Origin of the sequence: Frateuria sp. YIM B11624 (genome assembly GCF_049727805.1) — a bacterium.
GTDB lineage: Bacteria > Pseudomonadota > Gammaproteobacteria > Xanthomonadales > Rhodanobacteraceae > Frateuria_A.
Map to the genome: position 1 here is coordinate 1 of NZ_JBCNYA010000031.1, position 47,413 is coordinate 47,413.

The following is a 47,413-nucleotide window of genomic DNA, read 5'->3' on the forward strand; positions in this document are numbered from 1 at the left end:
TCTCATGCTGCCGTAGCGCCCGCCAATGGCGACTGAAGCCGACACATCTGCCGCGAGACCGTAGGGTGGGCTTCAGCCCACCGCACGCCGCAAGCCGACGGTGGGCTGAAGCCCACCCTACGCATTCACGCCCGGCGCCGCCTGCGCCGCCAGCGCAGCCACTGGCGCTCCAGCCGGATCAGCGCCCAGCGCGTGGGACGGCGCAGGAAGGGCAGGTCCTGGGCGAGCAGCAGCAGGCCCAGCGGCAGCATCCACAGGCCGAACAACGGCAGGAAGCTGAACAGGCCGCCCACGATCAGCAGCAGGCCCACCGGGATGCGCACCCAGCGCGACGACGGCGCACGCAGCCAGCGCAGCGGTTTCGCGATCCAGCGCGGCAGTCGGCGTTCGAAGCGGTCGAGGCGTCGGTTGAGGCGGTCGATGTCTCGGATCACCCGGTACTCCTTCGAAGCGGCCCGCCATTCGACTACGCGGCGAGGGGAAAGGCCAACGCGTGGGCGCCGGTGGTTCAGCGGCGGCTGCGCATCAGGCGGATCATCCAGCCCATGCCGGCCAGGCCCAGGCCCAGGCCGATACCCGCGCCCCACACGGCTCCATGCGCGCCGTCCACGGCGTAGCCGATGCCGAAGCCGAACAGGAAGAACAGCGGGACCGGAAGACAGCCCATGGGTCACGGAGATGGGGCCGGCCGGCAGCGGCTTCAACGGTGTGGCGGAATGCGGCCCGCTTCACGCCGGCACGGCCGCATGGTCGGAGTGCAGGCGGGCTTTGGTTAGTATCGGGCGACCTGGTTGGGGAGATGCCTCCATGAAGCGCCTGCTGATCGGATTGATCGTCGTCGTGCTGGCCCTGGTCGTACTCGCCGGCGCTGCTTTGCTGCTGGTGGACGTGAACCATTTCCGCCCGCAGATCCAGGCGTCGCTGGGCAAGGCGCTGGGGCGCGAGGTGAGCCTCGGGCAACTGCACCTGGCGCCTTTCTCCGGCTCGTTGAAGGCGGACGAGATCCGCATCGGCGACGATCCGGCGTTCGGCCGCCAGCCCTTCGTCAGCGCCCGTTCGCTGCAACTGGGCGTGCGGCTGTGGCCGCTGCTGATCGACCGCGAACTGCACGTCACCTCGCTGACGCTCGATGCGCCGGTGGTGCGCCTTTCGCAGGACCGCAAGGGCCGCTGGAACTTCGCCGGGCTCGGGGGCAGGCAGGCTACGCCGGCGCAGGGCGGTGGAACCGGTGTACCGTCCGGGCTCACCGTCGACCGGCTGCGCATCGACGACGGCCGTATCGAGCTGACGCGCATGGCCGGCGACCGCAAGGTGTACGACCACGTGCAGTTGAGCGCCGACCAGATCGGCATGCAGGCGGCGTTCCCGTTCGCGCTCAAGGCCGACATTGCCGGCGGCGGCACGCTGGCGCTGGACGGCAAACTCGGTCCCTGGCAAGCCGCCAACGCGGTGCTGACGCCGGTCGAGGCGCACCTGGCGATGCACGAGCTGGACCTGGTCGGCGCCGGCCTGATGGCGCGCGGCAGCGGCGTCGGCGGCGTGCTCGACCTGGACGCGCGCATCGTGTCGACCAAGGGCGTGCTGACCTCGAAGGGACGCATCGACGCGCGCAAGCTGCAACTGGTGGCGTCCGGCTCGCCGTCGCCGCAGCCGCTGCAGATCGACTACCAGGCCGGCTACCGGCTGGACGCCGGCACCGGCACGCTCAGCGGCACCGAACTGCACGCCGGCAAGGCGCGCCTGGCCATCGGCGGCAGCTTCGACAACCGCCCCGCGGTGATGCGGCTGGACCTGAAGGTGAAGGGTCAGCGGCAACCGGTCGACGACCTGCAGCCGCTGCTGCCGGTGTTCGGCGTGATCCTGCCGAAGGATTCGCGACTGGCCGGCGGTACCGCCAGCATGGACCTCACGGTGCGCGGGCCGCTCGATGCGCTGGTCATCCACGGCCCGGTCGCGCTCGACGGCACGCGGCTGGCCGGCTACAGCCTGGGCGCCAAGCTCGGCGGCGCGCTCGCGCTGGCCGGCATCAGCGCGCCGAAGGACACGGTGATCAGTCATGCCGATGCGACGCTGACCATCTCGCCCAAGGGCATCGACGCCGATCCGGCCAGGGCGCAGATCGCGCAATTGGGCAGCTTCACCGGCAAGGGCCGCATGGCCGCCGACGGCGCGCTCGATTTCCGCATGCTGGTCAAGCTCGACGAAGGCGTGACCGGCGCCGGCCAGGCGGGCAAGGGTCTGGCCGGGTTGCTGGGCGGCTCCAAGGCGGGCGGCGCGCTCGGCGGGCTGATCAAGGGCATGAGCACCAACGGCGTCGGGGTTCGCGTCGGCGGCACCGCCAGTGCGCCCAGCTTCAAGCTAGACCCGAGCGCGGCGGTCGGCCTGCTCCAGACGGGCGGGCGCGGCAGCGACGCCAAACCGGCCGAGCGCCAGCCGGCCGAAAGCAGCAAGGACGTGCTCAACAACCTGCTGCAGAACGCGCTCAAGCCCAAGCAGCCTTCCGGCCACTGAGCATGGACGAAAGCGCCGATTTCATCGTGGTCGGCGCCGGCCCGGCCGGCTGCGCGGTGGCGGCGCGGCTGGCCGATGCGCCGCAACGGCCGGCCGTATGCCTGGTCGAGACCGGGCCGGCCACGCCCTCGTGGCTGAGCCGCGTGCCGATGGGCATCGCCGCGCTGGTGCCTCGGCGCGGGCGCCACAATTACGCCTATCAGACCGAGCCGCAGGCGCAGTTGGGCGGCCGCCGCGGCTATGTGCCACGCGGCCGCGGCGTGGGCGGCAGCAGCCTGATCAACGCGATGATCTGCACCCGCGGACAGCCGCAGGACTACGACGGCTGGGCCGCACTCGGCTGCGAGGGCTGGGGCTGGCGCGACGTGCTGCCGGTGTTCCGCCGCATCGAGGACAACGTACGCGGCGCCGACGACTGGCACGGCGTCGGTGGCCCGCTGCCGGTCAGCGACCTGCGCTCGCCCAGCCCGCTCAGCCGCGCCTTCGTGGCGGCGGCGGTGCAGTGCGGCTATCCGCGCAACGACGACTTCAACGGCCCGCGCCAGGAGGGCGTGGGCCTGTACCAGGTGTTCCAGCGCGACGGCCGTCGCGTCGATGCCGGGAGTGCGTACCTGGGCGGCAGACTGCGGCCGAACCTGCGCGTGCTGGCCGGCGTCCCGGCCAGCCGCATCCTGTTCGAGGAAGGGCGCGCCAGCGGCGTGCTGGTGGGCGGACGGCGCCTGCAGGCGCGGCGCGAGGTGATCATCTGCGCCGGCGCGTTTGGTTCACCGCAGTTGCTGATGCTCTCGGGCATCGGCCCCGCGGCGCATCTGCGCGACATGGGCATCACGGTGGTGCGCGACGCGCGGGACGTGGGCGCCCACCTGCAGGATCACGTCGACTACACCGCCAACCTGCGCGTGCGCGCCAAGGGTTTGTTCGGCACCAACCCGGCCACGCTCGCGCGCCTCGCCGGCAGTGTCGGCGCGTACCGCCGGCACGGCGAAGGCATGCTCACCAGCAACGCAGCCGAGGCGGGCGGCTTCCTCCGCAGCGGGCCCCAGGTCGAGCGGCCTGACCTGCAACTGCATTTCTGCATCGGCATGGTGGACGACCACAACCGCCGCATGCACCTGGCTACCGGCCTGGCACTGCACGTCTGCGTGCTGCGTCCGGCCAGCCGCGGCCACGTGCGCCTGGGTGGCGCCGACGTGGCCGATGCACCGTCGATCGATCCCGGCTTCCTCACCGCACCACAGGACATGGACCTGCTGCTCGAGGGGGCACGCATCGTGCGCCGCATCCTCGCCGCCCCCGCGCTGGCGATCCATGGCGGACGGCCGCTGCACGGCAGCGGCGGGGAGGACGACGAAGGGCTGCGCGCGTTGATCCGGGCACATGCCGACACGATCTACCACCCGGTCGGCACCTGCCGCATGGGCGCGGATGCGCATGCCGTGGTCGACCCGCGCCTGCGCGTGCGTGGCGTGCAGGGGCTGCGCGTGGCCGACGCCTCGATCATGCCCACGCTGATCAGCGGCAACACCGAAGCCCCTTCGGCGATGATCGGCGAAAGGGCCGCCACCTTCGTGCTGGCCGACCACCCGTAGGGTGGGCTTCAGCCCACCGCCCGTGGGCTGGGCGCCATGCTTACAGGTGCACTCGTGCCGGTCGCGGGAAGCCGGCTATTTCGCGGTAATGGCCTGCGCCTGCTGCAGGTGGTCGTGGAGCATCGGCAGGCCGTCACGGGCGATCCCGCGCAGATCGGAATCATGCGCGTCTTTGGCCGCCTGCTCGTACAGCGGAATGATCTTCTGGTGTTCGGCGACCATCATGCCGGCGAAAGCCTGGTCCAGCGCCTTGCCCTGTAGCCGCTGAAGCTGCAGCTTGTCCCGAGTGACGTCTTCCGAGGGCGTGCCGTGGGCCTGGCCGTGCGCCTTCTTCGCGACCGAAAACTCGGTGAACTTGCGGTTCAGTGCCTCGTGGTCGTCGATGATGCGCTTGGCCAGCGCACGCACCGGCGCCAAGGCGGAACGGGATTGCGCGATCTTGGCCAGTTCGATCTGCATCGCGTTGTCGGCCGTGGCCTTGGCGACGAAGGCCTGCTCCTGCCGGTCCAGGGTGTGCGGCGTGTCCGCGGCCACGGCGGGTGGCGCCGGCGCCGCCCAGGCGAGCGCAAGGCCGAGCAGGGCGATGAAGGTCGGAACGGGGGACTTCATGGGCGGCTCCGGTCGATGCGATGGGCCGACGCTAGCCGCCGGGCCGGCAACGCGCGCTCTATAGCCCGTGAAGCCGGGGGTAACGGCGGCCCCGGCAGCCGGGCTTGTGCGGCGGCGGCGGGGCCGATACGGTCGCGCTTTCTCCCCCGGAGCCGCCACGTCCATGCAGATCCGCCAGGCCACGATCCACGACCTCGACGCGCTGGTGCCGCTGTTCGACGGCTACCGGCAGTTCTATGGCAAGCCGTCCGATCCCGAGGGCGCGCGCGCGTTCCTCGCGGCGCGCTTCGCGCACCACCAGTCGGTGATCCTGCTGGCATCGGACGGCCAGGGCGCGGGGCTGGGCTTCACCCAGCTCTATCCGTTGTTCTCCTCGGTGCGGATGGTGCGCACCTATCTGCTCAACGACATGTTCGTGTCGGCGCAGGCGCGGCGGCAGGGCGTGGCTTCGGCGCTGCTGCGCGAGGCGGCGGCGCATGCGCGCGCATTGGGGGCGGCGAGCCTGTCCCTTTCCACCGCGCTCGACAACGGGCCGGCGCAGGCGCTCTACGAATCGCTCGGCTGGCAGCGCGACCGGGAGTTCTGCGAGTACACGCTCACGCTGTAGCGGTCGGCGCAGGTGTGGTCGTGGTCGCACACTGGATCCGGTTGCGGCCGTCGCGCTTGGCCTCGAACAGTACTTCGTCGGCGGCGCGCAGCAGCTTCTCGCTGGCCAGCGAGGTGCCGGCCGGCATCACCGCCAGCCCGGCGCTGATGGTCACCACGCCATGCGCCGAGTTGATGTGCCGGATCTGCAGCGCCTCCACATGCTGGCGCAGGCGCTGCATCATCGCCTCGGCTTCGCGGGCCGGCAGGCCGCTCAGCAGGACCACGAATTCCTCGCCGCCGTAGCGCGCAGCCACCACGCCCGGCTGCTTGCCGGCCTCGGTGCGCAAGGTATGGCCGAGCAGCGACAGGCAATCGTCGCCGGCCAGGTGCCCGTAGGTGTCGTTGAAGGACTTGAAGTTGTCCACGTCGATCACGGCGATCGCAAAGGCCCGCTTCGCCCGCACGGCGTCCTGCCAGGCGCGCCGCAGCACCTGGCGGAAGCCGGCGCGGTTGAGCAGCCCGGTCAGCTCGTCGCGCACGCTCTTGTGGTGCAGGTCGCGGCGCAGTCCGCGCAGTTGTTCCTCCACCGCCTGGTGGTAGCCCAGCAGTACGGTGGTGCGCACGCCGTAGGCGGCGACCGCCAGGATCAGCGCGCCCATCGCCAGCGGGCGGTCGCGCCCGAGCTGGGCGAAGCCGAGCAGGCACAGCGCCAGGCTGAGCATCAGCGGGGCGATGCTGGCCGCCGCCTGGCGCACGCGCAGTGCCGGCTGGTAGCCGCCCAGCCACACGGTGTGCCGGCGGCTGAGCAGCAGGCCGAGCACGACGAAGGGCCATCCCAGCAGCCATTCGGGCAGCCAGGACTCGCTCGACAGGATGAAGCGGTTGTGGACCGCCGGTATCACCAGTTCGATGCAGGCGAAGGTGGCCAGCACGAAATGGAAGCGCCGCTCGTCCGCGCGCCGCGTGGCGATGAAGCGCAGGACCGCGAACAGCGCCACGAACAGGGCCATGCCGTCGAACAGCCACATCACGTAGCGGGCGGCCGCCTGCTGCGGATGGTCGGCGGTGAGCAGGCGATGCAGCATCAGATAGAACAGCAGCACGATGGCGCAGGCCAGCGCGCCGTCGATCGCGGTGGTCCAGCGGCGCATCGGCGTCAGCGGGTTGTACGCCGCCGCGGCGATCAGCCAGAAGCTGCCCAGGCAGAACCAGAAGGTCGGATCGAACGCCACCAGCGTGCCTTGGGGATGGTGCAGGGCATCCACCAGCAGCAGGCCGAAGGCGACACCTTGTGACAGCAGGGCGCCGAGCAACAGACCCCACAGCGGCGTGTTGTGGCTGATGCTCAGACGCAGCCGGCGCCAGCACAGCAGCACGGTGAGCGCGAGCATGGCCAGCACGAAGGCGTAGCTCCCCGCCAGGATCCAGTCCTCGCCAGCGAACAGCAGCACGCCTAGGTGGCCGAGCAGCAGCGGCGCGTAGATCTTCGGCGTCCAGCTCTGTACTTTCACGAGGGCCTCGGCACGGATCGCGGGGCGGCGCCCCGCATGGCCCCGGCGCATGCGGGGCTGGGCCGATTGTGGAAGCCGGCACCGGCAGGCACAACGCCGTCGCCGTTGCAGTGACGACTGCGTCGCGGTCGAAAGGATCGGCGGAGCGGCTATGCTGGCCGCTTTTGCGCGGCTCCCCACACGCCATGCTCTATCTCGCTTCCCAATCGCCCCGTCGCCGCGAGCTGTTGCGGCAGTTGGGTGTCGCCTACCAGGCTTTGGACGTGGACGTGCCCGAGCAGCGCGCCGAGGGCGAATCGCCGGAGGCCTACGTCAGCCGCGTTGCCCGCGACAAGGCGCGGGCGGGACTGGCCCTGCTGGCGGATGCCGCCGCTGCGGTGGTGCTGGGTTCGGACACCGAAGTGGTGCTGGATGGCGAGGTGTTCGGCAAGCCTGCCGATGCAGCACAGGCCGCGGCCATGCTGAGGCGACTATCGGGGCGAACCCATGCGGTGGTTTCTGCGGTGTGGGGGATGGATACGCGGCATGCCCGATCCGAGCTGTGCGTGTCGCAAGTGCGTTTCGCACCGCTGGACGAGGCGGCCATCGCCGCCTACGTCGCCACCGGCGAGCCGTTCGGCAAGGCCGGGGCGTATGCGATCCAGGGGCGTGGCGCGGCGCTGGTGGAGCATCTGGAGGGCAGCTACTCCGGGGTAATGGGCCTGCCGCTGTTCGAGACCGCGCGCTTGCTGCGTAACTTCGGCATCGTCGCGGGCTGACCGTCAGCCTCGCCTCGCCGCCTTACCGTCCGGGTTCGCCGGGTTGCACCACGAGGTATTCGCCGCGGCTGCCGGTACGGCGGGGATGGTTGCCGATCCGCACGCACAATGACGAACCGTCCGGACAGCGCACGATGGAGCCTGAGCGCACCGCACGGACCAGCTCGTCGCCCAGCGCAGCGCGATGCATGCTGCGCCAGGCCACCCAGCCGCTGCCGCCGGCCGCCAGCACTGCACCCGCCAGCAGCGCGAGCAGGCCCTTGTGGACTAGTGACCGCTGCGCCTGCGTGAGCAGCTTGCGTTGTTCGGCCAAGGCATCCGCCGCCCACTTGGCTGTCCTGGCACCTTCACGCAGTTGCGCGTCCAGCGGATCGAGCGCCTGGCGTGCCGCACCGGCGATGCTGTCGCGCGCCTGCGCGCCGAGGGCGTCGAGCACGGTACGCGCGAAGCCATCCGCGCCCTCGGTCCAGCGTTGCGCGCTGCGGTCGAGCGCCAGGGCGCTGGCGTCGATGCGCTGCAGCGCGCCGCGGCTGCGTGTGTCGAGCTGCTCGGCAATCACCGCCAGCTTGACCAGCAGTTGCTTCACGTCGTCGATGTTGCCGCCATCCATGCGTGCTCCTCGTCCTTGCCGATCAACGTTGCATGCCGGCCGGCGCCACCGGCTCGGGTGCCTGGCCCTGGTAGGCAAACGCAGGCTCGGGTGTCTGCATTGCCTGGCTGTACTGCTGGATCTCGCGCCACCAGTGACCGCCCTGCGGCGACTGCAGATAATCGCTTGCCACGGCGTCCATGGCGCGGTCGTCGCGCTTGAGGGCGGCCTGGTAGAGCCGTTCGACCATGGCGTCGACCGAGATGGCGTCGACTGAACCGGCCGCGGGAGCCCCGGATGCCGCCGTCCGTGTGATTCCAGTTTCCGTGGGCGGCAACTGCATGGCCGTTTCGCGCTGGTCGGTGGGGACCGGAGCGATCGAAACGCCCTGGAAATCGAACTGTCGGCTCAGCGCCTCGTCACGTGGCTCGGCGTTGTAGGGGTCGCCCACCACGCGGTAGCCATGGTGGTGGTGCTTCGGTGCCTCCAGCGTGTTGTAGCCGCCCGGCTGTAGCCGGTCGACCTTCTCCCACACGCGGTAGAGCAGCAGGCCTTCGGTCGACCGATGCACCACGTTGAGGCGTGGGTCGACCGGCTCGGGCGACTTTTCCAGGAACGGGCGATCGCTCAACGCATTGAGGTAGTCGACCATCAAGTTGCCGCTGCGGATGCTCAGACCGTTCAACAGGTAGCCGCCACCGACGTCCGAGTGCGCGCCCGGCACCAGCACGCCGAGGAAGCGGCCATCCGCCGTCAGGCCCGGATCGATGATGTGGTCGGACTTGAACAGGCCGCGGTGCTCGTCCTTCGAAAAGATCTGGAAGCCCGAGATGACCGACGGCGGCAGCCGCCGGTCGTAGTCGTTGACGGGCGCGCCGGTGCCCACGGGATCGAACAGGCCCACCGCCTGCGCCACCTTGCCTGGCGGGACCAATGGCGGCTTGGTGTACTCAACGTGGAGAATATTTCCGTGGGCGTCCCGCTTATAAACCGCGCCGGCCGGATTTTGGATGCCGCGCTCCTGCACCATTCTGGCGAAGCTGGCCTGCTCCTCGCCGCCGCGGCTGAAACCGATACCCACCAGCCTTATCTGTGCATCGGGATCTTCGCGCAGCCAATCGCGCGCTTTATGGATGAACATGTCATACATTTTCTCGACGCGGGCTTCGTGCGTGTAGCCGATTGCGCCGTCCAGAACACGGGTGATTCGATTGTCCTGAGTGCCCGGGCCGGGAAGATAGCCCTCGGCAATACGTACGTTACCCTTGGCTTCTAGTTCTTCGATCTGCTCATCGATGGCCGCTACGTTGGTGGAGTGCAGCGGGTCCTTGTACTTGTCGTTGCCAGTGCCATCGAAAGCTGCAACGTAAAGGCGTTCGTGCGAGTTGTCGCCATGTAGCAGAACCGGCGCCTCGAATTGCGAGAGCTGCGCACTGGCGTTCCGATATAGCTGCATGTCGCCCGTACTGGCGAGATAGGTGGAGACTCCATCGTTTGGAATCTCTCCAGTGATGCTCTTGTCGCCCATCCTTGGCTCCGGTTACTGTCGTCAGTACGTTTGTGTCCAGACCAAGATCAGGTCTTCCCGGGAGTCGCTGTACTTGTTGCCGGGAACCTGTTCCTTTTTCGTCGGAATGAAAGCCCTGGTAAATACGTTGATGGTGCGGTCGTTAACCTCGAGAAAGATGCTTGGGTCTGTGGCAGGGCCCGGACCAGGAAAGGCACCTTCGCGGATCTCGTCGTTCGACACGCTGTATCTGACCAGTTCGTCCTTGAAAATCGCGCCAATATCTACGTCGGCTTCGTGAGCAACTCCATCTAGCGACTTCCACCGCACGTGGGCAGGCGGAGGAAAATTCGCTATTCCTCCATAAGACGCGAATCCCCATTTGTCGCGGTAGTCCGCGGATGGTGGGGGAGGGCTGACTACATCGCCCGAGCGAAGCCGCGTGAAGTTGTTGTCCGCGTAGATCACCTCGCAGCCGATCGTGTTGTAGCAGTACGCGCGGAAGTCGTGCCGCTTGAACTTCAGTGGGAAGTGGTTCGGCGCCACCGGCTTTGTCGAGGTATCGGAAGGAAGGGCCATGGCGGAAAGACATCCTGTCAGTGCGAGGAGGAGCAGCAAGGCGCGGAGGGCGGGGCGGAGGTGTCGCGTCATCGGGCGTCCTGCTCGATCTGGAACGGAAGCCCGAATCTATGCCATGCCTTCGTAGGCCTGCAACGGACCGGTGCGCCAGGTTGCGACAGGTTTCGCTGATTGTCAGCGGGCGCCGGACGACGCCACGAACCAGACCGTCACCGCCAGCAGGTTGTTCACCCCGTGTGCGACCACCGCCGGCCACAGCGAGCCGGAACGCAACCGCAGCCAGGCCAGCGCGGCGGCGAGCAGCGCGAGGTTGGGCACGGCGTACCAGAGGAACCCGAGGTCGGGCAGGTGCACGCAGGCGAACAGCAGCGAGCTGACGACGATCGCTCCACCGACGCCCATGCGCCGCAGCAGCGCCGAGAGCAGCGCACCGCGGAACAGCAGTTCTTCCACCAGCGGCCCCACGCTGACCACCACCAGCGCCAGCGGCAGGCGCAGCGCCAGCGAGGCGGCGCCGCCGACCTGCTTGACGTCCTGGGTGACCTCGTGGCCGTGGGCGACCCAGCGGGTCAGCCAGCCGCCGGCGATCGGCAGCGCCAATCCCAGCAGCACCGCGGCCAGGTAGAACAGCGGATGGCCGGGACGAGTCAGCCCGAGGCCCGGCGGTGCGCCGTGCGACCAGGCGGCCGGCCACAGTCGCCGCACCAGCACGACGGTGACGCTGGCGGCCAGCAGCAGGGTGAGGATCACCATCAGCGCATTGACGTCCGGCTGCGCGAGCACCGCGCGGATGCGCGACGCCATGCCACCGACCGGCGTGCCGGCGACGCCGAGCGCGAAGCCCAGCCCCACGCCCACCAGGCCGCTGGCCAGGAACTGCAGCGCGAAGTACAGCGCGATCATGCCGAGCGCGCTGCCCAGGTGCGGCAGCCGCGCATCGTGCAGCGAGGGATGAAGGGGGCGGGAGGGCATCGGCCGGAAACGAACCTGCGTAAAGGGCTGCTGCGCGACCCGTGGGACCACGCTAGCCGCGTGGCCGGGCCCGGCGCAATCCCCGGAAGTCACTCAGCCGGCGAACATCGCACGGCCGAGGCCGACCAGCGCCATCAGCAGCGTGGCCATCCAGGCGAGCATGCCGACCAGGAAGCCGCCGCCGCGCCTGGCCGCTTCCTGCAGGTAGGCGAGCGCGTACCAGGTGCGTCCGGCCAGCCACGCCAGCCCGGCGACGCCGGCGCAGAACGCGAAGCCGTAGCGGGCCGCGACCCACAGCGTGGGCAGGAACAGCAGCGCCGCCTCGAGCGTGTTCATCTGCACCCGGAAGGCGCGCTCGAAGGCAGGATGGCCGTGGGTCGCCGGCGCCTTGATCTTGTAGAGCCCGCGCGCGCGGCCGACCGCAAAGGCGGTGCCGAACATCAGCAGGACGGTGAGCAGGGTGACCAGCGCGGGCAGGTGTTCTTTCATGGGCAACGGGGATTTGAACGGTGGCCTACTGTAGCGGCAACGTGCACGCACGGGAGACGCCGCAACGGGTAAGGTGATTCGACCGCGCTGCGGCGCATGCGAGGTCGAAGGCATGGACTGGCAAAAGGGCGAGCGCAGCCGCAACGTGGAAATCGACAGCGGCCGCGGTGGCGGCGGCGGATTCGGCTTCGGCGGCGGCCGTGGGCTGGGCATCGGCGGCCTGATCGTGCTGGCGATCCTGGGCTGGGTGTTCTTCAAGGACCCGACCGCGCTGCTGGACCAGGGCGGGCCGGTCGGCCAGTCCGCGCCGGCCAGCCAGCCGGCGCAGGTCGATCCGCAGCAGCGGGACTTCGTCAGCGCGATCCTCGGTTCCACCGAGAAGACCTGGGGCGACATCTTCGCCGCCAACGGGCGCCAGTACGTCGATCCGAAGCTCGACCTGTTCAGCGGCGGCGTGCGCACGGCCTGCGGCCTGGCCTCGACCGCGGTAGGGCCGTTCTACTGTCCGGGTGACCAGAAGGTCTACCTCGACCTTTCATTCTTCCAGGAGCTGCAGGATCGCTTCGGTGCCGCCGGCGATTTCGCGCGAGCCTACGTGATCGCGCACGAGGTCGGCCATCACGTGCAGGAGCAACTGGGCATCTTCGACAAGGTGCAGCAGGCGCGCGAACAGGGTGCGCCGATGGAGGGCGCCAACGGCCTGTCGGTGCGGCAGGAGCTGCAGGCCGACTGCTTCGCCGGCGTGTGGGCCAACCGCAGTGAGCAGCGCCTGCATTGGCTTGAGGCCGGCGACGTCGAGGAGGCGCTCAATGCCGCCAGCCGGATCGGCGACGACACGCTGCAGCGCGAGTCGCGGGGTACGGTGGTGCCCGATTCGTTCACCCACGGCACCTCGGCGCAGCGGGTGAAGTGGTTCAAGGCGGGACTCGAGAGCGGGCAGGTGTCCAGCTGCAATACGTTCTCAGGGGACATCTGAGGCTCGTGGCGGGCCAGACCTGCGGCGCGCCCTCGGGATGACCCGAGCCGGGAAGCCGGCGTGAGAGCGGTTCGTCCGGGGCGCAGCCGAGAGGGCGCCGGCGCGCCAAGCCCCAACCCTCCCTAAACGCCTGCGACCAAAGGCTTTTCGCGCCCGTGTCGGGCATCTTCCGCCGGACTTCGCCGCGCTCTAGAATCCGCGCGCTGCGTGCCTCGGGGTGCGCCCTGTGTACTCCCATGGTCCATCCCTGCCTGAGCTGTGGCGCTTGCTGCGCCTTCTTCCGCATCGCCTTCCACTGGTCCGAAACCGATCCCTTCCTGGGCGGCACGGTGCCGACCGAGCTCACGGAAAAGCTCGATCCGCACCGCGTGGTGATGCGCGGCACGCAGTCGAAGCAGCCGCGTTGCGTGGCGCTCAAGGGCACCATCGGCGAGGCCGCCTACTGCGGCATCCACCCGATCAAGCCTTCGGTCTGCCGCGAGGTCGAGCCGTCGTGGGAATTCGGCCGGCACAGCCCGCAGTGCGACAAGGGCCGCATCGCGCACGGCCTGCGCCCGCTGACGCCGGAAGACTGGCTCGATCCGTCGGGCGACAACGCGCCGCCGCTGCCGCAGAGCGCCTGAGCCGGCTCAGCGCAGGGGCACGCCCGCGCGGAACTCGCGCACGAACCGCTGCAGCTCCTGTTCCTCGACGTCCGAGACGGCGACGTAGCGCATGCCGTCGCCGGACCATTCGATCGCCGTGTAACCCTGTTCCTGGACCTGCCGCGAGCCCGATCCGGCGCCCCCGTCCGGCCACTGGAACAGGTTGATCACGTGCAGGTGCCGCCGGTACACCAGCGCCGCCACGGTACGTCCGCCCACCACGTCCAGGCGGCCGCCGGCGAGCGGGTAGCCCTGGCCGGCCAGGTCCTTCACCTGCGGCGAGAAATCCAGCCGGCCTTCGAACCACGGCTTGACCGTGTGCCGGTCGGTCGACACCACGTCCATCAGGTGCTGCGGCTGCAGCGAGCGCAGGTGACCGGAGATCGCCTGCGCGATCACCGCATGGTCGGCCGCGCCGGGTGCGCGCAGGCCGCCGATCCAGGCCGGACTGGTGAGCAGCAGCGCGCCGGCGAAGCCGGCCGCCAGCGCCAGGGCGATCGGCCCCCGGCGCGGCCGTGCGGTGGCCGGCGCCGACGGTTGCGCGGCGAGCCAGCGTTCGCGCAACGCCTCGGGCGCGGGCCGGTACAGGTCCGGCTGCGCCAGCGCCTCGCGCAGGCGGGCGTGGCCTTCGTAGCGGGCGGTGCACGCCGCGCAGCCGGCAAGGTGCGCGAGCACCGCCGCGCTCTGCGCCGCGTCCAGTTCGTCGTCCAGGTAGGCATGCAGCAGCAGCCGGGTCTCATCGCACGTCATGGCGGCCTGCCTCCTGGGTCGGATGGGACAGTTCGGCCCGCAGCCGTTCGCGCGCCCGCGCCAGCCGCGACATCACCGTGCCGATCTTCTGGCCGGTGACGGTGGCGATCTCCTTGTACGAGCACTCCTCCAGCTCGCGCAGCACGACCACCTCGCGCAGCGGCGGCGGCAGGCGTTCGAGCGCCTGCTGCAGCGAGCCGATGTCCACCGCGAGCAGGGTGAGCGCCTCGGGCGAAGGGCAGTCGTCGGGCAAGGCCAGGGCCTCGTCGTCCAGGCTCTCGTGCCGGTCGTCGGGCGCGTGCCGGGCATGCAGCGTGTAGCAGGTGTTGCGCACGATCGCGAGCAGCCACACGCGGGCGTCGCCGCCGCGGAAGCTGCCGAAGTAGCGCAGCGCGCGCAGCAGCGATTCCTGCACCACGTCCTGCGCGTCCGCCTCGTTGCGCACCAGCCAGCGGGCCAGGTTGTAGGCGGCATCCAGCCACGGCAGCACCACGGTCTGGAAGCGCGCCGTGGTGGCGGCGTCCGGGGACGGCGGGGCGAAGGGATTGGCGGGCATAAGGGAGGTACCTCGCTCGCGGCGACTTTATTCCCGACGCGCGACGGCCGGAATAGGCCACGACGGTGCGCGGTAATGCAGGAAGGGAGCGCACCGGCAAGGCGCGCCTCCTGCGCTGGCCGTCCGGCCATGCGCACCGCCTGGAGCGACCGACATGAACGATCTTCCCGACGACGTCCCGACCGACCGTCGCCATTTCCTCAAATGCATGGCCTGGGCCGGCAGCGGCACCCTTTTCCTGATGAAGGGAGGCGTGCTGCAGGCGCGCACGCTGGACCGCGGCGCGGCGGCGGACCCGGACGCCAGCTTCGGCTTCGTGCAGGTCAGCGATTCGCACATCGGCTTCCACAAGGCGCCGAACATGGACGTGGTCGGCAGCCTGCGCGCTTCGCTGGCGCTGGTCGACGCGCAGCCGCGGCGGCCGGACTTCCTCATCCATACCGGCGACCTCACACACCTGTCCCGCCCGGAGGAGTTCGAGACGCTGGCCGGCGTGATGGGCGAGGGCCGCGCGCGCCAGGTGTTCTACGTGCCCGGCGAGCACGACGTGATCGGCGACAACGGTGCGGAGTTCTTCCGCTGCTTCGGGCAGCGCCAGCAGCCGGGCGGCTGGTACAGCTTCGACCATCACGGCGTGCACTTCGTCGGCCTGGTCAACGTGCTGAACCTCAAGGCCGGCGGGCTGGGCTTTCTCGGCCCGGACCAGCTGGCCTGGCTGAAGAAGGACCTGGCACCGCTGTCGGCGGAGACGCCGGTGGTGGTGTTCGCGCACATGCCGCTGTGGCCGCTGTATCCGCAATGGGGCTGGGGCACCGACGACAGCGCGCAGGCGATGGGTTACCTGCGGCGGTTCGGCTCGGTGAGCGTGCTGAACGGGCACATCCACCAGATCCAGCAGAAAGTCGAGGGCACCATCACCTTCCACACCGCGCGCTCCACGGCCTACCCGCAGCCGCCGCCGGGCGTCGGTCCCGGGCCGGGGCCGCTGAAGGACGTGCCGCCGGGCCGGCTGCACAGCTACATCGGCGTGCGCGAGGTGCGGCACGTGCGCGGTCGCCAGGCGCTGGCGATCACCGAGGAGGCGCTGCCTTGAGCGGTCGGTGGCGATGGCTCGGGGCGCTGGCGATGGCCGCGTCCGCGTCGGCTTTCCCGCCGGCGCACGCCGCCGGAACGGCCACGGCGGCGAAGGTGGAAATACGCAACTTCGCGTTCTCGCCGAAGGTGCTCAACGTGCGTGCCGGCACGCGCGTGGCGTGGACCAACCTTGACGAGGAGCCGCACACGGTGACCAGCGCCGGCGGGCAGTTCCAATCCTCCGCGGCGCTGGATACCGGGGATGGCTACGCGGTGACCTTCAGCAAGCCGGGCACCTACACCTACTACTGCGCGATCCATCCGATGATGGTCGGCACCGTGGTGGTCAAGTAGCCGACAGAGCCCGGGTTCATCCGAACCGGTAGATGTCCATGGCGAGGATGCCGTGGTCGATGCCGGCGTCGATGCGCCGCGCCGTCGGCTGCGTGCCGGCGGCGCCGAGCGCCACGAAAAGCGGCAGCAGGTGTTCATCGGTCGGATGCGCGCGCTGGGCGAACGGCGCCTGGCGGCGATAGTCGAGCAGCGCATCGATGTCGCCGGCGGCGAGGCGTTCCTCCACCCAGGCGATGAACGGACGCACGTACGGCGCCTCGCGCTCGGCGCCGTAGCCCATGCGCAGATCGCCCAGGTTGTGGGTGATGCTGCCCGAGCCGATTACCAGCACGCCTTCGTCGCGCAGCGGCGCCAATGCGCGGCCGACCGCCAGGTGATGGGCCGGGTCGCGGTTGGGCTGGATCGAGAGCGGCACCACCGGGATGTCGGCATCCGGATAGAGCAGGCGCAGCGGCACCCAGGCGCCATGGTCCAGGCCTTGCGAAGGATCGGCTGTGGCCTGCAGGCCGGACTGGGCCAGCAACCGCAGGACTTGCTCGGCGAGTGCCGGCGCGCCAGGGGCGCGATAGCGGATCTCGTACAGCGGTGCGGGGAAACCGAAGAAGTCGTGCACGGTTTCCGGCTGCGCGGAGGCGCCCACTTCCGGCTGCGGGGTGAGCCAGTGAGCGGTGGCGATGACGATGGCCCGCGGTCGCGGCAGTCCGGCGGCCAGCTCGGCCAGGCGCTCGCGCACGGGGCCCGGCTGCAGCGCCGTCATCGGGGAGCCGTGGGAGATGTAGAGGGTGGGCAGGGTAGGCATGACGGTCATCCGGCGCTGGGTGGGCGCACACCTTCCCTATGTGTGGGTGCCCTGGCGGAAAGCCATCCCTTACCGTGGCGCCAGCGCCCGTCCCAGCCCCAGCCGCAGCGGATCGAGCAGGCGGCCGTAGCGCTCGGCGCGCGCCGTATCGCGGCTGAGCGGCTGGCGCACCTGCGCCGCGCTGGGCGTGCGGATCGCGCGCTCGGCGCGGTGGAAGTCCAGGCAGGCAGGGTCGAACGGCAGGCCGCAGAAGGCGAGCAGGGCGCGGATCTCGGCCTCGGGATCGGCCAGCAGCGCCTCGTAGGGTTGCCTGCGGATGCGTGCGGGCGCGGCCGTCTGCCACCGGTCCATCGCCGCTTCGTAGTCGCGCACGTAGGCGGCGATGTCGGTCAGCGTGCAGGCGAAATGCGGCAACCGGTAGAACTGCTGCTTGAAGCACGACCAGCCCGCCTCCAGCGCGTCGCGGCGCACGTCGACGATGCGTGCGCCCGGCAGCATGGCGCCCAGCACGCCGGCATAGAGCCAGTTCTCCGGCAGCTTGTCGGTGAAGCGCGGGCGCTGCCGGCGCCAGCGCGCGGTGCGCTCGAGGTAGCGCCGGCCCAGGCGCTGCCAGTCCTGCGCGCCGGTGCTGGGAACCCACTGCGGGAACGGCTGGCCGCGGCGGGCCGACTCCTCCACCAGCACCTCGCCCAGGTCCGGCAGTTCGCTGGCGCCCTCGACCTGCGGATGCGCGGCGAGGATCTGCTCGAACAGGGTGGAACCGGAGCGCGGCAGGCCGACGATGAAGATCGCCTCCTCGCCCAGCGCGGGATCCGGAGGAGGCGGCAGCTTGGCCCCGGCAGCGACGACGGATTCGACGAAGCCGTGGAAGCCGCCGGCGTGCCAGGGCGCCAGCCGGCGCTGGCGTGCGTTGGCGTCGCTCAGTGCGGCGAAGGCCTCCTCGTAGCGGCCCTGGTCCTCGCTGGCCTTGCCCAGCGCGAAGCCCATGGCGATGCGGTCGGGTTCGGCCACGTCGGTACGTTTCAGCTGGGTGGAGAGCTGTGCGCGATCGGCCTCGGAAAGCGGCCGCGTCTTCATGTTGGCCAGCCCGCGCCAGGCGTCGCCGCAGGCCGGGTGCAGCGCAAGCGCGGCGCGATAGCGGCGGTCGGCCTCGTCGAAGCGGCCCAGGTGCACCAGTGAGTCGCCGAGCAGCACCTGCGCGGGCAGCAACGCCGGTTCCAGCGTGCAGGCGCGTTCGAGCGCCTCCACCGCCGATTCGGTGAAGCCGAGCACCTGCAGGTTGCGGCCGAGGTTGAACCAGCCCATGGGATAGTCCGGCGCCAGCGCGCAGGCGCGCCGCCAGTACGCCAGCGCGGTCTCCACGTCGCCGGCCGCCTGCTCGGCGTTGCCCAGGTCGGTGAGCGCCAGCGGATCGTCCGGCCAGTGCTGCAGGGCCTGGGCCAGCGCCTCGCGCGCGGCGTCGTATTGCCGGCCGCGGGTGTGCAGGATGCCGAGCATGCGCAGGACCTCGGGGTGCTCCGGCGCCTGCGCCAGCATGGCGCCGAGCGCTTGCTCCGCGGGCGCCAGCGCGCCGTCGCGGATCGACCTGGCCGCGGCCTCGAGTACTTGGATCTGTGTCGGTGCCAGGCCGGCGGTGCGCGTGGCCAGGTCGGTCGGGTGCTCGGGGCGGGGCCAGGACACGGGCATGGGCGATCTCGCCGGGTGGAAACCAAGGATGGTAAGGCTTCTGCGCGGGCCGCCGCGCCGGGAGCAGGTCACGCAGGCTGGAGCAAGTCTGCTAGCGTGTGTGCTTCGCCCGCGCCGCGCGGGCCTGGAATCCAAGCCCGTCCCGATGCAACGCCTGTCCCACCTCGACGATCTGGAAGCGGAAAGCATCCAGATCCTGCGTGAAGTGTTTGCCTGTTTCCGCCGCCCGGTGATGCTGTATTCCATCGGCAAGGACTCCACCGTGCTGCTGCACCTGCTGCGCAAGGCCTGCCGCCCGGCGCCGCCGCCGCTGCCCCTGCTGCACGTGGACACCACCTGGAAGTTCCGCGAGATGATCGCCTTCCGCGACCGCGTGGCGGCCGCCGGCGACGTGCGCATGCTGGTGCACGTCAACCAGGAGGGCGTGCGCCAGGGCATCTCGCCGCTGACCCACGGCGCGGCGGTGCATACCGACGTGATGAAGACTCAGGCGCTGAAGCAGGCGCTGGATCATTACCAGTTCGACGCGGCCATCGGCGGCGCCCGCCGCGACGAGGAGAAGTCGCGCGCCAAGGAGCGCGTCTTCTCCTTCCGCAGCGCGCAGCATCGCTGGGATCCCAAGCAGCAGCGGCCGGAGCTGTGGCGTACCTGGAACACGCAGATCCGCACCGGCGAGAGCGTGCGCGTGTTTCCGCTGTCCAACTGGACGGAACTGGACGTGTGGGAATACATCCGTCGCGAGCGGATCGAAGTGGTGCCGCTGTACTTCGCGAAGGAGCGGCCGGTGGTCGAGCGCGACGGCGCGCTGATCATGGTCGACGACGAGCGCTTCGTGCTGCGCGAGGGCGAGCGCATCGAACAGCGCCGCGTGCGCTTCCGCACGCTCGGCTGCTACCCGCTGACTGGCGCGATCGAGTCGGAGGCCGACTCGCTGGACGCGATCATCGAGGAGATGCGCGCCTCGCGCAGCTCCGAGCGTCAGGGCCGCATCATCGACCACGACGGCGCAAGCTCGATGGAGAAAAAGAAGCAGGAGGGCTACTTCTGATGGCCACCGGTCTGCTTCGCTTCATCACCTGCGGCAGCGTGGACGACGGCAAGAGCACGCTGCTCGGCCGCCTGCTCTACGACGCCGGCATGCTCGCCGACGACCAGCTCGACGCGCTGCGCCGCGACAGCCGCAGGCGCGGCGGCGAGGCGCTCGACTTCGCGCTGGTCACCGACGGACTGGACGCCGAGCGCGAGCAGGGCATCACCATCGACGTGGCCTGGCGCTATTTCCACACCGCGCGGCGCAGCTTCATCGTCGGCGATTGCCCCGGCCACGAGCAGTACACCCGCAACATGGCCACCGGCGCCTCACAGGTGGACCTGGCGGTGGTGCTGGTCGACGCCCGCAAGGGCTTGCTGCCGCAGACGCGCCGGCACACCTACATCTGCGCGCTGCTGGGCATCCGCCGGATCATCCTGGCGGTGAACAAGATGGACCTGGTCGGGCTGGACGCGGACGTCTATGCGTCCATCGTCGAGCCGTACCGCGCCATGGCCGCGGCGATGGGCATCGAATCGGTCAGCGCGCTGCCGGTGGTCGCGCCGGATGGCGACAACGTGGGCCTGCGTTCCACCCGCATGCCCTGGTATCAGGGCCCCAGCCTGGTCGAGCTGCTGGAAACGCTCGATGCCGAAGCGGCGCCGCCGGAGCATTTCCGCCTGTCGGTGCAGTGGGTGAACCGTCCCGACCAGCATTTCCGCGGCTACGCCGGTACGGTGAGCGGCGGCCGCGTGGCGGTGGGCGAGGAGGTGCTGGTGCAGCCGGGCGGGCAGCGTGCGCGGGTCGAGCGCATCGTCGGGCCGTCGGCGGACCTCGCCGAGGCGGTCACCGGGCAGGCCGTCACGCTGTGCCTGGACCGCGAACTGGACATCAGTCGCGGCGACGTGATCGCTGCCGCCGCGCAGCCGGCGCCGGTGGCCGACCAGTTCGGCTGCCACCTGGTCTGGTTCGGCGACGCGCCGCTGCTGCCCAACCGCAGCTACCTGCTGCGCCTGGGCACCGCCGTGGTCAATGCACGCGTCACCGCGATCAAGCACAAGATCGACGTCAACACACAGGCGCCGCTGGCCGCGCGGCGGCTGGAGCTCAACGAGGTCGGCTACTGCAACATCGACCTGGACCGGCCGCTCGCGTTCGAACGCTATGCCGACAACCGCGAACTGGGCGGCTTCATCCTGGTCGACCGCCAGAGCAACGCCACGGTCGCCTGCGGCATGCTTGATTTCGCGCTGCAGCGGGCGAACAACATCCACTGGCAGCACACCGACGTGGACAAGTCCACGCGCGCGCTGGCCAAGGGCCAGCACCCGCTGTGCCTGTGGTTCACCGGACTTTCCGGCGCCGGCAAGTCGACCATCGCCAACCTGGTCGAGCGCAAGCTGGCCGCGCAGGGTTTCCATACCTACCTGCTCGACGGCGACAACCTGCGCCACGGGCTCAACGTGGACCTGGGATTCACCGCCGAGTCGCGCGTGGAGAACGTGCGCCGCGTGGCGGAAGTGGCGCACCTGATGGTCGACGCCGGGCTGGTGGTGCTGGTCTGCGTGATCTCGCCGTTCGCCGGCGAGCGCGAGTTCGCGCGCGGGCGTTTCGCCGAGGGCGAGTTCGTCGAAGTGTTCGTCGATACGCCGCTGGCCGAATGCGAGCAGCGCGATCCGAAGGGGCTCTACGCCAAGGCGCGCGCCGGGCTGATCGGCAACTTCACCGGCATCGATTCGCCCTACGAGCGGCCGGTTGCGCCCGAGCTTCACCTGCACGCGGGAGGAGCGCGCGCCGAGCTATTGGCCGAACGGGTCCTGTCCTATCTGCAGGAGCGGCTGGGATAGGGAATTGCGGAGCCGCTTCGGCTCCGCTCGTAGCACGCGAGGCTTGGTGCGAGCGGTCCGTCAAACCGCCCGCCCTGCGCGCAAGCCCGCGCGGTGAAGAGTTCGCCAGCCCATCGCGACGGGCTGGCATTCCGCGATTTATTTCCGCCGCGGCGGCTTGCCACCGGCCCGGGGCTTGAAACCACCCGGCCGCGGCCGGCGCGGTGGCGCGGCGCCGGCCGGCTCCTCCGTGCCGTCCCACTCGCTGATGCGCAACTGCTGCTGGCTGACCCAGACCTTCTTGAGGTGCTCGAACACCTCCTTGGGCATGCCGTCGGGCAGGTCGATCAGGCTGTAGTCGCCGCGGATGCTGACGCGGCCGATGAACTGGCTTTCCAGTCCGGCCTCGTTGGCGATCGCGCCGACGATGTTGCCCGGCTTGACGCCGTGCTCGTGGCCGACTTCGATGCGGTAGGTGCGCTTGCCGGGCTCCGGTGTGTTGTGCGGACGCGGTGGGCGCGATTCGAAACTGCGTGGTTCGCGCGGCTTGCGTTCGTGCCGCTCGGTGTCGCGCTCGCGCGACTCGCGCGGTGCATGCTCGCGCGGCTCGCGTTCGCGCCGCTCGTACTCGCGCTTCGGCGGCGGCGCCAGCAGCAGCGGGCGGTCCCCCTGGGCCAGCCGCGCCAGCGCCGCGGCGATCTCGATCGCCGGCACGTTGTGCTCCTGCTCGTACTGCTCGATCAATTGCTGGAACTGCGCCAACTCGCCCTGCGCCAGCGTATCGGTGATGCGCTGCTTGAAGCGTGCGATGCGCACGTCGTTCACCGCCTCGACGGTGGGCAGCTTCATTTCCTCGATCGGCTGGCGCGTGGCCCGCTCGATCGCGCGCAGCATGCCCTTTTCCCTTGGCGTGACGAAAAGAATCGCCTCGCCGCTGCGTCCCGCGCGGCCGGTGCGGCCGATGCGATGCACGTAGCTCTCGGTGTCGTAGGGGATGTCGTAGTTGAACACGTGGCTGATGCGCTCGACGTCCAGGCCGCGCGCGGCGACGTCGGTGGCGACCAGGATGTCGAGCTTGCCGTCCTTGAGCTGCTGGATCACCCGCTCGCGCTGCGGCTGGGCGATGTCGCCGTTGATCGCGGCGGCGGCCAGGCCGCGCGCGGTGAGCTTCTCGGCGAGCTCCTCGGTGGCCTGTTTGGTGCGCGCGAAGATGATCATCGCGTCGAACGGCTCGGCTTCCAGGATGCGGGTCAGCGCATCGAGCTTGTGCATGCCGCTGACGAACCAGTAGCGCTGGCGGATGTTCGCCGCGGTGGTGGTGGCGGCCTTGATGGTGACCTCGACCGGTTCCTTCAGGTGCGCCTGCGCGATCTTGCGGATCGGCGCCGGCATGGTCGCCGAAAACAGCGCGACCTGGCGCTCCGGCGGCGTGGCCTGGAGCACCTTCTCGACGTCGTCGATGAAGCCCATGCGCAGCATCTCGTCGGCCTCGTCGAGCACAAGGTACTTGAGCTCGGACAGGTCCAGCGTGTTCTTGTCCATGTGATCGATCACGCGGCCGGGCGTGCCGACCACGACGTGCACGCCGCGGCGCAGCGCATGCAGCTGCGGGCCGTAGCTCTGCCCGCCGTAGATCGGCAGCACCTGGAACCCGGGGATATGCGCGGCGTAGCGCTGGAACGCCTCGGCCACCTGGATGGCCAGTTCGCGCGTGGGCGCCAGTACCAGCGCCTGCGGCTTGCCGGGCCTGGCCTCGATGCGCGAGAGGATCGGCAACGCGAACGCGGCGGTCTTGCCAGTGCCGGTCTGCGCCTGGCCGAGCACGTCGCGGCCTTCCAGCAACGGCGGAATGGTCGCGGCCTGGATCGGCGAGGGCGATTCGTAGCCGACGTCGGCCAGCGCCTGCTGGACTTCGGGGCGCAGCGCGAGCGCGGCAAAACCGGTCGGCGCCGGGTCGTGGTCGGCCGGCGTGGGACCTGGGACAGGGGATGACATGGGAACCTCAGAATTGGCGGCGGCGAGCGAAGGCATGCGCCGCGCGGTGCGGCGAACATTCTAACAGGCTGGCCGGTAGGCCGTCGGTGGGAAGTACACGGTGCGTGGGCAGGCCGTGGTTATGATCGTGCGTTTGTGGAAAGGAGCAGCGGATGGCGACCATCGAGACAATCTCCGAACAGCGTTGCCATGGCGGTGTACAGGGCTTCTACCAGCACGACTCGCGCGCCTGCGGCGGGCCGATGCGCTTCGCGCTCTACCTGCCGCCGCAGGCTGCGCGGCAGCCGTGCCCGCTGCTCTGGTTCCTCGCCGGCCTGACCTGCACCGAGGAGACCGCCTCGATCAAGGCCGGTGCGCAGCGGTTGGCGGCGGAGCTCGGTCTCGCGCTGGTCATGCCGGACACCAGTCCGCGCGATACCGGCCTGGAAGGCGCTACCGGCGACTGGGAGTTCGGCGAGGGGGCGGGCTTCTACCTCGATGCCACACAGGCGCCATGGTCGTCGCGCTTTCGCATGCGCAGCTACGTGGGCCAGGAGCTGCCCGCGCTGCTGGCCGCGCATTTCCCGGTGGACGTGGAACGCGCGGGCGTGTGCGGCCACTCGATGGGCGGCCATGGCGCGCTGACCCTGGCGCTTGCCTATCCGCAGCGCTACCGCTCGGTGTCCGCCTTCGCGCCCATCGTGGCGCCCTCGCGGGTGCCATGGGGCGAGAAGGCGTTCACTCGCTACCTGGGCGAGAACCGGGACGCCTGGGCCGACTATGACGCTTGCGCGCTGGTGGAGCGGCAGAGCTTCCCCGGCACGATCCTGATCGACCAGGGCGAAGCCGACCGCTTCCTCACCGACCAGCTGCGGCCGGAGCTTTTCGAGCAAGCGTGCGCCGAGGCCGGGCAGCCGCTCGTGCTACGCCGCCAGCCCGGATACGACCATAGCTACTGGTTCATCAACACCTTCATCGACGACCACCTGAGGCATCACGCGAAGGCGCTGGGTTTGTAGTCGCGCGCGAGCTCGCCCCATCCGCCTGTCGGCACCTTCCGCCGTAAACGGGGGAAGCTCGGTCGCCAGCCCATCGCGTAGGGCAGCCCATCGAACCTTTCCCCGTTTACGGGGGAAGATGCCCGAAGGGCGGATGGGGGCGTCCGGAGCGCGCTATTGACGCCAGCGATCAGCCACGCGTCTCCGGCCTGGCGCCACCGGCAGGGCGGTTCCTGCGCCGGTTGTTGCGGCCGGCGTTGGCCTGGTTGCGGTTCTGCGCGTGGTTGCCGCCATGGCCCGCGTGCCCATTGCGTGCCGGGCGCGGCTGGCGCTGGCCCTGCACCGGACGCGGTGCGCCGGCATCCAGGCGCAGCGGCGCGGACGGCTCGAAGCCGGGCACGTCGCTGATCGCGATCTCCTGCTTGAGCAGCTTGCGGATGTCGCGCAGCAGGCCCGACTCGTCATGGCTGACCAGCGACACCGCCATGCCTTCGGAACCGGCGCGGCCGGTGCGGCCGATGCGGTGCACGTAGTCCTCGGCGACCATCGGCAGGTCGTGGTTGATCACCATCGGCAACTGGTCGATGTCGATGCCGCGGGCGGCGATGTCGGTGGCGACCAGCACGGTGATGCGGCCGCTCTTAAAGTCGCCCAGCGCCTTGGTGCGTGCGTTCTGGCTCTTGTTGCCGTGGATCGCCGCGGCGCGCAGGCCGGAAGTTTCCAGGAACTTCACCAGCTTGTCGGCGCCGTGCTTGGTGCGGCTGAACACCAGGCTCTGGCGGCGGCTGTCCTGCGAGAGCACGTGCAGCAGCAGATCACGCTTGCGCGCGGCATCGACTGGATGCACGTGGTGGCTGACGGTCGGCGCCACCGTGTTGGGCGGGGTCACCGACACCTCGCGCGGCGAACGCATGAACTGCATCGCCAGCGCCTTGATCGGCTCGGCGAAGGTGGCCGAGAACAACAGCGTCTGGCGCTGCTTCGGCACGGCCTGGAGGATGCGCTTGATCGCCGGCAGGAAGCCCATGTCGAGCATGCGGTCGGCTTCGTCGAGCACCAGCACCTCGACGCCGGAGAGGTCGACCGAACGCTGCTGCATGTGGTCGATCAGGCGGCCGGGCGTGGCGATCACCACGTCCACGCCGCGGCGCAGCGCCTGCATCTGCGGGCCCATACCGACACCGCCGAAGATGGTGGTGCTGGAGACACGCAGGTGCTTGCCATAGCCGCGCAGATTGTCGTGCACCTGGGCGGCGAGTTCACGGGTCGGGGTCAACACCAGCGCGCGCGGGCGGCGGGTCTGCGTGACGCCGGCGCCGGACAGGTGCTGCAGCAGGGGCAGCGCGAAGGCGGCGGTCTTGCCGGTGCCGGTCTGTGCGGCGGCCAGCAGGTCGTAGCCTTCCAGCACCAGCGGGATGGCGCCGGCCTGGATCGGGGTGGGCTGCGTGTAGCCCTGTTCGGCAAGCGCGCGCAGCAACGCGGGCGCAAGGCCCAGCGATTCGAAAGACATGAAAACACTCCTGTGCAACCCGGAGCGTTCTTTCAGAACCGCGTTGCGATATGGGGAAAGGGGGCGGCTGGAGGCCGCAACGGCTCGAAGCCGTCCGTGCAGTATAGCGCAAGAGGCGCCAGGCTGCCGGATGCGGCTTCGTGGAGGCGCGTCAGGCGGGCCGCCGTGCCACGATCAGGTAGCTGTTGAACGGCGTGCGGCCCCACAGCGGCGTGAGCGTGGTGACCAGTCCGGCGCGCTCGAGCGGGCCGATCACCTCCTGCGCGGTCGGGTAGTGGTCGGCGCCCACGCGCATCCAGCCGGTGGCGTGCAGCACGTGTTCCTCGATCACCGTGGCATGGAAGCGCCAGTGCTTCGCCCGCAGCACGTTGCGAATCATCAATTGCGCGCCGGGCGCCACGTGGCCGGCCAGTTGTTCGAGCAGCGGCGACTGGCGTGCCGCCGGCAGGTAGTGCAGCACGTCCAGCAGACTGACGTGGCCGCGGAAGTCCGGCAGGTCGGCGACGTCCGCGCAACGCAGGTCCAGCGCGTCGCCGATCGCCGCCGCGGCGGCGCGGCCGGTGGCGATCTTGCGTTCGTCGTGGTCGATGCCGAGGTAGCCGCGCAGCACGCCGCAGCCATGCAGGTAGTGGCCGAGCAGCCCGATGCCGCAACCGACGTCGAGCAGCGGAAAGGGCGGGGATTCCTGCAGCAGCCGCGCCACCGCGCCGTAGACCGGGTCGCCGGCCAGCTTGCCGCGCACGTACTGGCGCTGGTTGAAGCCGCTGAAACGGGCCGACAGCGTGGCGCGTGCCGAGCGATCGAGGTGATACCGCGGCCGCACCGTCAAGACAGATGTTCCAGCGGGACGGCCAGGTGGCTTCCCTCATGGCGGGACGATCGTCGCATGGTCGTACTCCGGGAGCGGGAGGCCAGTATAGGCAGGCTTCGCGCTGCGGATGTGCAGGTGACGCATGCACCGCCGGTGCCTCCCCGTGCGGGAGTCACGCGCCCGCGGGATGAGGAGGGCGTCGCCGGTGAGCGAGAGCTGCACAAAGAACGAGCCCGGCGCAGGGCCGGGCTCGTGGGTGCGACCTACTGCTGCCGGTTTACTGGCAGGTCACGCCGACGGCATTGAACGCGGCCACCACGTCGCTGCGCGAGTAGCCGTAGTCGTCCGCTGCATTTTCGACGCCGCAGGCGCCCGAGTTGAACGTGGCGGTGGCCGTCCAGTACATCGCGTTGGCCCGCTCGAACACCTCGAACGCCTTGCGGGTGTTCCAGTTCGACGACTTGGCCAGCGTGCAGAACGCCTTGTTGTAGACGCCGCTGGAGTAGTGCACGTCCAGGCCGCTGTAGTACTGGGACGCATTGTCGATCGAGGCGCCGTCCTTGCTCGGCGTGCACATCCAGCGCAGCGCGGTGCCGCTCTTGATGATGTCGGCGCCCACCAGCCAGTCGTTGGCGCCGCGGTCGTAGTACTCGGCGGCCTCGCCGGCCATGTCGGAGAAGGCCTCGTTCATGCCGCCGGACTGGCCGGAGTACTGCAGGTTCGAGTGCTGCTCGGTGAAGCCGTGGCTGATCTCGTGGCTGGTCACGTCCAGCGCGGTGAGCGGGTAGAAGTAGCTCGCGCCGTCGCCGAAGTTCATCGAGCTGCCGTTCCAGAACGCGTTCTCGTAGTTGCGGCTGTAGTGCACGTTCATCACCAGCTGGATGCTCAGCGGCGGAGCGCCGAACCAGGCGGTGTACATGTCGTGCACGACGCCGCCGAAGTGGTGCGCGTCGTTGATCGGCGAGTAGGCGCCGTTGATGCCGTCGCCGCTGCTGGTCGGACAGGTGAAGGTCCACAGCGTCGCGCGGTTGCGGCTCTGGTTCATGTCGTTGGTCTTCACGTTGGTGTTGACCATCGAGCAGGTGCTGCCCGACTGGCTGACTTGCAGTGCCGGGTAGTCGGTGCCGTAGAAGTACTGGCCGGTCTTCTGGTTGCCGCCCGGGCCGTTGGCCGTTGCGGGGGTGCCGGTGCCGCCACCACCGCCGCCGGGCTTGCCCTTGGTGGTCAGGCCTTCCCAGCTCTTCACGATGGCGCCGGTGTCCGCATCGACGATCGCGGTCGGGCGCGACGGATGGCCGTTGTTGTCGACGAAGAACGAAGTCAGATAGACCAGCCGCGCCTTCTTGCCTTCGGCATAGACGTAGAGGTCGTGCTTCACGTTCTGCAGGCTGGTGTCGGATACCGCGTTGATGCCGATGCCGTAGGGCAGCAGGCCGGCGTGCTGGCGCAGCGCTTCGACGGCGCGGGCGCCGCTCAGGCGCGGCGTGACCGAAGCCAGATCGAAGCCCAGGCCGTTGGACACGTGGCCGTCGACGCTGCGCACGTTGCCGGCGGCATCGCGCTCGACCACCACGCTGCGGCCGTATACCGGCACGCCGCGGAACAGCTGGTGCTCGCGCGTCTTGATCGTGCCGCGCACGGTGCGCAGCTGCAGGCCGGGGGCCAGCGAGGCCTGCGGATCCAGCCCCAGGCGCTGGGCCAGCGCGCTGGAAGTCAGGTGGCCCATGGCGGGCGCCTGGATACGGTTCGGCGTGGCGGCCGAGGCGGCAGTGGCCACGACGAGGCCCAGGGCGCCCAGCAGGGCGCCGGCAAGCGGTTTTTGCATCATTGGTGTTTCCCTCCCAAGGAAATGGATTGGCGGTCGGCGGCCTCTTGCCGCGTCGCGCCGCTCGTCGGCACGGGCCGATCCTCCCCAGGAGCGCCGTGCCGACAGGCAACCCTACGCCGTTCCGGGGGTGTGTGACATCGTGCTAAGCAGCATCCACGCCGCAGTCGCGACAGGGGCGCGTGCTAGCCTGATGACCGGGTCGATGCTGGGAGCGGCGGCATGAGTGTTCTGTCCACGTTGCGTGAGTTGGACCATGACCAGCGCCACACGGTCCTGGCCAGCTTCCTGGGCTGGACACTGGATGCCTTCGACTACTTTCTGCTGACCTTCGTCATCGTCGGCGTGGCCAACGAGTTCGGCGTGGATAAGACCGACGTGACGCTGGCGCTGCTGCTCACGCTGGCCGCGCGCCCCTTCGGCGCACTGATCTTCGGACGCCTGGCCGACCGCTACGGCCGGCGGCCGATCCTGATGCTGGACGTGGTGCTGTTCTCGCTGTTCGAACTGGCCACCGCGTTCTCGACGTCGCTGACGATGCTGCTGGTGCTGCGTTTCCTGTTCGGCATCGCGATGGGCGGCGAGTGGGGTATCGGCGCCTCGCTGGCGATGGAGGCGATCCCGCCGAAGGCGCGCGGCATCGTTTCGGGCCTGCTGCAGAGCGGCTATCCCTGCGGCTTCTTCCTCGGTGCGCTGGCCAACTGGCTGCTGATCGACCACATCGGCTGGCGCGGGCTGTTCGTGGTCGGCGCGGCGCCGGCGCTGCTGGTGCTGTACATCCGGCGCAAGGTGCCCGAATCGCCGGTGTGGCGGCGCCAGCGGGAAGCGCCGCGGCAGGGCCTGCGCGAGGCGATGCGCGGGCACTGGAAGCTGGCGCTCTACCTGATGCTGCTGATGACCGCGTTCAACATGTTCAGCCACGGCTCGCAGGACCTCTACCACACCTTCGAGGAGGTCAACCTGCACCTGCCCACCGGTTCGGCCGCGGCGTTCGTGCTGGTCGCGTTGCTCAACATCGGCGCGCTGGTGGGCGGACTGTTCTTTGGCGCGCTGTCGGAGCGGATCGGGCGGCGGCGGGCGATCGTGATCGCCGCGCTGCTGGCGATCCCGGTGATCCCGCTGTGGATGTACGGCGGCACGCTGGTGCTCTACGGCGTGGGCGCGTTCCTGATCCAGGTGATGGTGCAGGGCGCCTGGGGCGTCGTGCCCACGCACCTCAACGAACTCTCGCCCGGCCACGTGCGCGGCACGCTGCCGGGCTTCGCCTACCAGACCGGCAACCTGCTGGCGGCGGTCACCGCCACCGCGCAGGCGTGGATCGCCAAGGCGCATGGCGGCGACTACGCCTTCGCCATGTCGGCGTGGATCGCGGTGGTGGCGCTGGTGCTGGCCTTGCTCGCCTGGCTGGGACCGGAGGCGCGGGGGGTAGGCTTCGGCGGCATGCAGGACTGAGCAGGCGGGACTGGTAGAATCCCCCGCTTTGCACTCCACGAGACAGGCAATGAAGGCAGGCAAGGACAAGGTCATCGCGTTCCACTACACGCTCACGGTGGACGGCGACAAGGTGGAAAGCTCGCACGACAACGGCGAGCCGCTGTGGATCCTGCTCGGCCACGGCCAACTCATCAGTGGCCTGGAGACGGCGCTGGAAGGCCACGAGGCGGGCGAGTCGCTCGCGGTCGACGTGAACCCGGCCGAAGGCTACGGCGAGCGCGAGGAAGGCCGCATCCAGCGCGTGCCGAAGAAGTACTTCCAGCAGGCGAACAAGCTCAAGCCCGGCATGGCGACCGTGCTGTCGCTGAAGGAAGGCGGCCATCGCGCGGTGACCGTGCACAAGGTCGGCATGAGCACGGTCGACGTGGACCTCAACCATCCGATGGCCGGCAAAACGCTGCACTTCGACGTGGCGATCCAGGAAGTGCGCGATGCCACCGAGGACGAGATCAAGCACGGCCACGCGCATCCGCCGGGCCAGGAAGCCCACTGAAGCGCACGAAGTGCGCTTCAAGATGATGACGGAAACGGCGCCCTGGGGCGCCGTTCTCCTTTGCCCCTTCTCCCCTCCGGGGAGAAGGTTGGGATGAGGGGCCGGCCTTGCCCCGGTCCGCTCTTCCCCTCAATCCAGCAACCGCTTGCCGAACGCGAAGTGGTCGCGCCAGTACGGTCCGTCGATGTCGTCCAGCCGCACCGTACCGCCGCTGTTGGGCGCGTGCACGAAGCGGCCCTTGCCCACGTACACGCCCACGTGGCTGATGTCGCCGCCGATGTCGAAGAACACCAGGTCGCCGCTGGCCAGGTCGGTCATGCGGCGAACCTTGCGTCCGTCCACGTCGGCCATCGCGCGGGAACTGTGCGGTAGCAGGATGTCCGCCGCGTTGCGGTAGATGTAGTCCACCAGCCCGCTGCAATCGAAGCCGCTGTCGGGCGTGTTGCCGCCCCAGTGGTAGGGCGTGCCGACCAGTGCGATGGCACGGAACAGCACGTCGTTGGCGGTACCTGCGCTGACCGCCGAGGGCGCCTTGGCGGGCAGGTCGGCCAGCGACGAATGCGAATCCCGGAAGGTGGGCTCGCGCCGGTGCGGGCTGCCGGCACAGGCGGCCAGCAGCAACGTCGCCGTCCCGAGCAGGACGAGGCGCAGGCGCGTGGCGGCGGAAAGGCATCCGGACGCAGTCATGGCAACCTCGGCAGTGTTTCGACCGAGCTTAGCCAATCAAGGGCTTGCGTCAAGCTCGTGAGAGTCGACCGCAACTTTTCAGCGCGTCGCGTCGACCTGCACCGGCCGCTCGGCCAGCACCTTGCCGGTGGCATCCAGGCTGCGCAGGCGATAGCGGCCCGGACGCAGCCACAGGGTGTTGCCGTCGCCCTTCTCCAGGAAGACGTAGCGGTCGGCCGCCACGGCGTCGTCCGGCTCGTCCGCATAGTGGACCTCCACCAGGCAGGGGAACGTCCCGCCGCAAAGCCGGTGACTGATCGCCAGCGGCAGCCGCCGACCGTCCAGCGCGAGCCAGTCCGGCCGATGACCGTCGGCGGCGGGAGGCACGGCGATGGCGGGCTTGCCCCCGATCTGCAGCGGGATTACACGATCGCGCACGTAGGCGCTGACCCGCTGGTTGGCCGGCGGCAGGATCACGTTCATGTCGTAGAGCCGCGGGCGTGCGCTCCAGAGGCGGCCATCGTCCGCGTGGCGCAGCACGATCGGCTGTTGCGGATGGAACGCTTCGACGATCTGGTGGTACGGCTCGCGCAGGGCGGCACGGGCGTCGAGATGCGGCGTCAGTCCGTTCTGCGGTACGCCACGCAGCGAGTCGCCGGTGCGCACCGCGTTGTTCACCACGCGGTAGGCCTCCAGCTCGTTGAACGGCTCTTCTTCGCGGATGTCGGTCTGGTCGATGCTGAGGACGTCCAGGCCGCTCAGCGCCTGCAGCCGTGCCGCCATGGGCACGACCTGGCCCAGCCGTCCCGGCGCCTTGTCGATGTGGGCGTAGCCGGCATGCACCAGCAGCTTCGCCTTCGGGTTGCCCGCCAGTACCTTGTCGTACAGCGTGCGGGCCTGCTGTGCTTCGCGGCCGTCGCCGTCGCCGCCGGCCAGGTCGTAGGGCACCAGCACGTACCCCAGGCGCAAGGCCTCGCGTACGATCTCGCCGTACACCGGTTCGCGCAGGTATTCGGTGCCACTGCGGACGGTCGGGTAGCCGCGCTGGCGCAGCGTGTCGCCATCGTCGATCAGTGCCTCGACTGCCAGATGGGTGAAGCCGATCGCACGCAGCCGCGGCAGCAGTTCGAGCGTGAGCAGCCGGGTGTGGGCGTCGTGGTGCGCCTCGTTGACCATCACCACGCGCCGGTGTGCCGCCGCCTCGACGATGGCATCGACTGCATCGGCCGCCTGCCAGGCTGGCGGCGCGGGAAGGACGGTATCGGCCGGCAGGCGCGACTTCAGCGGGAAGTCGCGCACGGCCTCGCCATAGAGTCCCAGCTCGCTTTCGCTGAAGGCGAAATACTGCTGCGCCATGCGCTTGTCCGATGGGGCCAGTTGCGGCATGACCTGCACCAGGTAGCCGTAGCGGCCCAGTTCGTTGGGATCGCGCATGGCGGCCAGCAACTGCCGGGTGGAGACTCCGCTGGCGCGTGCCGGCGCCGGTGGCAGCCATGCGGCGACCAGCGCCAGGGCGAGAACGGCGGACAGTCGGAACGTCATGCGGCGGCTTCCCCTTGCGTGGCTCCCGGCCAGACTAGGTTTCACGCCGCCCTGCGGCAAGAGCCAATACAGGCGCGCCCGTTCACGTCCAACACGACCACTGCAGGCATGCTTGGTACACACGCGAGGGAGGCTGCATGACCCGTGACTTCGACCTGATCGTGCTGGGCGCCGGTTCCGGCGGGTTGACGGTGGCGCAGCGCGCGGCCCGCTACGGCGCACGCGTGGCGCTGCTGGATGCCGGGCCGCCGGGCGGCACCTGCGTGAACCTCGGTTGCGTGCCGAAGAAGGCGCTCTGGTTCGCCTCGCAACTGGCGCACGCACAGGCGCTGGCGGCGGAGTACGGCTTCGACCTCGCCCCAGGCCGGCTGGACTGGAACCGCTTCCGCGAACTGCGCGACCGCTACATCGAAGGCATCCGCCAACGCTACGCGCAGCGGCTCCACGAGGCGGGCGTGGCCTGGGTCGGCGCGGCCGGGCGCCTGATGGCGCGCGATACCGTGCAGGCCGGCGACGTGCAGTACCGCGCGCCGCAGGTGGTCATCGCCACCGGCGCGCGTCCGCGCCGCCTGCCGCTGCCCGGCTTCGAGCGGGGCATGGTGTCCGACGACATCTTCTCCATGCGCGCATTGCCGCGTTCGATCGGCATCGTCGGCGGCGGCTACGTCGCTACCGAGTTCGCCTGCCTGCTGCGCGCGCTGGGTTGCGAGGTCGAAATGCTGATCCGCAAGCAGCCGCTCGACGGTTTCGATGCGGAGCTGGTGCAGGCGCTCGTGCTGCAGATGCGTGCGCAGGGCATCCGCATCACGGCCGAGAGCAACGTCGCCGGCGCCCGTGGCGAACCCGGCGCGCTGCTGCTCGACGACGCCCACGGCGCCGCGCATGGCCCGTACGAGGCGGTACTGTGGGCGGTCGGCCGCGTGCCCAACAGCGATGCGCTGGGCCTGGATGAGATCGGCGTGGCGCGCGACGGGAAGGGCTTCATCCAGGTCGACGCGCACCAGAACACCTCGGTGCCGGGCATCAGCGCGATCGGCGACGTCACCGGCTGTCCCGCGCTCACGCCGGTGGCGGTCTCGGCCGGCTACGCGCTGGTCGAGCGCCTGTTCGGCGGCCAGCCGGAGGCGCAGTTCGATTACCAGGCAATACCCAGCGTGGTCTTCGCCGATCCGCCGCTGGGCAAGATCGGCCTGACCGAACGCGAGGCGCGGGCACGCCACGGCGATGCGGTGAGCGTCTACACCAAGCAATTCGTCCCGCTGCAGTTCGCGGTAGCCGGACAGCGCGTGCCCACAGTGATGAAGCTGGTCTGCACGGGTGACGACGAACGCGTGCTCGGCATGCACGCGCTGGGCCCCGGCGTGGACGAGATGCTGCAGGGTTTTGCCGTCGCGATGCGCCAGGGCCTCACGCGGCGCGAGCTGCGCAGTGCGGTGGCGATCCATCCCACCTCGTCGGAGGAGATGCTGCTGATGCACTGAACGCGTATGGGGTGGCGGTACACTGGCCAAATGGAGATCTTCCACCTCGACCAGGGCTCCGCGCCCCTGCTGATCAGCCTGCCGCACGACGGCAGCTACGTTCCCGACGACATCGCCGCGCGCATGCACCCTGCGGCGCGCCGCTCGCCCGATACCGATTGGCATGTCGCTCGCCTCTACGCACCGCTGGCCAAGGCGCTGGGTGCGAGCCTGCTGCGTCCGACCGCCTCGCGCTACGTGGTCGACCTCAACCGGCCCGCCGACGGTCACGCGCTGTATCCGGGCCGGCGGGAAACGGGGCTGGTCTCGACCATCGGCTTCGACGGCGAGCCGCTCTACCGAGAAGGCGAGCCGGACGCGGCCGAAGTTCAACGGCGCGTGAACGATTTTTGGCATCCCTACCATGCCGCGCTCCAGCAGGAACTTGCGAGGCTGCGCGGCCTGCATGGCCGCGTGGTGCTGTGGGAAGGCCATTCGATCCGCAGCCGCGTGCCAATGCTGTTCGAGGGCCGCCTGCCCGACCTCAACCTCGGCACCGCCGCCGGCGCCAGCTGCTCGCCCGCGCTGCAGCAGCGGCTGGAGGCGGTACTGAGCGCGCAGGACCACTTCGACTTCGTGGTGAATGGCCGTTTCAAGGGCGGCTACATCACACGGCAGTATGGACGTCCGAACGAGGGCGTCGACGCCGTGCAGCTGGAAATGACCCAGTGCAACTACATGGACGAGGACAGCTTCGCGCTGGACGAGGCCAAGGCCGCAGTCCTGCGAAAGGCGATCGAGCCGCTGCTGCGCGCCTGCCTGGCCTGACGCAAGTTTCTTCGCAGGAAATGCCGCGCGTCGCAAGTCAAGGGGCGGGCGCCCGCGGCGTGCGGCTGCAGGCGCGGGATGTTCAGTTGCCGTATCCCGCGGCCATCGCATCGTGCCTTTGCCGCGCCGCCCGCGATGCCGGGTTCCGGCCGGGTCCGCGGCTTTCCAGTTCCGAGGTTCTCATCATGCGTAAGCTCGTGATCGCTTCCCTGCTCGTGGCGGGCGTGGCTCTTTCCGGTGTCGTGCTGGCCCAGACCGCTGCCCCGAAGGCGGCGGCGACCAAGACCGAGCAGGCCGCCGCTCCGGCGCCCAAGAAGACCATGACGCACCACCATCACGCCCACAAGGCGATGAAGAAGTCGGCCGAGAAGCCGGCTGCCGGCAAGTAAGCCGGACGGTTGGTGTGTTTGGCCCCGCCGGCGCGGCCGGCGGGGCTTTGTTTTTTCAGGGCCTCAGCGGTCGGCCAGCAGCGCGGCGACGCACTTGAGCTCGATCGCGATCGGCGTCGGCAGCGCATCGATGCCCACGGTGGTGCGGCAGGCATCCACGCCGGCGAAGTGCTCGGCGTAGAGCTTGTTGTAGACCGGAAAATCGCGCGCCATGTCGGTCAGGAACACGGTCACGTCGACCAGGTCCTCCCAGCGCGCGCCGCTGGCTTCCAGTACCGCACGCACGTTGGCGAACACCTGGCGGCATTGCGCCTCGATGTCGTAGGCGGCCAGGCTGCCGTCGTGCTCGTAGACGTTGCCCGGTACGCGGTTGCTGCCCGGCTCGCGCGGCCCCACGCCGGAAAGGAACAGCAGGTTGCCGACGCGGCGCGCATGCGGGTAGGCGCCCACTGGCGACGGCGCGGCGTCGGTGCGGATGCCTTCGCTCACGGCGTGGCCTGCCAGCGCCCGGCCATGCCTTCGAGTGCCCGGCGATAGGCATCGCCCATGTCGTCGCGGCCGGTGACCACCAGCCCCAGGTCGTGCATGTGGCCGTCGGTGAGGCCGTAGACCCAGGCGTGTACGGCGAGCTTCTGGCCGCGTTCCCAGGCGTCCTGCACGATGCTGGTGCCGCAGACGTTGAGCGCCTGCTCGATGGCATTGAGTTCGCACAGGCGGTCATGGCGCGCCGCGAAGGGCACGTCCGGGCGCAGCGCATCCTCGTGCTTGAACGCCACGTCCTTGACGTGGCGCAGCCAGTTGTCGATCAGGCCGAGCTTGTCCTTGCGCAGCACCGCGCCGACGCCGCCGCAGCCGTAGTGGCCGACCACCAGGATGTGTTCGACCTTGAGCACGTCCACCGCGAACTGGATGGTGCTGAGCGCGTTGAGGTCGGTGTGCACCACCACGTTGGCCACGTTGCGGTGGACGAAGATCTCGCCCGGCGGCAGGTCGACGATCTGGGTGGCCGGCACGCGCGAATCGGAGCAGCCGATCCACAGGTACTTCGGCGCCTGCTGCTGCGACAACTGCTCGAAGAAATGCGGATCGGCGGCGGTGACGTCGGCGGCCCAGCGGCGGTTTTTCTCGAGCAGGTCCTTCAAGGTATGCGGCATGGACGTTCCAATCAGTAGCGGATACAGACGTTCTTCGGCTCGGTGAAGAAGGCCAGCGCCTCGGTGCCGCCTTCGCGGCCCAGGCCCGACTGCTTCACGCCGCCGAACGGCGTGCGCAGGTCGCGCAGCAGCCAGCAGTTGGTCCAGACGATGCCGAAGTCGAGCGCCGCGGCGACGCGGTGGGCGCGGGAGAGATCCTGCGTCCACAGCGAGGCGGCCAGGCCGTAGCGGCTGTCGTTCGCCAGTGCGATCGCGTCGGCTTCGTCCTCGAACGGGATCAGGCTCACCACCGGGCCGAAGATCTCGGTCTGATTGGTGGCCGCGGCGTTGGGCAGCCCCTCGAGCACCGTGGGCGCGACGAACCAGCCGTTGGCGCAACGGCCGGACAGGCGCACGGCGTCGCCGCCGCACAGCACCGTGGCGCCGTCCGCGCGGGCCTGGGCGATGCAGCCCATGACCTTGTCGAAATGCGGTTGGGAAACCAGCGCGCCGAGATTCGTCGAGGGCTCGTCCGGGTCGCCCACGACCAGCCGCTGCACGCGTTCCAGGTAGCGCTCGCGGAAGCGCTCGTAGATCGAGCGCTGGACCAGCAGGCGCGAGCCGCACAGGCAGATCTCGCCCTGGTTGGCGAAGCCCGAGCGCACGATGGTGTCCAGATTGGGGTCGGACAGGTCGGCGTCGGCGAACACGATCGCCGGATTCTTGCCGCCCATCTCCAGCGAGACTTTCTTGAAACGCGGCGCGGCGGCCGCGGCGATGGCCGCGCCCGTTGCCGTGCTGCCGGTGAAGGAGATCCCCTTGACCTGGTCGTGCTCGACCAGCGGCTGGCCGACGCTCGGGCCACGGCCCTGCACGATGTTGAGCACGCCGGGTGGAAAGCCTGCCTGGATGCTGAGTTCGGCCAGCCGAGCGGCGGTGCATGGCGTAATTTCGGAAGGCTTGGCCACCACCGCGTTGCCGGCGGCGAGCGCCGGCGCGATCTTCCAGGTGAACAGGTACAGCGGCAGGTTCCACGGACTGATGCAGCCGACCACGCCCAGCGGCTGGCGCAACGTGTAGTTGACTGCGCCGGCATCCGGCTGGCCCAACGCCATCGTGTGCGACTGGCTGTCCCAGCCCTGGATCGCAGCGGCGAAGTAGCGCAGGTTGCTGACCGCGCGCGGGATGTCCAGGCTGCGCGCCAGCGCGAGCGGCTTGCCGCTGTCGCGCGATTCGAGCGCGGCGAAGGCGTCCAGGTCCTGTTCGATCAGGTCGGCGAGGCGGTCGAGCAGGCGTGCGCGATGTTCGATCGGCGTATTCGCCCAGGCGGGCGCGGCACGCCCGGCGGCGGCGACGGCCTCGGCGACGTCGTCGGCGTCCGAATCGGGGCAGTGCGCGAATACTTCGCCGGTGGCCGGTTCGTACACGTCGAGCCAGCGATCCGCGCGTGGCGCCACGAGGCGGCCGTCGATCAGGTTGGCGAGGCGCAGGGAAGACATCCGTGCAAGCTTACGACCTGGGACAGGGGATTGCACCGGACGGCCGCGTATGCGCGCGCTTCGTAGGGTGGGCTTCAGCCCACCGGGGCGGGAAGGGTCTGGTTGGCTGAAGCCCACCGGGGCGGGAAGGGCTGGTGGGCTGAAGCCCACCCTACGGGGTGCTCAGCTCAGTGCGCGCGTGCGTCCGCCGTCGACGGCGATGCTGACGCCGTTGACGTAGGCGGCCGCGGGCGTGCAGAGGAAGGCGATCACCGCGGCGACTTCCGCCGGTTCGCCGAAGCGCCGCGCCGGGATGGTCGCCATCAGGCCCTGCGCGATGTCGTTCTCGCTGCGCCCGCTGCTCTCCGCCTGCGCGGCGAGCAGTCCGTCCAGCCGCCCGGTGCGGGTGTAGCCGGGCAGCACGTTGTTGACGGTGATGCCGTCGGCGGCCAGCTCGCCGGAAAGCGTCTTGGCCCAGGCGGCGACTGCCGCGCGCACGGTGTTGGAGACGCCCAGGTTCGCGATCGGCTCCTTCACCGAGGTGGAAATGACGTTGACGATGCGTCCATAGCCGGCCTGGCGCATGCCCGGCAGCAGCGCCTGCACGATCGCCTGGCCGGCGATCAGGTGCTGGCGGAAAGCGGCCTCGAAGGCCGCCGGGTCGGCGGTGTGCGCCGGGCCGCCGGGCGGACCGCCGGTGTTGTTGACCAGGATGTGCACGGGATTTGCCGCGGCGACGTCGGTGACCACGCCCTGCAGCCGCGTGGTCTCGAGCATGTCCACCGCCTGCCAGCGGTGCTCCTGCTCGCGCGGACGCGGCAACTGGCCGGCCAGTTCTTCCAGCGATTCGGGCGAGCGCGAGAGCAGGGTGACGGTGGCGCCGAGCTCCGCCAGCTCGATGGCGCTGGCCCGGCCGATGCCCTGCGAAGCACCGCACACCAGCGCGTGGCGGCCCGTAAGATCCAGTTGCATGGCTTGCCTCCTTGGAATTGCGTCGGCGCGCAGGGCCGAGCCCTCAGGCGTTCCCCGGCACGCACCGCCGCAGGCTGCGGGTCAGCGCGCTTTCCACTGCAGGAACATGGCGGCGAACCAGCATGTCCACGCCAGCCAGGGCGTCACCTGCCAGGTGCGGAACCAGCGGGTGATCGCCGCATCCTGCAGCAGCTCCGGCAGGCGCGGTTGCGAGGAACGCAGCACATGCTGCATGCGCATCCAGGTGCGTACGCCGCTGGGCCGTCCCTGCTCGGGTTCGGCGATGATCTTCCACTGCTGCGGGTGACGTCCGCGTAGCAGCCGCGCGATGCGGTACTGCGCCAGGTAATACAGCACGAAGCAGACGATGCCGCCGGCCAGGAGCAACAGGTAGAGCGCGATCAGGGGACTCACGTTCCGCTCTTGCTCCAGTGCGTGGGCAGGGCGGTGCGCAAGGTGTTGAGCAGGCCCTTGCCCTGCGGGGCCTTGTCGCAGATGCCGTTCTCGACCGCCTTGGCATAGGTCTGGTTCATCAGGCCGACCCATACCGTGCCATCGGGCCCATGCGGGATGCGGAAACTGCCGTTGGAAGTCATCTGCACCGGCGCCTCGGCCGAGAACGTGGCCGGCGACTGCTCCCAATAGGTGTCCCCGGCCTGCTGGTCGGCCGAACTGTAGACCACCAGGTAGCGCGCCTTGTCACTGGTCACCTTGAGCTGGCCGAACGCGCCGGTGGTGGCGCTGCTCCAGCCCATGTATTCGCACAGCTGCACGTCCTGCGACTCGATCGGCTGGAAGGCGGCGTCCAGCAGCACCGTGGTCGGCGCGAACAGGTAGCTCGAGTGCAGCCAGCGCCCGTTCAACTCGGACTTCAGCGCCACCCGGTAGGGCACCTTGACGTCGGAGGGCAGGCGGAAGGCGAGGAAATAGCTGCGCACGCCGTTGAGGTTGGCCACCATGCTGCCGGGGCCGAGCTCGAACTTCTTCGGTCGCCACGGCAGCGGCGTCTGGTAGGAGAAGTCAGCGAAGCTGCCGCAGCAGGGCGTGGCCTTCTGCAACTGCAGCTTGGCCTGCGCCAGCGCGTCGCCACTCTCGGTCGGCGGGCGCAGGTTCGGCGGCACCAGCACCTTGATGCTGTGGCAGGCGCCCAGCAGCAGGGTGAGGGTGACCAGCAGGGCTGTCAGCGGGAGGCGACGGAACATGGCGGTCAGAAGTCTGCGGATCCGGCGGCGCGCGGGTAGGGGATCGCGTCGCGGATGTTGGAAAGGCCGCACACATAGCACAGCAGGCGTTCGAAGCCCAGCCCGAAGCCGGCGTGCGGGACGGTGCCGTAGCGGCGCAGGTCGCGGTACCAGCCGTAGGTGGTCAGGTCCAGGCCGAACTTGGTCATGCGCCGGTCAAGATAATCCAGGCGTTCCTCGCGCTGGCTGCCGCCGATGATTTCGCCGATGCCCGGCGCCAGCACGTCCATCGCCGCGACCGTCTTCTCGTCGTCGTTCAGTCGCATGTAGAAGGCCTTGATCGCCTCCGGGTAGTTCATCACCACTACCGGACGGCCGACGTGCTTCTCGGCGAGATAGCGCTCATGCTCGGTCTGCAGGTCCACGCCCCAGGCGACCGGGTACTCGAACTTCTGGCCCGATTTTTTCAGGATCTCGATCGCATCGGTGTAGTCGATGCGCTCGAACGGCTGCGCGATGAAATGCTCCAGGCGCGTGACGGCGTCGGGCGCCACGCGCTCGGCGAAGAAAGCCATGTCGTCGGCACGCTCGTCGAGCACCGCCTTGAAGATCGCCTTGAGGAAGCGCTCCGCGCAGTCGGCGTCGGCGGCGAGGTCCGCGAAGGCGATCTCCGGCTCGATCATCCAGAACTCGGCCAGGTGGCGCGGAGTATTGGAGTTCTCAGCGCGGAAGGTCGGGCCGAAGGTGTAGACCTTGCTCATCGCCAGGCAGTAGGCCTCGACGTTGAGCTGGCCGGACACGGTCAGGAACGCCTCGCGGCCGAAGAAATCCTTGCGGAAGTCGATCTTGCCTTCGGGCGTGCGCGGCAGGTTGGCCAGGTCCAGCGTGGACAGCCGGAACATGTCGCCGGCACCCTCGGCGTCGGAGGTGGTGATGATCGGCGTATTGATCCAGAAGAAGCCTTCGGACGTGAGGTGACGATGGATCGCCGTCATCATCGTGTGGCGCACGCGCGTGACCGCGCCGAACAGGTTGGTGCGCGGGCGCAGGTGCGCGACCTCGCGCAGGAACTCCATCGAGTGCTGCTTGGGCTGGATCGGGTAGGTTTCCGGGTCGTCCACCAGGCCGGTGACTTCCACTTCGGTTGCCTGGATCTCGAACGCCTGGCCCTTGCCCTGCGAGGGCACCAGCGTGCCGGTGACGATCACGCCCGCGCCGGCGGTGAGGTGGCGGATCTCGCTCTCGTAGTTGGCGAGCGTGGCGGGCGCCACCGCCTGGATCGGATCGAAGCAGGAGCCGTCGCTGACGTTGACGAAGGACAGGCCCGCCTTCGAATCGCGGCGCGTGCGCACCCAGCCGCGCACGGTCACGGTGCTGCCGGCCCCGATGGCGCCGGAAAGGGCCTGCTTCACGCTAGACAAGGTCGGGCTCGCTACCGCCATGGGATTGAAACTCCTGCGCGCGCGCCGCATCTGGGCGCTGTCATGTTCGATTCGCGCGCCGGCTGCGGCGCGTCGGGGCAAACCCGCATGATAATGTAGGGCCGCGGCCTTCTCACCTTCAGTCGCCATGAGCATCTCGATCACCCCACCCGCCCGCGACCGCATCCGCCAGTTCCTCGCCCAGACACCCGGGGCGGCGGGCGTGCGCTTCGGCGTCAAGCGCACCGGCTGCTCGGGCTTCGCCTACGTGGTCGACCTGGCCGATGCCGCCAACCCGGGCGACCACACGCTGGACGTGGACGGCATCCGGCTGATCGTGGACGACAAGAGCCTGCCCATGGTGGAGGGCACGGTGATCGATTTCCGCCGCCAGGGTCTCAACGCCGCGTTCGTCTTCCACAACCCCAACGCCACCGGCGAATGCGGGTGCGGGGAGAGCTTCACCGTCGGCTGAACCGCCGGGCTCTTCCGTAACGCGCGCTTTACGCGGCCCGTCGGGGCACGATACACTTCCGCTTCTGTCCGCGTCCCATCGGCGCTGGCAGGCACTTGCCTCACCGCATCCGGCGGGAGGCTGCGAGGCCCGCGAGGGCCGCATCCACAAGGAGCCAACACCACAATGACCATGCGTCATTACGAAATCGTGTTCCTGGTCCACCCTGACCAGAGCGAGCAGGTCCCGGCCATGATCGACCGCTACAAGGCGCTGATCGAGGCCGACGGCGGCAAGATCCACCGTCTCGAGGACTGGGGCCGCCGCCAATTGGCCTACCCGATCGAGAACCTGGCCAAGGCGCACTATGTCCTGCTCAACATCGAAGTGGGCCAGAACGCGCTGAACGAGCTGGAATCCGGTTTCCGCTTCAACGACGCGGTGCTGCGCCACCTGGTCGTCAAGCGCGACGAGGCCGACACCGAGCCGTCCTTCATCCTGAAGTCGAAGGAGAAGGATGACGCCAAGTCCTCGCGCCGCCGCGACGACGATGGCGACGGTGACGACCGTCCGGCGCGCCGCGAGCGCGATGACCGCGACAACGATCGCGACAGCGACTGATCCAGGAGCACTGACCCATGTCCAAGTTCTTCCGCCGCCGCAAGTTCTGCCGCTTCACGGCCGAAAACGTGAAGGAGATCGATTACAAGGATCTCAACACGCTGCGCCAGTACGTCACCGAGAACGGCAAGATCGTGCCCAGCCGCATCACCGGCACCAAGGCGCGCTACCAGCGCCAGCTGGCGACCGCGATCAAGCGCGCCCGCTTCCTGTCGCTGCTGCCGTACACCGACAACCACGACGTCTAAGCTCCTTGGTCCTTCTCCCTGTCGGGGAGAAGGTGCCCCGCAGGGGCGGACGAGGGGCAAGGCTTGCGGGGAAACTAATCTGAGCGTCGCTTCGATGCGGTTTCCCGCGAGCCCCGACCCCTCACCCCAGCCCTCTCCCCAGAGGGGAGAGGGAGCTAAAGACGACACTTCGGACAACCGTCCACGGCTGCGCCGGCCTCACCGGCGCTAACGAAAGGAAAAAACCATGGAACTGATTCTTCTCGAGAAAGTCCGCAACCTCGGCAACCTGGGCGACAAGGTCAAGGTCAAGCCGGGTTACGGCCGCAACTACCTGCTGCCGCAGGGCAAGGCCGTGCCGGTCACCGCCGCCAACCTCGAAGCCTTCGAGAAGCGCCGCGCCGAGTACGAGGCCAAGGCCAACAACCTGCTGTCCGACGCCGAGGGCCGCAAGGCCAAGCTGGAGGGCGCCGAGGTGACCATCGCCGCGCACGCCAGCCCCGAAGGCAAGCTGTACGGCTCGGTCGGCCCGCGCGAGATCGCCGAAGCGCTGGAAGCGACCGGCCACAAGGTCGGCAAGGGTGAAGTGATCCAGGGCGAAGGCCCGATCCGCAACACCGGCGAGTACGACGTGGTGATCAGCCTGCACGCCGACGTGCAGACGCAGGTCAAGGTGATCGTGGTCGGCGAGAAGTAAGCCGATACGATCCTGCAGCAAGAAAACGGGCGCCCTCGGGCGCCCGTTTTCGTTTGGGCTGAGATGAGGGCGATCGAGCGATCGCGGCGGTCGCGCAAGAGATGCTCCACGCGAAACCGGCAGTCAGCGCCTTCGGTCCGGCGGTGCGATCACCTTGTAGGGCAGCTCGAACGACTCCAGTGGTGACGCAGCGGTGCTCGCCTCGGCCATCCCGGGTGCGCCGCCGGTGGCGGCATCGCCCATGCGGTTCCCGCGTTCGGGCACGGCCTGGCCGTTGCCCAGGCTGGGATCGGCGGCAGCGCCGGTGCGGGCGCCCTGGGCGGCGTCATTGACGGGGCCGGCCTGCACGCCGCCTGCGGCATTCCCGCCCGCCGCGTTGCCCATGCCGCTGCCGACGCCGCTGATCGCGGGGTTGCCGGTGGTGGTGCCCGGATCGGATCCGGCGGGAGTGGTCGGTCGGGACATGGCGGTACCTCCGCAAGCGATGCCTGGATGCTGCTCCGGCGGCAGTGACCACCCCGTAAAGCAGTGTGCCCGGCGCCGTTCGCGTCGATGGCCTTGAAAGAAGGTCGCACGACGGCTCCGGCCGCGTTCCGTGGCGGTTATGCTCGCGCCAGTGCCATCGAAGGGGACGCGCATGCGGCGCCACCATCATCGTGAACGCCACCGCACGGAACACATGGGCTGGCTGCGCGCGGCCGTGCTCGGTGCCAACGACGGCATCGTGTCGACCGCCAGCCTCTTGATGGGCGTGGCCGCCGCGCATGCCAGCCGCCACGACCTGCTGCTCGCCGGCGTCGCCGCGCTGGTGGCCGGGGCGATGTCGATGGCGGCCGGCGAATACGTGTCGGTGCATTCCCAGGCCGACAGCGAGCAGGCCGAGCTGGACCGCGAGCGCGAGGAACTGGCCAACGACACCGACGCCGAGCACCGCGAGCTGGCGGGCATCTACATCGGCCGCGGACTGGATCCTGCGCTTGCACGTCAGGTGGCCGAGCAGTTGATGGCGCACGACGCGCTCGATGCCCACGCACGCGACGAGCTGGGCATCACCGAAGTACTGCGCGCCCGCCCGCTGCAGGCGGCGGCTGCCTCGGCGGCGAGTTTCGCGGCGGGTGCCGTGGTGCCGCTGCTGGTGGCGGCACTGGTGCCGCCGGCCCTGCAATTGCCGCTGGTGTTCGCCATTTCCCTGGCCTGCCTGGCGCTGCTCGGCGCCGCGGCCGCGCGGATGGGCGGTGCGGCGGTCGCCACCGGCGCGCTGCGCATCGCCTTCTGGGGCGCGTTGGCGATGGCGGTGACGACCGGCGTAGGCCTGCTGTTCGGCGGGCCTGCGTAGACTTCGCGGGTTGCGCATCGGCGCCGACGGCGTTATGCAGAAGACAGGCAAATCAGACAGGGCGGGTACGCCATTGAAAAAGAAACGATCCTCGATAGGGCAGTGGCTGGTGCCGGCCGTGGTGGTGATCGCTGCCGTTGCCGTGGGCGTGTTCCTCTGGCGCAAGGCGACCCAGGGCGGCGCCGAACAAGCGCCCACCGCGATGCAGGCCCCCGCCAGCACGGCACCTGCCCATGCCGCCACGACGATCCAGCACCCGATCGCACAGGCCGCTCCGGCGCCCGCGTCGACCGCGCCGCTGCCGGCACTGGACGCGAGCGATGCGGACACCGCCGATGCGCTGCTGGCGCTGGCCGGCGGCCACGCGCTGGACGGGCTGCTCTACCGCGAGCAGGTGATCCGCCGCATCGTGGCGACGGTCGACGCGCTGCCGCGTCAGAGCGTGGGCACCAACATCCTGCCGGTAAAGACGCCCAAGGGCGCATTCGCGGTCGAGCAGGCCGACGGCGGCATCACGCTGAGCCCGCGCAACGCCGGGCGCTACGCGCCTTACATGCGCGTGCTCGAAGGCGTCGATCCGAAGGCGCTGGTCGCCTGGTACGTGCATCACTACCCGTTGTTCCAGCAGGCCTATCGCGACCTGGGCTACCCCAAGGGCTACTTCAACGACCGCCTGGTCGCGGCGGTCGACGACATGCTGGCCGCGCCGGTGCCCGATGCGCCGGTGAAGCTGGTGCAGCCGAAGGTGTTCTACCGCTACGCCGACGCCGACCTGGAAGCGCGCTCGGCCGGCCAGAAGATGCTGATGCGCCTGGGCGCGGACGACGAGGCGCGGGTGAAGGCGCGGCTGCGCGAGATCCGCGCGCTGCTGACCGGTGCCACGCTGCCGGCGGCGGCCTCGACGCGCTGACGTGGGGCGGGCTTCAGCCCACCTCGCCGGCCAGGCCAGCGGCGAAGGACTGAAGCGCACCCTGCGCTGGATTGCCGTCGCTCAGCAGTAGTTTTCCGGCAGCCGCCGATGCACGGCGGTCGCCGCGATCGCTGCGTGGCCGACCGCCACGCTGATCTGGTTCAACGCGCTGACCACGTCGCCGATCGCATACAGGCCGGGCACGCTGGTCTGCAGATGGTCGTCCACCGCCAGCGCGCCTTCGTGGTCGAGCGAGGCACCCAGCGCCGCGGCCAGATCCGACTGTGCGTCGGCGCCGAGCACCGGGTAGAGCGTATCCAGACGCAGCCGCCGGCCCTCGGCGGAGCGGGCCAGGCACGCGCCGTCGATCAGCTCCAGGCGCTGCGGGCCGGGCCATAGTTGTATGCCGCAATCCCTGGCCTGCTGCTGCGCGGCCTCGTTCCAGGGCGAGTCGTCGGCCGCCAGCGCAAAGACGTGGCGCGAAAAGGTGCGCAGGAACGCGGCGTGGCCGATGGCCGCCTGCGCGGGCGCCAGCACGCCGATCACCTCGTCGCGCGCCTCGTACGCATCGCACACCGCGCACAGCCGCACGGTGCCGTTGGCGATCGCCTGCTCGAGGCCCTCGATCGCCGGCAGGCGGTCGACCACGCCGGTCGCCAGGACCACCGTGCGCGCCTGCCAGTGGCGCGCGCCGTCGCTGGCGATGAAGCCGCCGTCGAACCGCTCGAGCCGGATGATCCGCGTGCGCACCTGCGGCACGCCGTAGGTATCGGCCTGCAGGCGGAAGCGCGCCAGCAGTTCGTTGCCGGCTACGCCGAACGGAAAGCCGGGGCAGTTGTGGCTCGCTGGAATCCAGCGCGCACGGCTCGCGCCCGCATCGGCCAGCAGGATGTGGCGGCGGAAGCGAGCCAGATAGGTGGCCGCGGTCAGGCCGGCCGGACCGGCGCCGACGACCAGGCAATCGAGCAGGTTTTCGGACATGGGGCTGCCGATGGGGCGACGGCTCCGGTCGTCGGCGCGTGAACGTCCAAGTGGCGCGTGAACGAAGCGGGCCCGGCAAGAAGGCCCTCACGGACCCTTGCCGGGCCGGCGACAGCGCGCGACCCATAGTGTGACGTGCATCACGTAGTTGCACCTCGCGGCAGGGGCGCCCGATCTGTCGTGCGATTCCGGAGACGCGCGGGGACGGCCGACAGGAGGTCGCGGGAAACGTCCGTGGAACCCGTGCCCGATCCAACAGACACCGGCGCGCAGGGAGGCTCGCAAGGAGTGGCCTTTGTCAGCATCCTCCACGCCAGCGTCAGCAGGGGGCGCTTTCCCCGCCGGCAGCGGAGAGATGGCGACGCGCATCCGCGCCTTCGACTGGGCCGGCACGCCGCTGGGATCCTTCGCGGACTGGCCGGGCTCACTGCGCACGCTGGTGTCGATGATGCTCGAGAGCGAGCTGCCGATCGCGCTGGGCTGGGGCCCGGGCCTCACCTGCCTCTACAACGACGCCTACCGGCCGCTGCTGGGCAGCAAGCCGGAGGCGCTGGGCCGCCCGTTCCGCGAAGTCTGGCCCGAGGCGCGCAGGATCACCGAGCCGGTGATCCTGCG

The 47,413-nt window shown here is 69.6% G+C and carries 50 protein-coding genes and 1 pseudogene; 23 read left to right on the plus strand and 28 right to left on the minus strand.

Translation table 11 applies throughout. The annotated features are described in order from the left end of the window. Window positions 1-125 precede the first annotated feature (125 nt). Both AAIL17_RS14635 and AAIL17_RS14640 read right to left on the minus strand, forming a co-directional pair. Window positions 126-434, minus strand: coding sequence for a hypothetical protein (locus AAIL17_RS14635; protein ID WP_424683592.1), 309 nt, complete (start codon window positions 432-434; stop codon window positions 126-128). 74 nt (window positions 435-508) lie between these two features. Further along, a complete protein-coding gene (locus AAIL17_RS14640; RefSeq protein ID WP_424683593.1) occupies window positions 509-667 on the minus strand; it encodes a hypothetical protein in 159 nt (52 codons plus the stop codon). A gap of 140 nt (window positions 668-807) precedes the next feature. Between AAIL17_RS14640 and AAIL17_RS14645 the strand changes: the two genes are divergently transcribed. Together AAIL17_RS14645 and AAIL17_RS14650 are read left to right on the plus strand one after the other, a co-directional pair. After that, window positions 808-2,511 carry an AsmA family protein gene (locus tag AAIL17_RS14645; protein WP_424683594.1) on the plus strand — a complete coding sequence of 568 codons (1,704 nt, stop codon included), beginning with the start codon at window positions 808-810 and terminating at the stop codon, window positions 2,509-2,511. 2 nt (window positions 2,512-2,513) lie between these two features. Continuing rightward, a complete protein-coding gene (locus tag AAIL17_RS14650; protein ID WP_424683595.1) occupies window positions 2,514-4,100 on the plus strand; it encodes a GMC family oxidoreductase in 1,587 nt (528 codons plus the stop codon). A 75-nt stretch (window positions 4,101-4,175) separates the two neighbouring features. Here AAIL17_RS14650 and AAIL17_RS14655 read toward each other — a convergent pair whose 3' ends face one another. Beyond that, window positions 4,176-4,709, minus strand: coding sequence for a DUF4142 domain-containing protein (locus tag AAIL17_RS14655; protein ID WP_424683596.1), 534 nt, complete (start codon window positions 4,707-4,709; stop codon window positions 4,176-4,178). Between the two features lie 163 nt (window positions 4,710-4,872). Between AAIL17_RS14655 and AAIL17_RS14660 the strand changes: the two genes are divergently transcribed. Next, a complete protein-coding gene (locus AAIL17_RS14660) occupies window positions 4,873-5,316 on the plus strand; it encodes an N-acetyltransferase family protein (RefSeq protein ID WP_424683597.1) in 444 nt (147 codons plus the stop codon). Here AAIL17_RS14660 and AAIL17_RS14665 read toward each other — a convergent pair. Further along, window positions 5,306-6,808: a diguanylate cyclase gene (locus tag AAIL17_RS14665; RefSeq protein ID WP_424683598.1), complete on the minus strand. Its 1,503-nt coding sequence runs from the start codon at window positions 6,806-6,808 to the stop codon at window positions 5,306-5,308. The two genes, AAIL17_RS14660 and AAIL17_RS14665, sit on opposite strands and share 11 nt — an antisense overlap. Before the next feature lie 185 nt (window positions 6,809-6,993). Here AAIL17_RS14665 and AAIL17_RS14670 point away from each other — a divergent pair, with 185 nt between their 5' ends. Beyond that, window positions 6,994-7,566 carry a Maf family protein gene (locus tag AAIL17_RS14670; RefSeq protein ID WP_424683599.1) on the plus strand — a complete coding sequence of 191 codons (573 nt, stop codon included), beginning with the start codon at window positions 6,994-6,996 and terminating at the stop codon, window positions 7,564-7,566. A gap of 22 nt (window positions 7,567-7,588) precedes the next feature. Here the strand turns inward: AAIL17_RS14670 and AAIL17_RS14675 are convergent, their stop codons facing one another. The 5 genes from AAIL17_RS14675 to AAIL17_RS14695 all read right to left on the minus strand — a co-directional run bounded on the left by AAIL17_RS14675 (window position 7,589) and on the right by AAIL17_RS14695 (window position 11,702). Further along, window positions 7,589-8,176, minus strand: a complete 588-nt coding sequence (locus AAIL17_RS14675; protein WP_424683600.1) for a hypothetical protein — start codon at window positions 8,174-8,176, stop codon at window positions 7,589-7,591. A 22-nt stretch (window positions 8,177-8,198) separates the two neighbouring features. Further along, entirely contained in the window at window positions 8,199-9,683 is a 1,485-nt protein-coding gene (locus AAIL17_RS14680; protein ID WP_424683601.1) for a phospholipase effector Tle1 domain-containing protein, read from the minus strand. Between the two features lie 21 nt (window positions 9,684-9,704). Next, complete coding sequence (locus tag AAIL17_RS14685) at window positions 9,705-10,313, minus strand: hypothetical protein (RefSeq protein WP_424683602.1); 609 nt, start codon at window positions 10,311-10,313, stop codon at window positions 9,705-9,707. A 102-nt stretch (window positions 10,314-10,415) separates the two neighbouring features. Further along, window positions 10,416-11,213 carry a lysostaphin resistance A-like protein gene (locus AAIL17_RS14690; protein ID WP_424683603.1) on the minus strand — a complete coding sequence of 266 codons (798 nt, stop codon included), beginning with the start codon at window positions 11,211-11,213 and terminating at the stop codon, window positions 10,416-10,418. A 93-nt stretch (window positions 11,214-11,306) separates the two neighbouring features. Continuing rightward, a complete protein-coding gene (locus tag AAIL17_RS14695) occupies window positions 11,307-11,702 on the minus strand; it encodes an MAPEG family protein (protein WP_424683604.1) in 396 nt (131 codons plus the stop codon). 112 nt (window positions 11,703-11,814) lie between these two features. Here AAIL17_RS14695 and ypfJ point away from each other — a divergent pair, with 112 nt between their 5' ends. After that, window positions 11,815-12,678 (plus strand): KPN_02809 family neutral zinc metallopeptidase, encoded by an 864-nt coding sequence (gene ypfJ, locus AAIL17_RS14700; RefSeq protein WP_424683605.1) that lies wholly within the window; start codon window positions 11,815-11,817, stop codon window positions 12,676-12,678. Between the two features lie 236 nt (window positions 12,679-12,914). Then, window positions 12,915-13,301 (plus strand): YkgJ family cysteine cluster protein, encoded by a 387-nt coding sequence (locus tag AAIL17_RS14705; RefSeq protein ID WP_424683606.1) that lies wholly within the window; start codon window positions 12,915-12,917, stop codon window positions 13,299-13,301. Between the two features lie 6 nt (window positions 13,302-13,307). Here the strand turns inward: AAIL17_RS14705 and AAIL17_RS14710 are convergent, their stop codons facing one another. After that, entirely contained in the window at window positions 13,308-14,072 is a 765-nt protein-coding gene (locus tag AAIL17_RS14710) for an anti-sigma factor family protein (protein ID WP_424683607.1), read from the minus strand. After that, window positions 14,059-14,628, minus strand: a complete 570-nt coding sequence (locus tag AAIL17_RS14715) for a sigma-70 family RNA polymerase sigma factor (RefSeq protein ID WP_424683608.1) — start codon at window positions 14,626-14,628, stop codon at window positions 14,059-14,061. Before AAIL17_RS14715 ends, AAIL17_RS14710 begins: the two co-directional genes overlap by 14 nt. 154 nt (window positions 14,629-14,782) lie before the next feature. On the opposite strand from AAIL17_RS14715, the gene AAIL17_RS14720 reads away from it, so the two are divergent. Next, window positions 14,783-15,721: a metallophosphoesterase family protein gene (locus tag AAIL17_RS14720; RefSeq protein WP_424683609.1), complete on the plus strand. Its 939-nt coding sequence runs from the start codon at window positions 14,783-14,785 to the stop codon at window positions 15,719-15,721. Further along, on the plus strand, window positions 15,718-16,056 hold the full coding sequence (locus AAIL17_RS14725; protein ID WP_424683610.1) for a cupredoxin domain-containing protein: 339 nt from the start codon (window positions 15,718-15,720) through the stop codon (window positions 16,054-16,056). Before AAIL17_RS14720 ends, AAIL17_RS14725 begins: the two co-directional genes overlap by 4 nt. A 16-nt stretch (window positions 16,057-16,072) precedes the next feature. Here AAIL17_RS14725 and AAIL17_RS14730 read toward each other — a convergent pair whose 3' ends face one another. Together AAIL17_RS14730 and AAIL17_RS14735 are read right to left on the minus strand one after the other, a co-directional pair. Continuing rightward, a complete protein-coding gene (locus tag AAIL17_RS14730; RefSeq protein WP_424683611.1) occupies window positions 16,073-16,855 on the minus strand; it encodes a dioxygenase in 783 nt (260 codons plus the stop codon). Window positions 16,856-16,924: 69 nt separating this feature from the next. Next, window positions 16,925-18,541, minus strand: a complete 1,617-nt coding sequence (locus AAIL17_RS14735; RefSeq protein WP_424683612.1) for a sulfotransferase — start codon at window positions 18,539-18,541, stop codon at window positions 16,925-16,927. A 145-nt stretch (window positions 18,542-18,686) separates the two neighbouring features. Between AAIL17_RS14735 and cysD the strand changes: the two genes are divergently transcribed. After that, entirely contained in the window at window positions 18,687-19,589 is a 903-nt protein-coding gene (gene cysD, locus AAIL17_RS14740) for a sulfate adenylyltransferase subunit CysD (RefSeq protein WP_424683613.1), read from the plus strand. Continuing rightward, window positions 19,589-21,418: an adenylyl-sulfate kinase gene (gene cysC, locus AAIL17_RS14745; protein WP_424683614.1), complete on the plus strand. Its 1,830-nt coding sequence runs from the start codon at window positions 19,589-19,591 to the stop codon at window positions 21,416-21,418. Before cysD ends, cysC begins: the two co-directional genes overlap by 1 nt. Before the next feature lie 138 nt (window positions 21,419-21,556). Here the strand turns inward: cysC and AAIL17_RS14750 are convergent, their stop codons facing one another. After that, window positions 21,557-23,392: a DEAD/DEAH box helicase gene (locus AAIL17_RS14750; protein ID WP_424683615.1), complete on the minus strand. Its 1,836-nt coding sequence runs from the start codon at window positions 23,390-23,392 to the stop codon at window positions 21,557-21,559. 152 nt (window positions 23,393-23,544) lie between these two features. Here AAIL17_RS14750 and fghA point away from each other — a divergent pair, with 152 nt between their 5' ends. After that, window positions 23,545-24,390 carry an S-formylglutathione hydrolase gene (gene fghA, locus AAIL17_RS14755; protein WP_424683616.1) on the plus strand — a complete coding sequence of 282 codons (846 nt, stop codon included), beginning with the start codon at window positions 23,545-23,547 and terminating at the stop codon, window positions 24,388-24,390. Window positions 24,391-24,559: 169 nt separating this feature from the next. Here fghA and AAIL17_RS14760 read toward each other — a convergent pair whose 3' ends face one another. The 3 genes from AAIL17_RS14760 to AAIL17_RS14770 all read right to left on the minus strand — a co-directional run bounded on the left by AAIL17_RS14760 (window position 24,560) and on the right by AAIL17_RS14770 (window position 28,515). After that, window positions 24,560-25,879, minus strand: a complete 1,320-nt coding sequence (locus AAIL17_RS14760) for a DEAD/DEAH box helicase (RefSeq protein WP_424683617.1) — start codon at window positions 25,877-25,879, stop codon at window positions 24,560-24,562. 151 nt (window positions 25,880-26,030) lie between these two features. Continuing rightward, entirely contained in the window at window positions 26,031-26,702 is a 672-nt protein-coding gene (locus tag AAIL17_RS14765) for a class I SAM-dependent methyltransferase (protein WP_424683640.1), read from the minus strand. A gap of 265 nt (window positions 26,703-26,967) precedes the next feature. Continuing rightward, window positions 26,968-28,515 (minus strand): M4 family metallopeptidase, encoded by a 1,548-nt coding sequence (locus tag AAIL17_RS14770; protein ID WP_424683618.1) that lies wholly within the window; start codon window positions 28,513-28,515, stop codon window positions 26,968-26,970. Between the two features lie 222 nt (window positions 28,516-28,737). Here AAIL17_RS14770 and AAIL17_RS14775 point away from each other — a divergent pair, with 222 nt between their 5' ends. Both AAIL17_RS14775 and AAIL17_RS14780 read left to right on the plus strand, forming a co-directional pair. Then, window positions 28,738-29,967: an MFS transporter gene (locus tag AAIL17_RS14775; RefSeq protein ID WP_424683619.1), complete on the plus strand. Its 1,230-nt coding sequence runs from the start codon at window positions 28,738-28,740 to the stop codon at window positions 29,965-29,967. A 49-nt stretch (window positions 29,968-30,016) separates the two neighbouring features. Continuing rightward, window positions 30,017-30,502, plus strand: coding sequence for an FKBP-type peptidyl-prolyl cis-trans isomerase (locus tag AAIL17_RS14780; RefSeq protein WP_424683620.1), 486 nt, complete (start codon window positions 30,017-30,019; stop codon window positions 30,500-30,502). A 129-nt stretch (window positions 30,503-30,631) separates the two neighbouring features. Here the strand turns inward: AAIL17_RS14780 and AAIL17_RS14785 are convergent, their stop codons facing one another. Then, window positions 30,632-31,189 carry a C40 family peptidase gene (locus AAIL17_RS14785; RefSeq protein WP_424683621.1) on the minus strand — a complete coding sequence of 186 codons (558 nt, stop codon included), beginning with the start codon at window positions 31,187-31,189 and terminating at the stop codon, window positions 30,632-30,634. A 78-nt stretch (window positions 31,190-31,267) separates the two neighbouring features. Then, window positions 31,268-32,710, minus strand: a complete 1,443-nt coding sequence (locus AAIL17_RS14790) for a hypothetical protein (protein WP_424683622.1) — start codon at window positions 32,708-32,710, stop codon at window positions 31,268-31,270. Window positions 32,711-32,847: 137 nt separating this feature from the next. Here AAIL17_RS14790 and gorA point away from each other — a divergent pair, with 137 nt between their 5' ends. From gorA to AAIL17_RS14805, 3 genes are read left to right on the plus strand one after another with little or no spacing between them, the layout of a single operon-like run. Continuing rightward, window positions 32,848-34,191 carry a glutathione-disulfide reductase gene (gene gorA / locus AAIL17_RS14795; RefSeq protein WP_424683623.1) on the plus strand — a complete coding sequence of 448 codons (1,344 nt, stop codon included), beginning with the start codon at window positions 32,848-32,850 and terminating at the stop codon, window positions 34,189-34,191. 30 nt (window positions 34,192-34,221) lie between these two features. Next, window positions 34,222-34,998, plus strand: coding sequence for an N-formylglutamate deformylase (hutG, locus tag AAIL17_RS14800; protein ID WP_424683624.1), 777 nt, complete (start codon window positions 34,222-34,224; stop codon window positions 34,996-34,998). A gap of 20 nt (window positions 34,999-35,018) precedes the next feature. Beyond that, window positions 35,019-35,387, plus strand: a complete 369-nt coding sequence (locus tag AAIL17_RS14805) for a hypothetical protein (protein ID WP_424683625.1) — start codon at window positions 35,019-35,021, stop codon at window positions 35,385-35,387. 63 nt (window positions 35,388-35,450) lie between these two features. Here AAIL17_RS14805 and AAIL17_RS14810 read toward each other — a convergent pair whose 3' ends face one another. The 7 genes from AAIL17_RS14810 to asnS form a co-directional block, all read right to left on the minus strand. Beyond that, entirely contained in the window at window positions 35,451-35,876 is a 426-nt protein-coding gene (locus AAIL17_RS14810; RefSeq protein ID WP_424683626.1) for a RidA family protein, read from the minus strand. Continuing rightward, entirely contained in the window at window positions 35,873-36,541 is a 669-nt protein-coding gene (gene can / locus AAIL17_RS14815; protein WP_424683627.1) for a carbonate dehydratase, read from the minus strand. The genes AAIL17_RS14810 and can overlap by 4 nt, the downstream gene beginning before the upstream one ends. 11 nt (window positions 36,542-36,552) lie before the next feature. After that, a complete protein-coding gene (locus tag AAIL17_RS14820; protein WP_424683628.1) occupies window positions 36,553-38,019 on the minus strand; it encodes an aldehyde dehydrogenase in 1,467 nt (488 codons plus the stop codon). Between the two features lie 162 nt (window positions 38,020-38,181). After that, window positions 38,182-38,970, minus strand: a complete 789-nt coding sequence (locus AAIL17_RS14825; protein ID WP_424683629.1) for an SDR family oxidoreductase — start codon at window positions 38,968-38,970, stop codon at window positions 38,182-38,184. Between the two features lie 81 nt (window positions 38,971-39,051). Beyond that, a complete protein-coding gene (locus AAIL17_RS14830) occupies window positions 39,052-39,384 on the minus strand; it encodes a hypothetical protein (protein ID WP_424683630.1) in 333 nt (110 codons plus the stop codon). Next, window positions 39,381-40,172, minus strand: a complete 792-nt coding sequence (locus tag AAIL17_RS14835) for a MalM family protein (protein ID WP_424683631.1) — start codon at window positions 40,170-40,172, stop codon at window positions 39,381-39,383. The genes AAIL17_RS14830 and AAIL17_RS14835 overlap by 4 nt, the downstream gene beginning before the upstream one ends. Before the next feature lie 5 nt (window positions 40,173-40,177). Continuing rightward, the gene (gene asnS, locus AAIL17_RS14840) at window positions 40,178-41,593 is read right to left on the minus strand and encodes an asparagine--tRNA ligase (protein ID WP_424683632.1); all 1,416 of its coding nucleotides are present in this window, start codon (window positions 41,591-41,593) and stop codon (window positions 40,178-40,180) included. A gap of 127 nt (window positions 41,594-41,720) precedes the next feature. On the opposite strand from asnS, the gene AAIL17_RS14845 reads away from it, so the two are divergent. The 4 genes from AAIL17_RS14845 (at window position 41,721) to rplI (ending at window position 43,571) form a co-directional block, all read left to right on the plus strand. Then, entirely contained in the window at window positions 41,721-42,047 is a 327-nt protein-coding gene (locus AAIL17_RS14845) for a HesB/IscA family protein (RefSeq protein WP_424683633.1), read from the plus strand. Window positions 42,048-42,212: 165 nt separating this feature from the next. After that, window positions 42,213-42,647 (plus strand): 30S ribosomal protein S6, encoded by a 435-nt coding sequence (gene rpsF / locus AAIL17_RS14850; protein ID WP_424683634.1) that lies wholly within the window; start codon window positions 42,213-42,215, stop codon window positions 42,645-42,647. 17 nt (window positions 42,648-42,664) lie between these two features. Next, the gene (rpsR, locus tag AAIL17_RS14855; protein WP_008434437.1) at window positions 42,665-42,895 is read left to right on the plus strand and encodes a 30S ribosomal protein S18; all 231 of its coding nucleotides are present in this window, start codon (window positions 42,665-42,667) and stop codon (window positions 42,893-42,895) included. 226 nt (window positions 42,896-43,121) lie between these two features. After that, window positions 43,122-43,571, plus strand: coding sequence for a 50S ribosomal protein L9 (gene rplI, locus AAIL17_RS14860; RefSeq protein WP_424683635.1), 450 nt, complete (start codon window positions 43,122-43,124; stop codon window positions 43,569-43,571). Window positions 43,572-43,694: 123 nt separating this feature from the next. On the opposite strand, the gene AAIL17_RS14865 is transcribed toward rplI, so the two are convergent. Further along, window positions 43,695-44,036 carry a hypothetical protein gene (locus tag AAIL17_RS14865; RefSeq protein WP_424683636.1) on the minus strand — a complete coding sequence of 114 codons (342 nt, stop codon included), beginning with the start codon at window positions 44,034-44,036 and terminating at the stop codon, window positions 43,695-43,697. 172 nt (window positions 44,037-44,208) lie between these two features. Between AAIL17_RS14865 and AAIL17_RS14870 the strand changes: the two genes are divergently transcribed. Then, window positions 44,209-44,907, plus strand: coding sequence for a VIT1/CCC1 transporter family protein (locus AAIL17_RS14870; RefSeq protein WP_424683637.1), 699 nt, complete (start codon window positions 44,209-44,211; stop codon window positions 44,905-44,907). A gap of 73 nt (window positions 44,908-44,980) precedes the next feature. Then, window positions 44,981-45,817 (plus strand): DUF3014 domain-containing protein, encoded by an 837-nt coding sequence (locus AAIL17_RS14875; protein WP_424683638.1) that lies wholly within the window; start codon window positions 44,981-44,983, stop codon window positions 45,815-45,817. Window positions 45,818-45,898: 81 nt separating this feature from the next. Here AAIL17_RS14875 and AAIL17_RS14880 read toward each other — a convergent pair whose 3' ends face one another. Next, the gene (locus AAIL17_RS14880) at window positions 45,899-46,798 is read right to left on the minus strand and encodes an NAD(P)/FAD-dependent oxidoreductase (RefSeq protein WP_424683639.1); all 900 of its coding nucleotides are present in this window, start codon (window positions 46,796-46,798) and stop codon (window positions 45,899-45,901) included. A 355-nt stretch (window positions 46,799-47,153) separates the two neighbouring features. Between AAIL17_RS14880 and AAIL17_RS14885 the strand changes: the two are divergent. Continuing rightward, window positions 47,154-47,413, plus strand: a pseudogene (locus tag AAIL17_RS14885) (histidine kinase); the annotation flags it as partial.

Bases quoted from the DNA above. Each gene is read 5' to 3' on its own strand.
- AAIL17_RS14640 (WP_424683593.1), bottom strand. From the start codon at position 667: ATGGGCTGTCTTCCGGTCCCGCTGTTCTTCCTGTTCGGCTTCGGCATC.
- AAIL17_RS14645 (WP_424683594.1), top strand. From the start codon at position 808: ATGAAGCGCCTGCTGATCGGATTGATCGTCGTCGTGCTGGCCCTGGTC.
- AAIL17_RS14650 (WP_424683595.1), top strand. From the start codon at position 2,514: ATGGACGAAAGCGCCGATTTCATCGTGGTCGGCGCCGGCCCGGCCGGC.
- AAIL17_RS14655 (WP_424683596.1), bottom strand. From the start codon at position 4,709: ATGAAGTCCCCCGTTCCGACCTTCATCGCCCTGCTCGGCCTTGCGCTC.
- AAIL17_RS14660 (WP_424683597.1), top strand. From the start codon at position 4,873: ATGCAGATCCGCCAGGCCACGATCCACGACCTCGACGCGCTGGTGCCG.
- AAIL17_RS14670 (WP_424683599.1), top strand. From the start codon at position 6,994: ATGCTCTATCTCGCTTCCCAATCGCCCCGTCGCCGCGAGCTGTTGCGG.
- AAIL17_RS14675 (WP_424683600.1), bottom strand. From the start codon at position 8,176: ATGGATGGCGGCAACATCGACGACGTGAAGCAACTGCTGGTCAAGCTG.
- AAIL17_RS14680 (WP_424683601.1), bottom strand. From the start codon at position 9,683: ATGGGCGACAAGAGCATCACTGGAGAGATTCCAAACGATGGAGTCTCC.
- AAIL17_RS14685 (WP_424683602.1), bottom strand. From the start codon at position 10,313: ATGACGCGACACCTCCGCCCCGCCCTCCGCGCCTTGCTGCTCCTCCTC.
- AAIL17_RS14690 (WP_424683603.1), bottom strand. From the start codon at position 11,213: ATGCCCTCCCGCCCCCTTCATCCCTCGCTGCACGATGCGCGGCTGCCG.
- AAIL17_RS14695 (WP_424683604.1), bottom strand. From the start codon at position 11,702: ATGAAAGAACACCTGCCCGCGCTGGTCACCCTGCTCACCGTCCTGCTG.
- ypfJ (WP_424683605.1), top strand. From the start codon at position 11,815: ATGGACTGGCAAAAGGGCGAGCGCAGCCGCAACGTGGAAATCGACAGC.
- AAIL17_RS14705 (WP_424683606.1), top strand. From the start codon at position 12,915: ATGGTCCATCCCTGCCTGAGCTGTGGCGCTTGCTGCGCCTTCTTCCGC.
- AAIL17_RS14710 (WP_424683607.1), bottom strand. From the start codon at position 14,072: ATGACGTGCGATGAGACCCGGCTGCTGCTGCATGCCTACCTGGACGAC.
- AAIL17_RS14715 (WP_424683608.1), bottom strand. From the start codon at position 14,628: ATGCCCGCCAATCCCTTCGCCCCGCCGTCCCCGGACGCCGCCACCACG.
- AAIL17_RS14720 (WP_424683609.1), top strand. From the start codon at position 14,783: ATGAACGATCTTCCCGACGACGTCCCGACCGACCGTCGCCATTTCCTC.
- AAIL17_RS14730 (WP_424683611.1), bottom strand. From the start codon at position 16,855: ATGCCTACCCTGCCCACCCTCTACATCTCCCACGGCTCCCCGATGACG.
- AAIL17_RS14735 (WP_424683612.1), bottom strand. From the start codon at position 18,541: ATGCCCGTGTCCTGGCCCCGCCCCGAGCACCCGACCGACCTGGCCACG.
- cysD (WP_424683613.1), top strand. From the start codon at position 18,687: ATGCAACGCCTGTCCCACCTCGACGATCTGGAAGCGGAAAGCATCCAG.
- cysC (WP_424683614.1), top strand. From the start codon at position 19,589: ATGGCCACCGGTCTGCTTCGCTTCATCACCTGCGGCAGCGTGGACGAC.
- AAIL17_RS14750 (WP_424683615.1), bottom strand. From the start codon at position 23,392: ATGTCATCCCCTGTCCCAGGTCCCACGCCGGCCGACCACGACCCGGCG.
- fghA (WP_424683616.1), top strand. From the start codon at position 23,545: ATGGCGACCATCGAGACAATCTCCGAACAGCGTTGCCATGGCGGTGTA.
- AAIL17_RS14760 (WP_424683617.1), bottom strand. From the start codon at position 25,879: ATGTCTTTCGAATCGCTGGGCCTTGCGCCCGCGTTGCTGCGCGCGCTT.
- AAIL17_RS14770 (WP_424683618.1), bottom strand. From the start codon at position 28,515: ATGCAAAAACCGCTTGCCGGCGCCCTGCTGGGCGCCCTGGGCCTCGTC.
- AAIL17_RS14775 (WP_424683619.1), top strand. From the start codon at position 28,738: ATGAGTGTTCTGTCCACGTTGCGTGAGTTGGACCATGACCAGCGCCAC.
- AAIL17_RS14780 (WP_424683620.1), top strand. From the start codon at position 30,017: ATGAAGGCAGGCAAGGACAAGGTCATCGCGTTCCACTACACGCTCACG.
- AAIL17_RS14785 (WP_424683621.1), bottom strand. From the start codon at position 31,189: ATGACTGCGTCCGGATGCCTTTCCGCCGCCACGCGCCTGCGCCTCGTC.
- AAIL17_RS14790 (WP_424683622.1), bottom strand. From the start codon at position 32,710: ATGACGTTCCGACTGTCCGCCGTTCTCGCCCTGGCGCTGGTCGCCGCA.
- gorA (WP_424683623.1), top strand. From the start codon at position 32,848: ATGACCCGTGACTTCGACCTGATCGTGCTGGGCGCCGGTTCCGGCGGG.
- hutG (WP_424683624.1), top strand. From the start codon at position 34,222: ATGGAGATCTTCCACCTCGACCAGGGCTCCGCGCCCCTGCTGATCAGC.
- AAIL17_RS14805 (WP_424683625.1), top strand. From the start codon at position 35,019: ATGCCGCGCGTCGCAAGTCAAGGGGCGGGCGCCCGCGGCGTGCGGCTG.
- can (WP_424683627.1), bottom strand. From the start codon at position 36,541: ATGCCGCATACCTTGAAGGACCTGCTCGAGAAAAACCGCCGCTGGGCC.
- AAIL17_RS14820 (WP_424683628.1), bottom strand. From the start codon at position 38,019: ATGTCTTCCCTGCGCCTCGCCAACCTGATCGACGGCCGCCTCGTGGCG.
- AAIL17_RS14825 (WP_424683629.1), bottom strand. From the start codon at position 38,970: ATGCAACTGGATCTTACGGGCCGCCACGCGCTGGTGTGCGGTGCTTCG.
- AAIL17_RS14835 (WP_424683631.1), bottom strand. From the start codon at position 40,172: ATGTTCCGTCGCCTCCCGCTGACAGCCCTGCTGGTCACCCTCACCCTG.
- asnS (WP_424683632.1), bottom strand. From the start codon at position 41,593: ATGGCGGTAGCGAGCCCGACCTTGTCTAGCGTGAAGCAGGCCCTTTCC.
- AAIL17_RS14845 (WP_424683633.1), top strand. From the start codon at position 41,721: ATGAGCATCTCGATCACCCCACCCGCCCGCGACCGCATCCGCCAGTTC.
- rpsF (WP_424683634.1), top strand. From the start codon at position 42,213: ATGACCATGCGTCATTACGAAATCGTGTTCCTGGTCCACCCTGACCAG.
- rpsR (WP_008434437.1), top strand. From the start codon at position 42,665: ATGTCCAAGTTCTTCCGCCGCCGCAAGTTCTGCCGCTTCACGGCCGAA.
- rplI (WP_424683635.1), top strand. From the start codon at position 43,122: ATGGAACTGATTCTTCTCGAGAAAGTCCGCAACCTCGGCAACCTGGGC.
- AAIL17_RS14865 (WP_424683636.1), bottom strand. From the start codon at position 44,036: ATGTCCCGACCGACCACTCCCGCCGGATCCGATCCGGGCACCACCACC.
- AAIL17_RS14870 (WP_424683637.1), top strand. From the start codon at position 44,209: ATGCGGCGCCACCATCATCGTGAACGCCACCGCACGGAACACATGGGC.
- AAIL17_RS14880 (WP_424683639.1), bottom strand. From the start codon at position 46,798: ATGTCCGAAAACCTGCTCGATTGCCTGGTCGTCGGCGCCGGTCCGGCC.